General features: G+C 57.7%; 51 protein-coding genes, 1 tRNA gene and 1 pseudogene (2 of these 53 cut by a window edge). 22 read left to right on the top strand and 31 right to left on the bottom strand.

Annotated features, from left to right (window positions below; translation table 11 throughout):
• Positions 1–1,691, top strand: partial view of an efflux RND transporter permease subunit gene (locus B3Z17_RS11765; RefSeq protein WP_286829955.1) — the 3' portion only. 1,540 nt of this gene lie to the left of the window's left edge; 1,691 of the gene's 3,231 nt are visible here — the last part of the coding sequence; its start codon lies beyond the left edge, outside the window; the stop codon is at positions 1,689–1,691.
• A 54-nt stretch (positions 1,692–1,745) separates the two neighbouring features.
• On the opposite strand, the gene B3Z17_RS11770 is transcribed toward B3Z17_RS11765, so the two are convergent.
• The 8 genes from B3Z17_RS11770 to B3Z17_RS11805 form a co-directional block, all read right to left on the bottom strand.
• Positions 1,746–2,648 carry a transporter gene (locus B3Z17_RS11770; RefSeq protein ID WP_286829956.1) on the bottom strand — a complete coding sequence of 301 codons (903 nt, stop codon included), beginning with the start codon at positions 2,646–2,648 and terminating at the stop codon, positions 1,746–1,748.
• Between the two features lie 78 nt (positions 2,649–2,726).
• Positions 2,727–3,095 (bottom strand): hypothetical protein, encoded by a 369-nt coding sequence (locus B3Z17_RS11775; protein ID WP_286829957.1) that lies wholly within the window; start codon positions 3,093–3,095, stop codon positions 2,727–2,729.
• Positions 3,096–3,191: 96 nt separating this feature from the next.
• A complete protein-coding gene (locus tag B3Z17_RS11780; RefSeq protein ID WP_286829958.1) occupies positions 3,192–3,572 on the bottom strand; it encodes an MGMT family protein in 381 nt (126 codons plus the stop codon).
• Positions 3,573–3,640: 68 nt separating this feature from the next.
• Positions 3,641–5,797: a calcium-binding protein gene (locus B3Z17_RS11785; protein ID WP_286829959.1), complete on the bottom strand. Its 2,157-nt coding sequence runs from the start codon at positions 5,795–5,797 to the stop codon at positions 3,641–3,643.
• A 148-nt stretch (positions 5,798–5,945) separates the two neighbouring features.
• Positions 5,946–6,605, bottom strand: a complete 660-nt coding sequence (locus B3Z17_RS11790) for a hypothetical protein (protein ID WP_286829960.1) — start codon at positions 6,603–6,605, stop codon at positions 5,946–5,948.
• A 181-nt stretch (positions 6,606–6,786) separates the two neighbouring features.
• Entirely contained in the window at positions 6,787–8,469 is a 1,683-nt protein-coding gene (locus tag B3Z17_RS11795) for an AMP-binding protein (protein ID WP_286829961.1), read from the bottom strand.
• A 54-nt stretch (positions 8,470–8,523) separates the two neighbouring features.
• On the bottom strand, positions 8,524–9,918 hold the full coding sequence (locus B3Z17_RS11800; protein ID WP_286829962.1) for an L-serine ammonia-lyase: 1,395 nt from the start codon (positions 9,916–9,918) through the stop codon (positions 8,524–8,526).
• 200 nt (positions 9,919–10,118) lie between these two features.
• Entirely contained in the window at positions 10,119–10,484 is a 366-nt protein-coding gene (locus B3Z17_RS11805) for a DUF4870 family protein (protein WP_068309431.1), read from the bottom strand.
• A gap of 242 nt (positions 10,485–10,726) precedes the next feature.
• Between B3Z17_RS11805 and B3Z17_RS11810 the strand changes: the two genes are divergently transcribed.
• On the top strand, positions 10,727–12,073 hold the full coding sequence (locus B3Z17_RS11810) for a CoA transferase (protein ID WP_286829963.1): 1,347 nt from the start codon (positions 10,727–10,729) through the stop codon (positions 12,071–12,073).
• On the opposite strand, the gene B3Z17_RS11815 is transcribed toward B3Z17_RS11810, so the two are convergent.
• On the bottom strand, positions 12,074–13,510 hold the full coding sequence (locus tag B3Z17_RS11815; protein ID WP_068309303.1) for a helix-turn-helix domain-containing protein: 1,437 nt from the start codon (positions 13,508–13,510) through the stop codon (positions 12,074–12,076).
• Positions 13,511–13,691: 181 nt separating this feature from the next.
• On the opposite strand from B3Z17_RS11815, the gene aceB reads away from it, so the two are divergent.
• Positions 13,692–15,338, top strand: coding sequence for a malate synthase A (gene aceB / locus B3Z17_RS11820; protein WP_286829964.1), 1,647 nt, complete (start codon positions 13,692–13,694; stop codon positions 15,336–15,338).
• Positions 15,339–15,437: 99 nt separating this feature from the next.
• On the opposite strand, the gene B3Z17_RS11825 is transcribed toward aceB, so the two are convergent.
• Positions 15,438–15,872 (bottom strand): nuclear transport factor 2 family protein, encoded by a 435-nt coding sequence (locus tag B3Z17_RS11825; protein ID WP_286829965.1) that lies wholly within the window; start codon positions 15,870–15,872, stop codon positions 15,438–15,440.
• A 145-nt stretch (positions 15,873–16,017) separates the two neighbouring features.
• Between B3Z17_RS11825 and B3Z17_RS11830 the strand changes: the two genes are divergently transcribed.
• The 6 genes and pseudogenes from B3Z17_RS11830 (at position 16,018) to B3Z17_RS11850 (ending at position 21,792) form a co-directional block, all read left to right on the top strand.
• Positions 16,018–16,842, top strand: a complete 825-nt coding sequence (locus B3Z17_RS11830; protein WP_286829966.1) for a LytR/AlgR family response regulator transcription factor — start codon at positions 16,018–16,020, stop codon at positions 16,840–16,842.
• Positions 16,843–17,012: 170 nt separating this feature from the next.
• Positions 17,013–18,539 (top strand): annotated as a pseudogene (locus B3Z17_RS11835) (molybdopterin cofactor-binding domain-containing protein); the annotation flags it as partial.
• Between the two features lie 192 nt (positions 18,540–18,731).
• On the top strand, positions 18,732–19,127 hold the full coding sequence (locus tag B3Z17_RS19665) for a molybdopterin cofactor-binding domain-containing protein (protein WP_414672777.1): 396 nt from the start codon (positions 18,732–18,734) through the stop codon (positions 19,125–19,127).
• Between the two features lies 1 nt (position 19,128).
• The gene (locus tag B3Z17_RS11840) at positions 19,129–19,584 is read left to right on the top strand and encodes a (2Fe-2S)-binding protein (protein WP_286829968.1); all 456 of its coding nucleotides are present in this window, start codon (positions 19,129–19,131) and stop codon (positions 19,582–19,584) included.
• 297 nt (positions 19,585–19,881) lie between these two features.
• Positions 19,882–20,679 (top strand): UDP-2,3-diacylglucosamine diphosphatase, encoded by a 798-nt coding sequence (locus B3Z17_RS11845; RefSeq protein ID WP_286829969.1) that lies wholly within the window; start codon positions 19,882–19,884, stop codon positions 20,677–20,679.
• Positions 20,680–20,682: 3 nt separating this feature from the next.
• Complete coding sequence (locus B3Z17_RS11850; protein ID WP_286829970.1) at positions 20,683–21,792, top strand: glycosyltransferase family 4 protein; 1,110 nt, start codon at positions 20,683–20,685, stop codon at positions 21,790–21,792.
• Here the strand turns inward: B3Z17_RS11850 and B3Z17_RS11855 are convergent.
• From B3Z17_RS11855 to B3Z17_RS11870, 4 genes are all read right to left on the bottom strand, one after another.
• The gene (locus tag B3Z17_RS11855; protein WP_286829971.1) at positions 21,761–22,774 is read right to left on the bottom strand and encodes an NAD-dependent epimerase; all 1,014 of its coding nucleotides are present in this window, start codon (positions 22,772–22,774) and stop codon (positions 21,761–21,763) included. The two genes, B3Z17_RS11850 and B3Z17_RS11855, sit on opposite strands and share 32 nt — an antisense overlap.
• Positions 22,775–22,875: 101 nt before the next feature.
• Positions 22,876–25,215: a bifunctional salicylyl-CoA 5-hydroxylase/oxidoreductase gene (locus tag B3Z17_RS11860; protein ID WP_286829972.1), complete on the bottom strand. Its 2,340-nt coding sequence runs from the start codon at positions 25,213–25,215 to the stop codon at positions 22,876–22,878.
• Between the two features lie 3 nt (positions 25,216–25,218).
• Positions 25,219–25,620, bottom strand: a complete 402-nt coding sequence (locus B3Z17_RS11865; RefSeq protein ID WP_286829973.1) for a RidA family protein — start codon at positions 25,618–25,620, stop codon at positions 25,219–25,221.
• Positions 25,617–26,045 (bottom strand): acyl-CoA thioesterase, encoded by a 429-nt coding sequence (locus tag B3Z17_RS11870; RefSeq protein ID WP_286829974.1) that lies wholly within the window; start codon positions 26,043–26,045, stop codon positions 25,617–25,619. Before B3Z17_RS11870 ends, B3Z17_RS11865 begins: the two co-directional genes overlap by 4 nt.
• Positions 26,046–26,353: 308 nt before the next feature.
• Here B3Z17_RS11870 and B3Z17_RS11875 point away from each other — a divergent pair, with 308 nt between their 5' ends.
• Positions 26,354–26,989 carry a hypothetical protein gene (locus B3Z17_RS11875; protein WP_286829975.1) on the top strand — a complete coding sequence of 212 codons (636 nt, stop codon included), beginning with the start codon at positions 26,354–26,356 and terminating at the stop codon, positions 26,987–26,989.
• A 395-nt stretch (positions 26,990–27,384) separates the two neighbouring features.
• Positions 27,385–28,020: a hypothetical protein gene (locus tag B3Z17_RS11880; protein WP_286829976.1), complete on the top strand. Its 636-nt coding sequence runs from the start codon at positions 27,385–27,387 to the stop codon at positions 28,018–28,020.
• A 203-nt stretch (positions 28,021–28,223) separates the two neighbouring features.
• Here the strand turns inward: B3Z17_RS11880 and B3Z17_RS11885 are convergent, their stop codons facing one another.
• Genes B3Z17_RS11885 through B3Z17_RS11905 form a run of 5 tightly spaced genes read right to left on the bottom strand, consistent with a single transcriptional unit; the run spans position 28,224 to position 33,086 of the window.
• Positions 28,224–29,822, bottom strand: coding sequence for an AMP-binding protein (locus tag B3Z17_RS11885; RefSeq protein WP_286829977.1), 1,599 nt, complete (start codon positions 29,820–29,822; stop codon positions 28,224–28,226).
• 34 nt (positions 29,823–29,856) lie between these two features.
• Positions 29,857–31,041, bottom strand: a complete 1,185-nt coding sequence (locus B3Z17_RS11890) for an acyl-CoA dehydrogenase family protein (protein ID WP_286829978.1) — start codon at positions 31,039–31,041, stop codon at positions 29,857–29,859.
• Complete coding sequence (locus B3Z17_RS11895; RefSeq protein WP_286829979.1) at positions 31,041–31,850, bottom strand: enoyl-CoA hydratase family protein; 810 nt, start codon at positions 31,848–31,850, stop codon at positions 31,041–31,043. Before B3Z17_RS11895 ends, B3Z17_RS11890 begins: the two co-directional genes overlap by 1 nt.
• An 11-nt stretch (positions 31,851–31,861) precedes the next feature.
• A complete protein-coding gene (locus B3Z17_RS11900) occupies positions 31,862–32,329 on the bottom strand; it encodes a MarR family winged helix-turn-helix transcriptional regulator (RefSeq protein WP_286829980.1) in 468 nt (155 codons plus the stop codon).
• 1 nt (position 32,330) lies between these two features.
• On the bottom strand, positions 32,331–33,086 hold the full coding sequence (locus B3Z17_RS11905) for an SDR family NAD(P)-dependent oxidoreductase (protein WP_286829981.1): 756 nt from the start codon (positions 33,084–33,086) through the stop codon (positions 32,331–32,333).
• Positions 33,087–33,399: 313 nt separating this feature from the next.
• Here B3Z17_RS11905 and B3Z17_RS11910 point away from each other — a divergent pair, with 313 nt between their 5' ends.
• The 3 genes from B3Z17_RS11910 to B3Z17_RS11920 all read left to right on the top strand — a co-directional run bounded on the left by B3Z17_RS11910 (position 33,400) and on the right by B3Z17_RS11920 (position 37,617).
• Positions 33,400–34,692 (top strand): outer membrane beta-barrel protein, encoded by a 1,293-nt coding sequence (locus B3Z17_RS11910; protein WP_286829982.1) that lies wholly within the window; start codon positions 33,400–33,402, stop codon positions 34,690–34,692.
• 78 nt (positions 34,693–34,770) lie between these two features.
• Positions 34,771–35,322, top strand: a complete 552-nt coding sequence (locus B3Z17_RS11915) for a polysaccharide biosynthesis/export family protein (protein WP_241493350.1) — start codon at positions 34,771–34,773, stop codon at positions 35,320–35,322.
• 24 nt (positions 35,323–35,346) lie between these two features.
• Positions 35,347–37,617: a GumC family protein gene (locus tag B3Z17_RS11920; protein WP_286829983.1), complete on the top strand. Its 2,271-nt coding sequence runs from the start codon at positions 35,347–35,349 to the stop codon at positions 37,615–37,617.
• 147 nt (positions 37,618–37,764) lie between these two features.
• On the opposite strand, the gene B3Z17_RS11925 is transcribed toward B3Z17_RS11920, so the two are convergent.
• Positions 37,765–37,854 (bottom strand) — tRNA-Ser (locus B3Z17_RS11925).
• Positions 37,855–38,154: 300 nt separating this feature from the next.
• Here B3Z17_RS11925 and B3Z17_RS11930 point away from each other — a divergent pair.
• Positions 38,155–38,550: an energy transducer TonB family protein gene (locus B3Z17_RS11930; RefSeq protein WP_068301443.1), complete on the top strand. Its 396-nt coding sequence runs from the start codon at positions 38,155–38,157 to the stop codon at positions 38,548–38,550.
• Positions 38,551–38,903: 353 nt separating this feature from the next.
• Here the strand turns inward: B3Z17_RS11930 and B3Z17_RS11935 are convergent, their stop codons facing one another.
• Positions 38,904–41,204, bottom strand: coding sequence for a methyl-accepting chemotaxis protein (locus B3Z17_RS11935; protein ID WP_286829984.1), 2,301 nt, complete (start codon positions 41,202–41,204; stop codon positions 38,904–38,906).
• Positions 41,205–41,449: 245 nt separating this feature from the next.
• Here B3Z17_RS11935 and B3Z17_RS11940 point away from each other — a divergent pair, with 245 nt between their 5' ends.
• A complete protein-coding gene (locus B3Z17_RS11940; protein WP_286829985.1) occupies positions 41,450–42,625 on the top strand; it encodes an NAD(P)/FAD-dependent oxidoreductase in 1,176 nt (391 codons plus the stop codon).
• Between the two features lie 524 nt (positions 42,626–43,149).
• On the opposite strand, the gene B3Z17_RS11945 is transcribed toward B3Z17_RS11940, so the two are convergent.
• Positions 43,150–43,494, bottom strand: coding sequence for a PilZ domain-containing protein (locus B3Z17_RS11945; protein WP_068301433.1), 345 nt, complete (start codon positions 43,492–43,494; stop codon positions 43,150–43,152).
• A gap of 199 nt (positions 43,495–43,693) precedes the next feature.
• Between B3Z17_RS11945 and B3Z17_RS11950 the strand changes: the two genes are divergently transcribed.
• The 3 genes from B3Z17_RS11950 to cysK all read left to right on the top strand — a co-directional run bounded on the left by B3Z17_RS11950 (position 43,694) and on the right by cysK (position 46,430).
• Positions 43,694–44,452 (top strand): lysophospholipid acyltransferase family protein, encoded by a 759-nt coding sequence (locus B3Z17_RS11950; RefSeq protein ID WP_286829986.1) that lies wholly within the window; start codon positions 43,694–43,696, stop codon positions 44,450–44,452.
• A gap of 129 nt (positions 44,453–44,581) precedes the next feature.
• On the top strand, positions 44,582–45,457 hold the full coding sequence (gene epsC, locus B3Z17_RS11955; protein WP_068301427.1) for a serine O-acetyltransferase EpsC: 876 nt from the start codon (positions 44,582–44,584) through the stop codon (positions 45,455–45,457).
• Between the two features lie 49 nt (positions 45,458–45,506).
• Entirely contained in the window at positions 45,507–46,430 is a 924-nt protein-coding gene (gene cysK, locus B3Z17_RS11960; RefSeq protein WP_286829987.1) for a cysteine synthase A, read from the top strand.
• 83 nt (positions 46,431–46,513) lie between these two features.
• Here the strand turns inward: cysK and B3Z17_RS11965 are convergent, their stop codons facing one another.
• From B3Z17_RS11965 to B3Z17_RS11985, 5 genes are all read right to left on the bottom strand, one after another.
• A complete protein-coding gene (locus B3Z17_RS11965) occupies positions 46,514–46,867 on the bottom strand; it encodes a hypothetical protein (RefSeq protein WP_068301421.1) in 354 nt (117 codons plus the stop codon).
• A 77-nt stretch (positions 46,868–46,944) separates the two neighbouring features.
• The gene (locus B3Z17_RS11970; protein WP_286829988.1) at positions 46,945–48,018 is read right to left on the bottom strand and encodes an AI-2E family transporter; all 1,074 of its coding nucleotides are present in this window, start codon (positions 48,016–48,018) and stop codon (positions 46,945–46,947) included.
• Between the two features lie 77 nt (positions 48,019–48,095).
• Positions 48,096–48,860, bottom strand: coding sequence for an SDR family NAD(P)-dependent oxidoreductase (locus B3Z17_RS11975; protein ID WP_286829989.1), 765 nt, complete (start codon positions 48,858–48,860; stop codon positions 48,096–48,098).
• 83 nt (positions 48,861–48,943) lie between these two features.
• Positions 48,944–50,035 carry a hypothetical protein gene (locus tag B3Z17_RS11980; RefSeq protein ID WP_286829990.1) on the bottom strand — a complete coding sequence of 364 codons (1,092 nt, stop codon included), beginning with the start codon at positions 50,033–50,035 and terminating at the stop codon, positions 48,944–48,946.
• Positions 50,036–50,193: 158 nt separating this feature from the next.
• Positions 50,194–51,297, bottom strand: coding sequence for a serine hydrolase domain-containing protein (locus tag B3Z17_RS11985; RefSeq protein WP_286829991.1), 1,104 nt, complete (start codon positions 51,295–51,297; stop codon positions 50,194–50,196).
• Between the two features lie 108 nt (positions 51,298–51,405).
• On the opposite strand from B3Z17_RS11985, the gene B3Z17_RS11990 reads away from it, so the two are divergent.
• Positions 51,406–51,948 carry a winged helix-turn-helix domain-containing protein gene (locus B3Z17_RS11990; RefSeq protein ID WP_286829992.1) on the top strand — a complete coding sequence of 181 codons (543 nt, stop codon included), beginning with the start codon at positions 51,406–51,408 and terminating at the stop codon, positions 51,946–51,948.
• Here B3Z17_RS11990 and B3Z17_RS11995 read toward each other — a convergent pair.
• Together B3Z17_RS11995 and B3Z17_RS19635 are read right to left on the bottom strand one after the other, a co-directional pair.
• Complete coding sequence (locus B3Z17_RS11995) at positions 51,945–52,913, bottom strand: GNAT family N-acetyltransferase (protein ID WP_286829993.1); 969 nt, start codon at positions 52,911–52,913, stop codon at positions 51,945–51,947. The two genes, B3Z17_RS11990 and B3Z17_RS11995, sit on opposite strands and share 4 nt — an antisense overlap.
• Positions 52,914–53,141: 228 nt before the next feature.
• The gene (locus B3Z17_RS19635) at positions 53,142–54,197 is read right to left on the bottom strand and encodes an FKBP-type peptidyl-prolyl cis-trans isomerase (RefSeq protein ID WP_068301399.1); all 1,056 of its coding nucleotides are present in this window, start codon (positions 54,195–54,197) and stop codon (positions 53,142–53,144) included.
• Between the two features lie 99 nt (positions 54,198–54,296).
• Here B3Z17_RS19635 and B3Z17_RS12010 point away from each other — a divergent pair, with 99 nt between their 5' ends.
• Positions 54,297–54,554, top strand: a complete 258-nt coding sequence (locus B3Z17_RS12010) for a DUF3253 domain-containing protein (protein WP_286829994.1) — start codon at positions 54,297–54,299, stop codon at positions 54,552–54,554.
• A 64-nt stretch (positions 54,555–54,618) separates the two neighbouring features.
• Positions 54,619–54,966: an Hpt domain-containing protein gene (locus B3Z17_RS12015; RefSeq protein WP_068301393.1), complete on the top strand. Its 348-nt coding sequence runs from the start codon at positions 54,619–54,621 to the stop codon at positions 54,964–54,966.
• A gap of 33 nt (positions 54,967–54,999) precedes the next feature.
• Here B3Z17_RS12015 and yihA read toward each other — a convergent pair whose 3' ends face one another.
• The gene (yihA, locus tag B3Z17_RS12020; protein WP_068301390.1) at positions 55,000–55,653 is read right to left on the bottom strand and encodes a ribosome biogenesis GTP-binding protein YihA/YsxC; all 654 of its coding nucleotides are present in this window, start codon (positions 55,651–55,653) and stop codon (positions 55,000–55,002) included.
• A gap of 1 nt (position 55,654) precedes the next feature.
• On the bottom strand, positions 55,655–57,019 hold the 3' portion of the coding sequence (yidC, locus tag B3Z17_RS12025; RefSeq protein ID WP_286829996.1) for a membrane protein insertase YidC. Its footprint extends 366 nt past the window's final position; the window shows 1,365 of its 1,731 coding nt (coding positions 367–1,731); its start codon lies off the right edge, out of view; it ends in the stop codon at positions 55,655–55,657.

The raw sequence follows: 57,019 nt of genomic DNA on the forward strand, positions 1-57,019 counted from the left end.
ACGCCTTTGCCATCGGCCCCCTGCAGCGGATGATTGTGCGCACAAGCCGCTACCGCTACGCCACTGTGGCGGCCACCGTCGGTCTGGTGATGATCAGCTTCTCGCTGGTGGGTGTCGGCATCGTGCGGGTGGTGTTCTTCCCCAATATTGAGGGCACGGAAATTTCGGCCAAACTGGCGCTGCCAAACGGGGCGCCGTTTGAAGCCACGGTAGAAGCGATGGACCAGTTGCAGACGGCGCTGGATAAAGTGGCTGCCGAGATCAAAGCCGAATCCGGTGAGACGGTCATCAACGCCACATCGGTCACGATCGGGGCGCGCTATAATCAGGTCACCGGCCCAGGCGCGGTTTCAAGTGCTTTGACAGCCAGCCACCTGGGGCAGATGTCAGTTGAGCTGGTGCCCACGGACGACCGCAGCTACAGCGCGCGCGACATTGGCAGGCGTTGGGAGCAGGCCGTTGGCCAGATTCCGGGCGCCGAAACGCTGACGTTTGCCTCGACCATCGGCCCGCAAAGTGTCGATGTGGGGTATGAGCTTGCGCACGACGACCAGCATGAACTGGAGGCGGCGGCCGCAGACCTGGCGGACCAGATAGCCCTTATCGGCGGTGTTGGTCAGATTGATGCTGGGCTGGACCTTGGCAAGCGTCAGTTCGAATTTACGCTGACGGACCTTGGGCTCGCCTCCGGCGTCAAGCCAACAGACCTGGCCCGCCAGCTCAGGCAGGCCTATTTCGGTGAAGAAGTGCAGCGTATCCAGCGCGGGCGGGAGGAAGTGAAGGTCTATGTGCGCTATCCTGCGGAAATGCGCCACAGCCTTGAAAGGCTTGAAGACGTGCGTATTCGCCTGCCGGACGGCAGTGGTGTGCCGCTTGCCCTTGTGGCGGACCTCAAGGAAGGTCGCAGCCCGACCTCAATCGAACGGGTCAACGGACGCCGGGTGCTGACAGTGACCGCTGACGTGGATGAAGCCATCACCACCCCCAATGTGGTCAATGAGCTGATCCAGGGGGAAATCCTGCCGGGCCTGATGGAAAAGCACTCGGGCCTCCGCTGGCAGCTGGAAGGGGCCTCGCGCGAACAGAGTGAGGATTTCCAGTCGCTTTTCCGGGGCTTCATCCTGGCCGTAATCGTGATTTATGCGTTGGTGGCAACGCAGCTGAAAAGTTACCTGCAGCCGGCGATCATCCTGGTGTCGATCCCGCTTGGGATTGCCGGGGCCATCTATGGCCATATGACGTTGGGGCATGACCTGTCGTTTGTGTCGCTCTTTGGTGTGGTGGCGCTTGCGGGCGTGGTGGTGAATGCGTCTGTAGTGCTGATCGACCGCTATAACACGGAACTGAGAGAGCCGGGCGCGACCGCGATTGACGCGGCTGTGCGCGCCACCCTCAGGCGCTTCCGCCCGATTGCGCTTACGACCATCACCACAGCACTGGGGCTATTGCCGATCATTTCGGAAACCAGCCCACAAGCGCAGTTTCTGATTCCGATGGCGGTCAGCCTGGCGACGGGCCTTGTGTTCTCAAGCTTCGTGATGCTGTTTGCGCTACCGGCGCTCATTCTGGTGATTGAGGACATCCGCGGCTTCTTCTCGCATGAACACCGCATGGCGGCCCTGGGGCACGACGGCGTGCCGGACCAGAATGGCGCCGGGCCAGACAAACCGTCTCCGGATGCAGTCGAATAAGGCCCAGAGACAGCCGAATAAGGAAAGGGCGGGTAATCCCCGCCCTTTTTTGTTCTAGAAGGCTTTCTGCCAGCCAAGCATCAGTGATGTGCCGGTGCCCAGGTTGTTTGTGCCCCGGTCTTCTGTGATGGGGAAACCCAGCTCGATCCCCAGCCGGTGGGTACCCACCACATAGAGGTTGGTGCCGATGAAGCCGCGCAGGCGGTTGCGGGCACCACCCGACAGCGGCGATGTAGCCCGCCAGGCGCTATAGTCTTCATAGGCAAGCCGGGCCGACAGGCTCACGCGGTCTGTGACGGTGACAGATGACCAGCCGCTTACGGTCCAGCTGTCGCCAGCCTTTTCGCCGGTGGCGGTTTCATCCAGCCAGACACTGGCGCTTGCCTGAAAACCAAACGACCAGCCGTCCTCGAACTGGCTGAAGGTTATCTTCGGCAGCAGCCCCCATGATCCCGTGCCAGCCTGCATCTTGAGAGGCAACAGGGTGCCCATGGGGTCTGTGTCGCCGGTTTCCCCGACGGGAATATTGGCTCCCATTGTCAGGAGAAGGCGGCGATGGCCATCGTTGAATAGCGGCGTGATAGCGTTCAGCTTCAGGTCCCCGACCCCGCTTGTTGAAGGTGTCATGTCCGTGCCCATCATGCGCATGGTCATGTCTTTTTCGCGGTAGGCGATACCGGCTGAAAAGGTCAGCCTGTCGCTTGGTGCATACATGCCGCCCATCGTCACTATGGTGCTGTCCATTTCCTGCGGTCCCGTCATGGTATTTGTGGGGTCATTCATGCCCATTGTCATCACGCGCAAGGCGGCCATCCATTCGCCTTTCTTGTGATAATGGTCGCCCATCACGCCAATAGGCGCATGGTCATCGATGCGGGGTTTGGCGCCGCCGTGCGCAAGGGCTGCAGGCGTGAGGAAACTTGCGGCAAGGGCCGCATATACAAATGTGTTTTTCATGAAAATTTCCTGATGTCATCAAAAAGGGCCGTGCGCACACCGGGCACGCATGGCAGATCAATGCAAACGATGATGAGATCAGGCTTTTGGCGGACCCGTATGAAAGCGGAAGCTGGCTTCCGGGCGGGACACCTGTGGGGCCGCATATGCCGTGAAAGCCTTGCCGGGAAGGGTCCTTTGTATGTCGGGCAGGAGGTCAACTGCGGTCAGCGTGGCAACTGGGGCGTGCACACAGGCATGACAATGGCCGGTGCGGCCGTCTTCTGTGTTGTTGCAGATGTCGCTGAGCGTCAGGGCTGTGCCGTCGGGCGCCACCAGACCAGGCACCACCATGCTGGCGGCGGTGCCGCTTGCCAGAAGGCCCTGCAGGAACAGGGCGACCGAAAGTGCCAGCACCGGCAAAAACCGGTCGAGCCTGTCGATCATGCATTTGAAATGACGGTTCATGCTGCGGGGATAGCACGCCTTTTCCAGGCTGCAAACCGGACCTTACCGGGCGCGACAATACGCCGCCAGTGGGACTGGCGACCAACGGATTGGCGTTCAACCAGGCCAGCCCGCCTGGATGGTCAGGAAATCCATGAAATCAACGCCTGCCGCTTCAAGCCAGGCTTCGGATGGCCCCTGCCAGCGGTGGGCAGCCCAGTCAACAGCGCCATTCTTCTTGAAGGTTATGCCTTCGTCCGCCAGGCGCTTGCGTTGACGCATTGCGCCGTCGCGGTCGCTGATTTTGCCTGCGCTGTTGATTACCCGCTGCCACGGAATGCCCTGGCCCGTCGGTGTTGCCGCCATGGCAAAACCGACAATACGCGGGGTTACGCCCGGCAGCAGGGAGGCCACCATGCCGTAGCTGGCCACCTGGCCCTTCGGGATCTCCCGAACGAGGTCATAGACGGCAGGGAAACTTGCGTAAGTACGGGTCATGGACGGGTCATCACCAGGCTGCTCAGGGTCAGGCGCATCATACGCCTGGCCCCTGATGGACTGCAAGCCTACAGGTCGAACGCGACCGTGTTCAGGTCGGTCAGGGACAGGCCTGCAAGCAGCAGGCTATCGCCGCCACCCAGGTCGATCAACACGCCGTCGGCGGTTTCAGTCGCCGCCGCGATCACGTCATTGGATGACCCGAAGTCAGTTGTGCTGTCTTCCAGGTTCAGGGTGTCTTCATCGGTGTTGAAGCCGTAAACAACATCATCCCCGCTGCCTGCGGCGAAAATCAGGATATCGGTTGTGTCGCCCGGGCGAATGGTGTCATTGCCTGCACCGCCGATGAGGGTGTCCACACCCTGGCCACCATAGATGCTGTCGTCGCCGGCGCCGCCGTTTACATAATCGTTGCCGCTGCCGGCATAGATTTCATCGTTGCCAGCGCCACCCTCAACCACATCATGGCCGTAGCTTGCAAAAATCAAATCGTTGCCGTTACCGCCGTCGAGGGTGTCATACCCTTCAATGCCTGCGTAGATGATATCATTGCCGCCACCGCCATAGATTTTGTCGTCGCCAAGGCCGCCGCCCATGGACTCACCACCATTCGCACCGTAGATGACATCGTTGCCGTCGCCGCCCCACATCTGGTTGGCTGCAGTTTCCGACGGGTCTGTGGTGCTGCCGTCCCAGTCACCGCCGACCAGCGTATCGTCACCGGCACCGCCGAACAGATAGTCGCGCCCCGCGCCGCCCACAGCCAGGTCACCACCTTTGCCGCCGCCGATGGTGTCGTTGCCGTCGCCGCCCCAGAGCCTGTCGTGGCCCTTGTCGCCCGCGCCAGCCCAGATTGCGTCTGCGCCTGCACCGCCTTCGACCGTATCGTCGCCTTTGTCACCGCGCAGCACATCATTGCCAGTGCCGCCGCTGATATGGTCGTTGCCGATGCCGCCACTAACAACATCGTTGCCGCTGCCTGCTTCGATAATGTCTGAGCCATCAGTACCCGTCAGGCTGTCGCCACTGTCGGTGCCGTTGATATCGGTGGTTTCCATATTGAAGGCAAACAACTGGCTGCTGATGGATTCAAGGGACCCGTCGCGCGTGGTGTCGCCGCTTTCCCAGACTGCAGCAAACATGGTGTTGAGCATGACGATGTCTACATCGGTCTGGCTGCCATTGCTGCCGGTGTTCAGCACGAATTCGTCGCCAATCCTGTTGCCGCTTTCGTCGAATCGTTGGGCGGCGAGGGCGCTGTCACTGCCATCCAGGCTGAGATCAAGGCTGACCCAGGCTACGATGAATCCGCCGTCCGGTAAGGCAATAACCTTGGAACTGGACTGGTCGTTTGCGGTGTTTGTGTTTACCTGGAATTCGCTGCCAATCCTGCTACCGCTTGACGAAATGATGCGGCCCATGATTTCCGTATTCTGGTAACTCAGTTCACTCTGGTCTGTTTCCCAAGTGATAACGAAGTTGCCATTGGTCAATTGGGTGACGTCCGGCTGGGACTGCTCACCGGTCCGGTGACCCGCGTTCACCGCAATGCGGGAGGATGTGGCTACCCCATTCTCATTGAAGAAGCGCACAAAAATATCATTCCCGTAACCGGTATAATAACTGTTGGTAAAGACTGCCATGAAGCCACCGTCATCAAGTGCGATGGCTTTGGTGCCGGTAGTGTTGCCGGAGTAGATGGAGATTTCGTCTGACGTTGGTTTGCCGTCTGCGTCAAACATGCGGGCATTGCCATTCCATGTCACGACAAAGCCACCGCCGTTAAGTGCGGCGATAGTGGGGTTGGCATAATCGCCTGATACAGTGATTTGGCCGCCTTCACGATTGCCGAGGGCGTCATACTGGCGTGCGAAAATGTCACCATCCTGCCATGCAACCACAAAGCTGCCGTCTTCCAGGCCAACGACAGCGTCGGATCCATCAACCTGGAACTCGCTGCCAACTTTTTCGCCGTCAGCGTTATAAAGCTGGGCCCAGGAGGTGCTTTCGCCAACAGACGTGGAAACCGTGTGGTTGCTCTCCCACACCACCACATAGCCGCCGCCCGCCAGTTCGGCAACCGCGGGCGATGTTTGCGCAAGGTGCGTTGTAGTGTTGACCGTGAATTCGTCACCGTTCAGGAAAGGTCCAAGATCAGACCCGTTCAAGGATTGGTTTTCTGTTTCTGCGGCCCGAAAAGTCTGGTGCCCATCCACTAAGCGCATGGCTGTTTCCCCCATCGAAAAAATAACAGTCTCGGCCAAAGCTAATGGCACGTCTCGCCGCACCAGTCAATTTCAACGTATGAGCAACACTAATTTCGTGGGTTGATCGCCGGAATACCCGTTCCGGGCGCATGGTTCCTGCCGCCCGCTATAGGTGCAGTGCGTCCGGCGTACAGGAGAATGTCAGCGTGTCAGCTTTGCGGATGACCTTGTCCTTGAATTCAATCAGAACGCTGCCGGTTGCACTGCCCCCAGCGATCTGTTTGCCTTGGGCTTTGATTGACCAGGTCACGGTTGGACAGCTTTCACCAAAATTGGCCGTGATGTTGCTATGCTTGGGCGCAAGGATACTCATGAATCCGCCAAGTCCCTTGGCCTGCCCCCAGGCGGTGTGGACTTTGTCGTGCAGCGCACGCATGTCATAGCTGGTGCTGGCGGGCTCCAGGACGCCAAGGGTCAAGGCCAGGCTCATGCTGTTCTGGGGCCGGTCAACCGTCACGACGGGGTTGGCCTCCAGCAGCTCCTGGCTGGGGCGATAGTCGATATAGCCCTTTTCGTCCGTACTGAAAGTCACGGATTTGCCGTTATGGGTGAAGGACATTTCCAGAACTCCGGCTTCTCCTTCACGGGGAAAGACGCGGTATAACGGCTTGAAAGCGGGCTCTTCCTTCGAGGCCATCTTCAGATAGGTATCATATTTGTGGAACAATTTTGCCAGAGGCAGGCTGGCATTCTTTTCTTCTGCTTTTGCGCTGGTGGCCAGACATGCAGCCAGGCACAGGATAGAAATAGCTGCTTTCGTAAACATTGGCATTCTCACTCCCCGTTATCGTTTGAAATACCATGGAGGCCAATTGGGGCATTATTGTGAAACAATAATTTGCGTGCGGCCATTTCTGCAATGCCGCCATGGCTGACTTCAGCGCGCATGACGTTACTGCCTGGAGCCGCGATGTGGCAGATCTCGCAGGCATCCACTGGGGTGGTAACTAGGCGGTCTCGATCTCGGCAAGGCCAAGCTCATCCATCATGGCTTCGCGCATTTTGAATTTCTGGATCTTGCCGGTCACGGTCATCGGGTATTCGTCTACGAAGCGTATATGGCGCGGAATTTTATAGTGGGCGATTTGCCCATTGCAGAAAGCCTTGATGCCTTCGGCGTCCAGGGTGCTACCTGATTTCAGGCAGACCCAGGCGCACAATTCCTCGCCGTATTTCTCGTCCGGAATGCCGAACACCTGCACATCCTGAATGTCGGTGTGGGTATAGAGAAACTCTTCCACTTCGCGCGGATAGATGTTCTCACCGCCGCGGATGACCATGTCTTTTACGCGGCCTGTGATGCGGCAGTATCCTTCCGCGTCAATCACCGCCAGGTCGCCTGTGTGCATCCAGCCGTCCGCGTCGATCGCCTCAGCGGTGCGGTCGGCGTCATCCCAATAGCCGCGCATCACAAGATAGCCGCGCGTGCACAGCTCGCCTTGGGTGCCGCGCGGCACGGTTTTGCCATCCTCATCGATGACCTTCACTTCCGCATGCGGGTGGATGCGGCCAACGGTAGATGTGCGGCGCTCAACGCTATCGCCGCGTGCGGTCTGGAAGCTGACGGGGCTTGTTTCCGTCATGCCGTAGGCGATGGTGCATTCGCTCATATGCATGTCTGAAATTACCCGCTTCATCACCTCCACCGGGCACGGCGAGCCGGCCATGATGCCGGTGCGCAGGGACGAAAGGTCATAGCTTTTGAAATCGGGTTCATTCAGTTCTGCGATAAACATGGTGGGCACACCCTGCAGGCCAGTGCAGCGCTCGTCCTCAACAGCCTGCAGCACGCTTTTCGGCTCAAAGGCTTCTGCTGGGAACACCAGTGTCGCGCCCACCAGCGCACAGGCCAGCACAGACATGACCATGCCAAAGCAGTGATAGAGCGGCACGGGCACGCACAGGCGGTCCTCGCTCGTCAAGTTCATGGCGCCGCCAACAAACTTGGCGTTGTTCAGGATATTATAGTGGCTCAGCGTGGCGCCTTTGGGATTCCCTGTGGTGCCCGAGGTGAACTGGATGTTGATATCGTCGTGGGGCCTCAAGGACCGCTCGATTTCATAAAGACGCTCATAATGTTCTTCTTCGGCCAGCTCGACGATATCGGCGAACTGGAAGAAACCCGCGGGCGCTTCTTCCCCCATGGTAATGGCGGCCCTGAGGTGCGGCAGGCGTGCGGCGTCAAGCTTGCCGTGGGGGCATGTCGCCAGTTCCGGCGCCAGTTCCTGCAGCATGGCTTCGTAATCGGACGTCTTGAACTTGTCGGCCAGCACCAGCGCCTTGCACGCCACTTTATTCAGCGCATATTCAAGCTCATGGGTCCTGTAGGCCGGGTTGATGTTCACCTGAATGAGGCCGGCCTTGGCGGTGGCGAATTGGGTGATGACCCACTCGATGCGGTTCGGCGCCCACACGCCGACGCGGTCACCGGGCTCAAGCCCCAGCGCCAGGAACCCGGCGGCGAAGGCCTCCACGTCATGGAGGAATTCTTCGTAAGAAAGGCGGATGCCGTCCTCAGCAAATACCAGGAATTCATTGTCCGGGAAACGGGCCGCTGTCTCATTCAGCATGTCGCCGATGGTTTTCTCCAGCAGCGGCTCATCCACAGGCCCGATAACGTGACTTTCCATAATTCCTCCCCAAGAACCGGCCCAGAACCGGGGAAGTCGCAAGGCCTGCCCGGTTTAACAATCTACCACATTGGCGGCGATCGGCACGGTGACCGCCAGGCCGCCTTCTGCAGTTTCCTTATATTTGGACTGCATGTCACGCCCTGTTATGCGCATGGTGCGAATTACCTTGTCGAGTGTGACAAAATGGGTGCCGTCGCCGCGCATCGCAAGCCGCGTGGCATTGATGGCCTTGATGGCTGCCATGGCGTTCCGTTCAATACAGGGCACCTGCACCAAGCCCCCGATGGGGTCGCATGTCAGGCCCAGATTATGTTCCATGCCGATCTCGGCTGCGTTTTCCACCTGTGCTGGTGTGCCGCCCAAGGCTTCCGTGAGGCCCGCAGCCGCCATGGAGCAGGCGCTGCCCACCTCGCCCTGGCAGCCCACTTCGGCGCCAGAGATGGAGGCGTTCATCTTGAACAGGAGGCCCACGGCGCCAGCGGTCAGCAGGAACTTGATCACGCCTTCCTCGTTCGCATGGGGGATGAAACGCATATAATAATGCAGCACAGCCGGCACGATGCCGGCGGCCCCGTTCGTAGGCGCGGTGACAACCCGGCCGCCCACGGCGTTCTCTTCATTCACCGCAAGGGCATAAAGGTTCACCCAATCCAGGATTGTCAGCGGGTCGGTCAGGCCGGTTTCCGGTCGCGATTTCAGCTGGTCATAGAGCTTTTGGGCGCGCCGCTTGATCTTGAGGCCCGGCATATCGCCGCCCCTCGAACAGCCGCGGTCGACGCATTCCTGCATGACGGACCAGATTTCCAGGAGTTCGGCCCTGATCTGCTGGCTCGAGCGCAGCACTTTCTCGTTCGCCATCATGATGGCACTGATGGGCTTACCGGTACGTTCGCAGTGCGCCAGCAACTCTTCCGCCGACTTGAACGGATAGGGCTGCTTGATCTTGTCTTCAACAAACTTGTCTTTTTCAGCCTCGTTTTCATGCACGATGAAACCGCCGCCGATGGAATAATAGATTGACCGGTTCAGCTCATTGCCGTCTTTGTCGTAGGCCCAGAATTCCATGCCGTTCGGGTGGAATTCCAGCTGTTCGCGCGGCAGCAGCTGCAGGTCGTCATCTTCATGGAAGTCGATGGTGTGGTGACCCATCAGCTTGATCTTCTGGTACTTGCGCACCGCCTCAACCATGGCCGGGATGGTTTCCACGTCCACACCGCGCGGGCATTCGCCCATCAGCCCCAGCATCACGGCAGTATCAGACCCGTGGCCGCGCCCGGTGGCGCCGAGGGAGCCATAAAGCTTTACCGCAAGCCGCGTGACATTCTTCAGCTTGTCGGCAGCTTCAAGCTCCTCGACAAATTCCGTTGCCGCCTTCATCGGGCCCACAGTGTGGCTTGAAGACGGGCCAATGCCGATATTGAAAAGGTCGAGTACGCTGATGCTCATATTTATATGACTGCCAATTGTATAAAATCGGGCACACGCTACGCATAGACGCACCCGCTTGCAAACGGATTTTTTCAAAAAGCGACACGCGACATAAAATTACGCGTGTGGAAAAAGCCCAGCTTTTCCAACATGTGAGGTAGGGTAATTTTATTTCAAGGTATTGAAATATTCGTTCAGAAGGGCAGAAAAGGTGCCCTTTACCACAGCATGGTCTGGGGGTTGTCGATGGGCTGCCCGTCGTTGGCGGCCATCAGGCCTTTGATGCAGCGCACCAGGGTCCAGATAAAGAGGCCAAGCAGGATCGGAATACCGATCAGGACCACCAGCAGGAGCGAGCCGACAATACCAATCACAAGCCCCATCCAGAAGGTGCGGATCTGATAGTCCAGGTGGCTTTGATACACCCTGGCGACCTCATTGCTTTTGGTATGGGCAATGATCGCGCCGGCGATCGAAACGAGGCCGCCGGTACAGAGCCCGATCAGAAACAGGATGTAGACAAGAACGACAGAGCGCCGGTCTGCGTCCTGGCGCGGTTGGTGGCGGGGTGTCGTGTCTGTCATATCCGTCTCCATTCTGCCTGATGTTTCGCAATAATTGCATAATGCCCGTTTAGCGACAAGAGCAATGCGCTTTTAAGGTGCGGGCTACCGGTTGCATGCCGATACGGACGCGTGCGTTTCGTTGATCATGACGACAAGCATGTCCACGCGCAGCTATAAAAACTTCAGATGGTGCTTTGCTTCGGCCGCAGGAAAGCGGGCAGGATATTGTGAGGCATCTCAGCGGCTGCTACAGAGGTTCCATGAAGGACATCTATAACGCGCTGGATTTGACGGGCGAACCAGAGGTGATTGGCTGGGGTCGCTATGCCTCCTGCTTTCCGGTATCAACCCTTGCTGAGGCCACAGTTGGCGCGGTCGGTGTGGCACTTGCTGACCTGATGAATGCTAGCGGCATTGAGGGCAGGCGCCCGGACGTTGTGGTCAATAGGCGTCTCGCCTCGCTCTGGTTCCGGCAATCCCTGTTCCCTATCGGTTGGGAGCTGCCGCCCGTGTGGGATGCCATTGCTGGCGATTACCGAACATCGGATGGTTGGATCAAGCTGCACACAAACCTGCCGCATCACCGGACGGCAGCCTGCGGCGTTCTTGGCGTCGCCGAAACCCGCGTCGACGTTGACCGCGCCGCTAGAGCGTGGCGAAAGGATGAGCTCGAGGCTGCCATCGTGGCGGCGGGCGGTGTCGGAGCAGCAATGCGTACGGCGGATGAATGGAACGCGCATCCGCAGGGGCAGGTGATTGCAGATGAATCTCTCATTCATTGGGGGCAGGCTCGGGCGCCACAGGCGAAAAGCCGGGCTGGGACAGCCGCACGGCCGCTGGCGGGGCTGAAGGTGCTCGATCTCACGCGGGTGCTTGCGGGGCCGGTAGCTACCCGCACGCTCGCTGGATTCGGTGCCGAGGTGCTGCGGATTGATCCGCCCAGATGGCAGGAAGACAATGTCGAGCCCGAAGTGACGCTGGGCAAACGCTGCGCTCGGCTTAACCTAAAAGATGCGGATGACAGGGCTAGCTTCGAACAGCTCTTGCGCGGCGCTGACATCCTTGTTCACGGCTACCGCCCTGGGGCGCTTGAGGGCCTTGGATTGGGCGCAGACTGGCGGCGCGCGGTTGCGCCGCATCTGATTGAGGTATCACTGTGCGCTTATGGCTGGACCGGCCCGTGGGCCGGGCGGCGGGGCTTCGACAGTCTGGTGCAGATGAGCTCGGGCATATCGGACGCCTGCATGACCTGGGCTGGAAGCGAGAAGCCGTTACACTTGCCGGTACAGGCGCTTGACCACGCGACCGGTTATCTGATGGCGGCGGCGGCGATCCGGTCGCTGGCGAACGTGGCCAGAGGTGAGGCCGTCCGCGATACCCGCCTGTCACTGGCCCGCACGGCGAAGCTGCTGGTGGACAGTCCGGCAGTGGAGGCGGACATGCCGATTGAGGGCGTCGAGGCGGATGACTATGCCACGAATGTGGAGGCCACCGTCTGGGGCTCAGCCTACCGGCTCGGGTCCCCCCTCAAGGTGGGCGACGCAACACTCGGATGGAACACGCCTGCCTGCTGCTTTGGCTCCAGCCCTGCGGCATGGATGGAATGATTACTCTTGGGCGAAGCGGTAGGCGGAGATACCGCGTGAGCGTTCGTCGAGCACCAGCGCCTTGGTCAGCGGCGGGTTGGCGCGCTGCGGGCAGGCGGGGCGTTCGCACAGGCGGCAGTTGGGGCCGACAGGGGTGGTGTCCAGATTTTCAAGGTCGCGGCCCTTGGCGTAGATCAGTTCTCGGGCATAGGCAATGTCGCAGCCGAGCCCGATGGCCAATTGCTGGTCCACCTGGCCGTAAACGGCACCCACGCGCCGGACGGTACGGGCGACCGAGAAATAGGTGGTCTCGTCCGGCATCTGGATGATCTGGGTGGCGATGCGGCCGGGATAGGCGAAGGTGTCATGCACGTTCCACAAGGGGCAGGTGCCGCCGAAGCGCGAGAAGTGGAAGCGCCCGGCTGAGAAACGCTTGGAGACATTCCCGGCTTTGTCCACCCGGATGAAGAAAAAGGGCACGCCGCGTTCACCCGGGCGCTGCAACGTCGTCAGCCGGTGGCAGACCTGCTCGAAACTGGTGTTATAGCGCCGACCCAAGTGCTCAATGTCATATTTCAGTATCTTGGCGTCGCCGAGGAAGCGCGTGTAGGGCATCAGAAGGGCGCCGGCGAAATAGTTGGCGAGCGAAATGCGCACCAGCCGCCGGGCTTCTTCCGTTTGCCAGGTGTGGGTGTCGCTGATTCGCTGGATCATCGGCTTGAACTCCAGCATCGCCAGCTGGAACGCCAGCTGGAATACACGCGCGCTCTGGTCCAGCATTTCTGAAATCAACAACTGGCGGCGGTGGAAGTCGAAATGCCTCAGGGTTTCGGGCATCACCTCATGCGGCATGATGCGCACCCGAATGCCGTGCTCTTCATCGAGCCGGCCCGAAAGCACCATGAAGGCGTCGTCGCGCTGCAGGCCCAGTTCCTCGTGTGTGGCCTCAGCCGCCTCATCCAGCTCGGGAAAGTAGTTTTTATGGTCGTGGATAAAGTCCCTGACTTCATCGACGGGGAAGATTGATTCAGGTGTCGCGCCCTCGCGTTCGACCACCTGGCTTGAAAGCTCCGTCGCGTTCTGCCGGGCCTGTTGGAACGACTTGTAAATCAGTGTAAAGGCTTCCACGGCCTTCGGGGCGGCATCAGCCATGTCCTGCATTTCGCCGCGCGACAGGCCAATGCCCTTGAACATGGGGTCGGCGAGGATCTCACTGAGGTCCGCGAAAGCTCTAGCCTCGTCCGTGCCCGCGAACGCTGTCAGTTCAACGTCATACACTTCAGCGAGCCGCAGCAAAAACTGTGCGGAAACAGGACGTTGATTGCGCTCCACCAGGTTGAGATAGCTTGTCGAGAAGCCCAGTTCGGCGGCCATCTGGCCCTGGCTCAGGCCGCGTTCGCGCCTGAGGCGCCGGATGCGCGGACCCGCGAAAATCTTCTTGGTGGCGTTCTCAACCATGGTCAATCCTGAATTTTACAAAATTTACATATAAACATTTTGACATTTACAGAACCATACATTGGAACACTTTTTGTATCAATTGTTGTTTGAATGAGTGAAATAATATGAAATATGAATGCTGCTGAACGCAAGAAAGTTGCTCGAAAGGGTAGCCGACAGCCGGATGAGAGGAAATCAAATGTCAGCAGCACTGGAACGCACAACTGAGCCCACGCTCGATATCATCGCGCCCATGAAGGACCTGTATGCCCGTGTCCTCACTGGCGACGCGCTGGCGTTTGTTGCTGACCTTGAAACCCGTTTCGGCGGCCGCCGCACGGACCTGATGGAAGCACGCGCCGTGCGCCAGAAAAGGTTTGATGCCGGCGAGCTGCCTGACTTTCTTCCCGAGACAAAAGACATTCGCGAGAGCGACTGGAAAATCCTGGGCACGCCCGAGGACCTGAAGGACCGCCGTGTTGAGATCACCGGCCCGGTTGATCGCAAGATGATGATCAACGCCTTTAACTCCGGCGCCAACGTGTTTATGACCGATTTCGAAGATGCGTCCTCTCCCACCTGGGAGAATATGATCGACGGCCAGATCAACCTGATGGATTACGCCCGCGGCAGGCTTGAGTTTACGGACCCGAAATCCGGCAAGGAATACCGTATGAATGAGCAGACCGCGACCCTGAAGGTGCGCCCGCGTGGGCTGCACATGACAGAGGTGCATGCTGAACTGAATGGCCAGCCCATCTCAGCCAGCCTGTTCGATTTCGGTCTTTATATCTACCATAACGCTTCGGCGCTGCTTGCCCGCGGCACCGGCCCTTATTTCTATCTGCCCAAGATGGAAAGCCACTTCGAGGCCAAGCTGTGGGACGATGTGTTTACCTATACAGAAGAAGTCCTGGGGCTGGAGCACGGCACGATCAAGACAACGGTTCTGATCGAAGCGCTTCCCGCCGCCTTCGAGATGGACGAAATCCTCCACGCCTTGAAGGATCATATTGTCGGCCTAAATTGTGGCCGCTGGGATTATATCTTCAGCTACATCAAGAGAATCGGCAAGCATGCTGACTATCTCTTGCCAGACCGGTCGCAGGTGACGATGGGTGAGGCCTTCCTGAAAGCCTACTCGCTTTTACTTATCAAAACCTGCCACCGGCGAGGGGCTCACGCCATGGGCGGCATGGCCGCGCAAATCCCCGTCAAGGGCGATGAAGCCGCAAACGCCGCCGCGTTCGAGAAAGTCCGCGCCGACAAGGACCGCGAAGCCGCTTTTGGCCACGACGGCACCTGGGTGGCGCACCCGGCGCTGGTGCCGGTTGCAAGGGATGTATTCGACCGGCTGATGCCGCAGGCCAACCAGCTTCACCGCACGCGGCTTGATATCGAGATCGGCCAGAAAGAGCTTCTGGCACCGCACACCGGCACAATCACCGAACACGGGGTGCGCGAAAACATCCGGGTTGGTATCCAGTATCTGGGTGCGTGGCTGACGGGCCGTGGTGCCGTGCCGCTTTATAACCTGATGGAAGATGCCGCCACAGCCGAGATCAGCCGCACGCAGATTTGGCAGCAGCTGAAGCTTAGTGCAACGCTGGATGATGGCCGCACCGTTACCCAAGATTTGGTTCGCGATCTCTATGCAGACGAGATGGTGAAACTCAGAGAGTTCTTAGGCCCTACCAACTTTGAGGACGGTCGGCTGGCTGAGGCCGGTCGACTGTTCCTCGACCTTGTCTTCAAGGATGAGTTGGCCGAGTTCCTGACAACCCCGGCTTACGAGCTGATGACCCAACCAAGCACTGGGTCGCCCCAATTCAAGGCTGCTGAGTAAGCCTTACAGTTTGTCCCTCACATCTGCCTTATCCGCAGGTGTTTCTTGGCCGGTCCCAATCGGGGCCGGCCTCTTTTTCTTTGGAAGGAAGCGTGAGGCTTACCAGAATTCCTTGATGTGGATGATCTTGTCCGCGCGCGTCTCAATCAGCGTCATGCGGGTGCTGCCGTCGCTGCCGGGTACGACCCACTCAAGCACTACGCCGTTCTTGCCGACAATCATCCGGGTGATCTGCTGTTGGTAGCTGCCGTCGAAGTGACCGGCTTTCGCATATTTCACCGAGTTATTGTAAAGATACTGGGTGTCATACACGTCACCCTGACCTGGGTGATTATAGACAAAATCGTCTGAATAGAGCGCGAACAGGTTATCCACGTCCGCGGGCGTGGACCCGGCGCTCAGCATCTTGTTCATGCGCTTGTTATATTCCAGCGCCAGCGCCTTGGCTTGATCAGGGCTGGTGTCATCCTGCGCGTGGGCAGCTGGCGCGAGCATACAGACCAAAAGGCACAGTTTGGCAAGAAATGACCTCATAAGTTTCCCCTTTGAAGACGTGTCGGATTTTATGGCACCGCCGCGCTCCGGTGTCATGTGTTTCGCATGGTTTTTAAACCAATTGCTTAAACTGCCCGTCGCAAAGGGCGTGGACGATGCCCTGGATTTTCGACAGAATGACCGCATGACAAACCGGCCAGCCAAAATCGAATTCACGCTTCAGGCACCCAAGGGTGGCTTTTACCGCCGCATGGTTCTGGCCTGGGCCGGGATTTTCCTGGCGGCGATGGCTTACTGTCTGGCCCACGGCCTTGTTATGGACAGTTATGAATTTGCGCCTGATGTGGCGTTCAAGTGGGCCTTGACCAAATGGGGCGCCTGGCCCCTGTTGTTGCCCCTTTGCTTCATGGTGGTGCGGTGGGTGGAACGCCGCGCCTCCCTGGCAGTCGGGATCATCGCCGCAGCGCCGGTTGCCATGATCGGCGCCGGGCTTTTTGCGTTTCTTGTTCACCTTGGTGACGCCGAGCCCTGGCCCCTTGTCCGCGCCTTTTACCATATGGCGCCGGTGGCGGGCGGCACGTACCTTCTGTTTGTGGCGCTGGCTTTCTGGCTGATGGACCCGGTGGCCCTGAGCGCCAGCACACGCGAAGCTGTTGCCCCAAAGCCCGCAGAAGCTTTGCCGGTCTCAAAAGGCCAGACTCAAACGCGCCTGCCGGCAGACCAGATCGACTGGGTGCAGGCCGCGCGCAATTATGTCGAGCTGTTCGCGGGTGGCGACGCCTTTATCATGCGCGCCAGCATGAAGGAGATGGAAGACTTGCTGCCTGAAGCTGATTTCCTCCGCCTGCACCGGTCTTATCTGGTGAACCGGCGGTCGGTGGATGGCCTCAGGCGTAACGCAAAGGGCGATCCGCTTGTGGTGTTGAAGTGCGGTCACACGATTCCTGTCGGCCGCGCCTACCGGGATCAGGCGCTGGCATCGCTCGGCTTCCTTGATCAGGCCGCATAGCCCACTCCGTCATTCGTCCCATCTGTCCCGTATTTGTCCCGAAGCCTTGGCTTCAGGGGACTTCTGGTAGCTAGCTTCTCTGAAACGCTAAAAAGACGTTTCGGAGACAGCAGATTATGCATGACAAGATTTCTTCACCCGGCATGAGCCGCCGGACGCTGATCAAACTGATGGGCGCAACTGGCGCCACGCTGACGCTGGCGTCCTTGGGGGCCGTTTCGGCAGAGGGCGAAACACCAGTCTTCAGCCCCAATGCCTTTCTTGAAATCAGCGAAAAGGACGGTGTCACGCTGTGGCTCAAGAAGGCTGAAATGGGCCAGCATATCCTGACGGCGACTGCCATGATGATGGCGGATGAGCTGGGCGCGGACCTGGATGCCATGACGATCAGGCAGGCGGACACCCACCCAAAGTTTGGCTTCGTCGGCACCGGCGGCAGCTTTGCTATCCCGGGGCGCTGGATTTACATGCGGCCCCTGTTCGCGTCTGCCCGCGCCATGCTCTTGCGCGCCGCCGCTGAAACATGGGAGGTGCCCGTTGCTGAAGTGTCGGTGGACAAAGGCGTGATCAGCCACACGCACAGCGGCCGGTCAGGCAAGCTGGAAGCCTTCGCGGCCAAGGCGTCCGGATATGACGTGCCTGAAGACATGCCACTGAGGGACCGCAAGAATTTCCGCTATATGGGCACCAAGCGGGCCCGTCTGGATACAGACGCGGTCCTTTCCGGCACAGCGCGCTACGGCGTTGATGTGCGTATGGACGGCCTCAGATTCGCGGTGATGGCGCGCCCGCGTACCCGCGACGGTATGCTGACGTCCCACAACAAAGACGCTGCCCTTGCGGTGCCTGGTGTCCAGGAAGTGCATGTGATCGGTGACAAGGTCGCGGTGATAGCGACCAACAGTTGGGCTGCCATACGCGGGCGTGGCGCGCTGGACGCTCAGTATGATGCAGGCCCGTTTGCGGCTGTCAGCACCACCACAATCCGGCGTGACCTCGAAGCAGCATTCGCAGGCGAAAGCGCTGACGTGCGCACGGAAGGCGCTTTGCCCAGAAGGCCCCCTCTTGTGGAGGCGACCTATGAAATGCCGTTGGCCCAGCACGCCGCGCTGGAGCCGGTGAACGCCACGGCTGTGGTAAAGGGCGGCAAATGCCTGATCTGGGGGCCGGTGCAGATGGCCACATTCACGGCGCGCGAAGCTGCCGAAGCCATTGGCCTTCGGGAAGAGGATGTTACGGTTTATACCACGCTTCTGGGCGGGTCGTTCGGGCGCAAGCTGGAGCGCGACTATGCAGTGGAGGCCGCACAAATTGCGGCGCTGACAAAGGGGCCGGTCCAATTGCTGCTGACCCGCGAAGACGACATGGTCATGGGCGGCGTCAGGCCGCCAAGCAGGCACCATATACGCATGTGGGATGCTGGCGGTGCGCCCGCGTTCGAACACATCTATTCGACGCTCAGCGTCAATGCCCAGCAAGACCCGGCGCAGCTGGAACATCGTGGCTATGACTGGACGGCCGCGCTGGGGTCGATTGATATCCCTTACCGGTTCAGTGCCCTGTCGGTGCGCCAGCATGATGTCACAAACCATGCCGTTCAATTGAACTGGTGGCGCGGAACGCACCATAACCACCATGCTTTTGCCAGCGAATGTGCGATGGACGAATATGCGTTGGCGCGCGGCATCGACCCCTTCGACCTGCGTCTGTCGCTCCTGACGGCGGACACTACTGTGGAAACCTACCCAAATGACATGGGTACGGTTTCTGCCAAGCGGCTGAAGGCTGTGCTGGGGCGGTTGCGGAATGAAGTAATGCAGGCCGTCGCGCCGGAAAAGGGACACGGCATTGGCATTGCCTGTCATGTCTACACGGATGTGTTTACCTATGTGGGCCACGCTGTGGAAGCCTCAGTCGAGAACGGTCTCGTGAAGGTTCACCGGGTTTGGGCGGTGGTGGATTGTGGCTTGGCCGTCTCGCCCGATTCTGTCCGCGCCCAGGTTGAAGGGTCAGTGGTCTTTGGCGTCACGTCTGCTTTATGGGGCGAAACCCGGGTAGAGGATGGCCAGATTATCGATGTGAATTTCGATACCTACCGCCTGATGCGCATGGACGAAGCGCCAGAAATTCACGTCACCATCATGGAAAATGATGAAGCCCCGGGCGGCATGGGCGAACCGCCGCTGCCGTCAGTGACACCAGCGCTATTGAACGCTCTGGCCCGGGCAAAAGGCGGCAAACGCATCCGGAAACTGCCGATCGGCGATCAATTGAGTGAGGTTTGACATGAGTGTAGCCCTAAAAATCAATGGAAGGTCGGTCAGTCTGGACCTGCCGGAAGACATGCCGCTTTTGTGGGCGCTGCGCGACACGCTTGGCCTTACGGGCACCAAATATGGCTGCGGGCAGGGCCTGTGCGGCGCCTGCACTGTCCATCTGGACGGCGTGCCGGTGCGGGCCTGCCAGACCCAGCTTGCAGACGCAGAAGGTATGGAGGTTGTGACCCTTGAAGCCATAAAAGGGCGGGAAATGGCAGCGCTCAGGGATGCGTGGGCCGAATTGAATGTGGCCCAGTGTGGCTACTGTCAGGCCGGGCAACTGATGTCCGCCGCGGCCCTCCTTGCTGATACGCCAAACCCGGACGACGCGGACATCGACGCCGCCATGGCGGGGAACATCTGCCGTTGCGGCACCTATGGACGCATCCGCAAAGCCATTCGGGAAGCTGCGTCAAGACTGTGACAAAGGGCCGACTCGCTGAGTCGGCTCAGAGTCTGATCATAAGGCCGGAGTGTAAATACAATAAAACAGTCACATGGCTGCAACATGAGTGTCACGGTTGGCACGCATAAAGCGGCCATGAAAAAGACTGAACAGACACTTCTTTTTCCTCTCGTGTCCGAAGCTCTTGAAAAGCTTTCGGAGCCGAACCCCAAGCACTTTGAGCCCTCCGGCGGTTTCCCTTCCTCCCAACCCGATCCATCCGCCGGAGGTCCTCAACCCCGCTATCTGAAAAAACCGCATTACCGGGCGGTGTTTGTGTCCGACACGCATCTGGGCACCAAGGCTGCGCGGGCCGACCTGCTGCTTGATTTCCTCAAGTCCATGACCTGCGACAAACTGTTCCTGGTGGGCGATATTATCGACGGATGGCAGCTCAAATCTCGCTGGTACTGGGACACGACCCACAATGACGTGATCCGCCGGGTCTTGAAGATGGCCAAGCACGGCACGCAAGTGATCTATATTCCCGGCAACCACGACGAAGGCCTCAGGGGGTTTGAGGGCTACAATATGGCGGGGGTAGAGATCGCGGATGAAACAATTTACCAAGCCCTGAACGGCAAGCGCTACTGGGTGCTGCACGGCGACAAATTCGACGGCGTGGTGAAATATGCCAAATGGCTCGCGCATCTCGGCGACCATGCCTATGTGATGCTGCTCCGCCTCAACACCATGGTTAACTGGGCGCGCCACAGGCTTGGGTATCCCTACTGGTCGCTGTCGTCCTACCTGAAGCACAAGGTCAAGAACGCGGTTGAATATATCGGCAAGTATGAAGAGGCCGTGGCGACGGAAGCCGAGCGCATGGGCGTGGACGGCGTGATCTGTGGCCATATCCACCATGCCGAGCGGCGCTTCTTCGGCAAAACCGAATATATGAACGACGGTGACTGGGTTGAAAGCTGCACCGCGCTGGTGGAGCGCATGGACGGCGCCTTCGAGATTTTGCACTGGGCCGATGAAGTACGGGCCCGGGCGGATAAGGCAGGTGGACGCAGGACTAGGAAAGGCCGCGGCAAGCCCGACGCGCCCCTGCCTGTGGCGGCGGAATAGCGCGTGGCAAGGCCCGGTCGCAAGATCTGCATCGTCACCGACGCCTGGGCGCCCCAGGTGAACGGGGTTGTGCGCACACTGGAAACACTCCGGTCAAAACTGAAGGCGCAGGGTCACCGGGTCCATATGGTGACACCCAAGTGGTTTCGAACCATGCCGTGCCCCACCTATCCGGAAATACCACTGGCGCTGGACGCTTGCTGGAAGCTGCCCAAACTGATGGCGCGTATTGACGCTGATGCCGTGCATATCGCCACGGAGGGCCCAATCGGATGGACAGCCCGGCGATGGTGTATCAAGCATAAGGTTCCCTTCACCACTGCCTATCACACAGCCTTCCCGGAATATGTCGCGGCACGCACACCCCTGAGCGCGGACCTGCTGTATCCCATTTTCCGGCGCTTTCACGCAGCCGGGAGCGGGGTTCTGGTGGCGACACCCACGGTCAGGGAGCAGCTGAAGGCCAAAGGCTTCAAGAATATCGTCAATTGGACTCGCGGCGTGGACGCATCCCAATTCCACGACGGTGTCGGCAAGGCAGAATGGGACTTTGAAGGCCCGGTACAGCTTTATGTGGGCCGCGTGGCCGTGGAAAAGAACATCGAAGCCTTCCTCGAAACAAAAGCCGCTGGCACCAAAGTGGTGGTCGGGGACGGCCCGGCGATGGCGAAGCTCAAGGCGGCTTACCCAGCCGTCAAATTCCTGGGGCCCAAATTCGGTATTGACCTGGCGCGGGCCTATGCCTCCGCTGACGTGTTTGTCTTCCCCAGCAAAACCGACACCTTCGGGCTTGTGATGATCGAAGCACTGGCGTGCGGTACGCCTGTCGCGGCCTATCCCGTGCAGGGGCCGCTGGATGTGCTGGGCGCTGACGGCACCGGCCCGTTTGAGGGCTGGCGCCAGCCCATTGCGGCTCTGTCAGACGATTTGGCAGCGGCAATCGAGGAAGCGCTTACGCGGGACCGTTCGGCGTGCGCGGCCTTTGCCCGCAAATATGACTGGGATGAGGTCGCGCGCCAGTTTGTGGCGGCCCTGCAGTGGCGAAATGAACTGGTGGAGGCGTCAGAAATGCAGGCCGCACCTACACCCCATAAAAATCACGGTACCAGGTGACGAAATTCCGGACGCCCACTTCAACCGGTGTGTCCGGCTTGTAGCCCGTCGCTGCGACAAGGGTTTCAACCGAGGCACTGGTTTCCGGCACATCGCCTGGCTGCATCGGCAGGAAATTCTTCTTGGCTTCCATGCCCAGAGCTTCTTCGAGAAGCTCGATGAAACGCATCAGTTCCACTGGCTGGCCGCCGCCGATATTATGGATGCGCCAGGGCACGTTCGAGGACTGGGGCGATGGGTTGGCGCTATCCCAATCCGGATCGGGCTTCGCCGGGGTGTCGAGCACAGCCACAACACCGCGGACGATATCATCGATATAGGTGAAATCGCGCCTGTGTTGGCCGCCATTGAAAACGTCGATCGGCTTACCTTCAAGGATCGCTTTGGTAAACAGGAACAGCGCCATATCCGGCCGCCCCCAGGGGCCATAAACGGTGAAGAACCGCAGCCCGGTGGTGGGAATGCCGAACAGATGGCTGTAGCTGTGGGCCATCAGTTCGTTCGCGCGCTTGGTGGCGCCGTAAAGCGCGACCTGGTGATCTGCCGGGTTCTCAACGGAAAAAGGCATGTTGGTGTTGGCGCCGTAGACCGAACTGGTGGAGGCATATACCAGATGCTTCACGTCTGTGTGGCGGCAGCCTTCCAGTACCGTCAGGAAGCCGGTGATGTTGCTGTCGATATAGTCGAACGGCGCCTCAAGCGAGTGGCGCACGCCCGCTTGCGCCGCCAGGTTGATTACGCCATCAAACTTCTCATTCGCGAACAATTTGGCCATGCCCTCGCGGTCTTCGAGGTTCATCTTCACAAAAGTGAAGCGCTCACCGCCCGCGGCCCGCACCCGGTCAAGTCGGGCTTCCTTGAGGCTGACATCATAATAGTCATTGAGGTTATCAAGCCCGACAACCTTGTCGCCGCGCGCCAGCAGGGCGAGGCTTACATGACTGCCGATAAAGCCGGCGACGCCGGTGACAAGAACTTTCATGACCATCTCATTCCTTGGGGCGCTATTTGGCCTTGGGGTGACAATAGGGCGCCATTACTAGCGCCCTATTGTTTAAGGGATTTGACAGTCCTTACAAGCCTTTACTTGGCCTTCACATAATGTCGCCTGGCGGGGCGCAGCTTTAGCGCGGTTTCACGCGCCTTGTCGTTTTCTTTCTCGGCTTCCCGAAGCATCTGCCCGACACCCGTGGAATATTGGAGCGGCCAATGGGGGTCGGTGACGCCATAGTGCCCGGCGGCTGCCCTGGTGAAGGCCGGGTCATTGAGGTGCGGACGGGCCAGCGCCACAAGGTCTGCGCGGCCTGCGGCCAAAATCATATTGATCTGTTCGGGCTGGGTGATGGCACCGACGGTCATCGTGGGTGTGCCCACTTCATGCCTGATGAATTCGGAGAAGGGCACCTGATACATGCGGCCATAGACCGGCTTCTGGTGCGGCACGGTCTGGCCCGACGAGACGTCGATCAGGTCGGCGCTGGCGTTCTTGAAAGCCTCAGAGATAACGCGCAGGTCATCCCAGTTCACGCCGCCCTCGGCCCAGTCCCACGCTGACAGCCGTACGGACATGGGACGATCCGCGGGCCATACGGCCCGCATGGCTTCAAACACCTCAACCGGAAAGCGCGCACGGTTCGCGGCAGACCCGCCATAGGCGTCGTCCCGCGTGTTTGTCAGCGGCGACAGGAAGCTGGCGATCAGATAGCCGTGGGCGCCGTGGAGTTCAATCATGTCAAAGCCCGCGCGCGCGGCGCGTTCGGTGGCGTCGACGAACTCGGCTTTCACCCGGTCCATGCCGTCCCGGTCCAGTGCCTCGGGCACTGCGTTCACACCTTCCTTGAACGGGATCGCAGAGGCGCTCACAAGCGGCCAATTGCCCTCATCCTTTGGCAGGTCAGAGCCATGCTTCGGGTGTTTGGTCGAGCCCTTCCGGCCCGCGTGCCCCAGTTGCATACAGACTTTGGCGCCTGAATTTTCGTGAATGAAATCAACGATATCCTTCCAGGCGCGTTCCTGTGCGTCATTCCACAGGCCGGGGCAGTGGTCGGTGATTCGGGCGTCGGGCGCGGGGCAGGTCATTTCCGTGAACACAAGGCCGGCGCCGCCAAGGCCGCGTGCGCCCAGATGCACCCTGTGCCAGTCAGTGGGCATGCCGTCCACCGCAGAATATTGCGCCATCGGCGCCACCACCACGCGGTTACTGAGCGTCATGCCGCGTAAGCTGTAGGGTGTGAACATGGGTGTCGGGCGCTTGCCGTTCGCCGGGCGGGCGTCAGCGGGCAGCGACGCATAATATTCATCCTCCACACGCGCCAGGAACTCAGGGTCCCTGAGGTCCACATTGTCCCATGTGATGCTTTTCGACCGGCTCATCAGCGAAAAGGCGAACTCATAGCGGCGCAACTTCCAGTGGCGCGGCATATTCTCGAACCACCTGAGGCTCACATCCGCCGCGTGCTGGATGATCTCCACCGGCGTGCGGCGCTTGTCTTCATAGGCGTCCATCACCGCAGGCACATCGCCTGCGTTCTCCAGCACCGCTTCACTGAGCCCGATGGCGCATTCCATCGCCAGCTTGGTGCCGGAGCCGATGGACCAATGCGCGCTGGCCTTGGCGTCGCCAAGGATGGCGATCTTGCCCACATTCCACCTGCCGCAGCGCACGCGCGGGAACTGCCGCCAGATGGAACGGTTGATGATCAGGCCGTGGCCCGCGAGTTCGTCCGCAAACACGCCTTCGAGGAAACGCGCACTTTCTTCTTCGCTCATGCCTTCGAAGCCGCAAGCCTCGAACGTCTCGGGCGTGCATTCGATCACCCAGGTGGAGCGGCCTTCTTCATACTGGTATGTGTGGGCGCAGAAATGGCCCTCTGGTATTTCCTTGAAGAAAAAGGTGAAGGCGTCGAGTGGTTTGGTGGAGCCCATCCATGTGAAATGGTTGCGGCGGTTCTCTACGCTTCGTTCGAACCCATCCGCATATTTTTCGCGGATGCGGCTGCCAATGCCGTCGGCGGCGATGATCATATCGCTGCCACTGAACTGGGCCTCCAGATTATCGATATCGACAGCCGTCTCGAAATTCAGTTTCACGCCCACCTGGCTGCAGCGTTTTTGCAGGATCTCCAGCAGCGTGAAGCGCGAACAACCGGCAAAACCGTTGCCGCCGATGATGGTGCGTTCGCCGTCTTTTTCCACCACGATGTCCTGCCAGTAGGCGAACTGGTCACGAATCAGGTCATAGCTTTCTGGGTCTGCGGCAAAAAATTCGTCCAGCGTCTCGTCGGAGAACACCACGCCGAAGCCGAAGGTGTCGTTGGCCTTGTTCTGTTCAAAAATCTCAATGTCGAAATCCGGCCGTGCCTTCTTGGTCAGAAGCGCGAAATAAAGCCCGCCCGGGCCACCGCCGATTACCGTGATTTTCATGGTTCATCCCTCATTTGGCGGCAGCACTGCCGTGGTCTCAATCTCGATCTTGGCCTTTTCTTCCATCAGGCCGGAAACCTCTACGCACGCCATGACGGGATAGTTCTTGCCCATGCATTCACGCCAGATGGCGCCCATGCCGCGCAGGTTCGCGAGATACTCGTCGCGGCTGGTGACATACCAGGTCATGCGCACAATATGCTCCGCCCCCGCGCCGGCTTCCTTAAGCACGGCCAGCGTGTTCAAAAGCGTCTGCCGGTATTGGCCCAGGAAATCCTCGGATTCCCACACCATGTCTGGCGTCCAGCCCACTTGCCCCGCCACAAACACCATGCGGCCCTCGGCCGCCACGCCGTTCGAATAGCCGCTGGGGCGCGGCCAGCCTTCAGGCAGCAAAATTCTCATGATGGGTCTCCTGTTGGTGCCAACCATTTCTCCATGGCGGCGCGCATGTCATCAGGCCAGGGCAGGCTTTTGCCGATTTCCATATCCATATGGGCGATCACGAATGTCATGCGGAAGCGGTCCTCGCCCGCACATGTCGCATGGATGCGCAGATGCACACTGCTGCGGCCAATCTTGGTGACCGCGAGCGCGAACGACAGTTCGTCGTGCATGTGGCTGGCGCCGATGAAATCAGCCTCGATATGCACGGTGGGCACGGCGCGCTTTTCGTCAATATGCAGATGCTTGAAATCGAACCCCAGCCCGTCGCCGAACCAGTCTTCAATAAAATCATTCATCATGCCGAAATAGCGCGGATAGAAGGCAATGCCCGCCGCGTCCGTGTGCGCGAAGCGTATTTTCCTGGTGCGGACAAAGGTTGCCATGATTGTTCCCTGAGCTGGTCAATGATTTGATTTATTTTAGCACTAAATTAAATTTCCAGCAAGTCCGACCTTGAGCCCGGCGACTCGCGGTATTTGAGGTGTGGTCCAATGGGCACGGGGCGCTTCAGGTGGGCGTCGGCAGCCGCGGCGCCACACCATGGCGTTACAATTACGCAACAGATTGCACCAATTAAGGGTTTTTTAACGCTAGTGGTTTGACCACCCGAACAAATTATGTAAAATTGGCGCTAATTATATTTATCGATTCAGTTTTTACTGAATGATGTTGCCTTTGAAGGAGCAAAATTATGCGTCTGGCAATTGCTATCGCGGCTTTCGGTCTGGTGCTTGGGGCGCCAATCGTTGCGCCAACCAGTTTCATGAACCAGGCGGAAGCCCAGACGACTGCTTCGCTGCCTGCGGCAGAGCAGGCTACCGTTGACGCGGCGATTGATGCAGTGTTGGCAAACACCGCGCTGACCGCAGATCAAATTACGCAGCAGATCGCAACCATTGTGCAGAATTCGTCCAACCCTGCCGCCGCAGCCAAGCGCGTTTCAGCCAAAGTGAGCAGTACACCTGGGTTGTCAACGGCGACCATACAAGCAACGGGCGCCGGTTTGATGCAGGTTGTTACCAACCTTCAAAGCACGGACCCATCTACGGCGTCCAACATTCAGGTGACCGTTGCGATGAGCTCGTCAGCAGACTTCCAGATCGGCTATGTCAACGGGCCAACGACAGTGAGGCAACTTGGTGGCAATAATCAACAGACTGGTGGCCAGCAGGCAGGCGGGCAGCAGACTGGCTCCACGCAGACCCCTGTCGTGCGCCGCACGGTCACGCGCCGGACAATTGTTCCACCACGGCCACGCATCCCGACGACTCCGATCATACCGGTCATTGTTGAGCCGAACCCGTCGCAGGCGGGCAGCCCAACCTAAGGCTGGGTTGATAAAAAGATTTCCAGTAGGCCGGGCATGTCCCGGCCTTTTTTGTTATATAGATTTTGGTGGTTTTCCAGATGAACCCTGTTTGCGAAGCTGGCAGCACGCCAAACAAGTTCAGGGTGAGGACGGGTGTAAAGGGCGTGGCCAGTTCTTCCATGTCATGCTGAACTTGTTTCAGCGTCCATTGCTGGAAAGGCGAATCTGGCAGCATTGTCAGGGTTGGCGAAGGCGGAAGCGCCGCACCTCGCCGGGCAGAGTGTTGGCCTGCTAAAGGCGTGTTTTACTTTAGGTAAAATTGTAACTGATATTTGTATTTGCTTAACGCTTGTGAGATATCTTTGCCCAAAGATGCCCGCAAGGGCAGGGAATTTTATTTGTGGAGCGGGATTATGCGTCTGGCAATTGTTATCGCAGCTTTCGGTTTGGTGCTTGGGGCGCCAATCGTTGCACCAACCAGTTTTATGAATCAGGCGGAAGCCCAGTCGACTGCTACGCTGCCTGCGGCAGAGCAGGCAAGCGTTGACGCAGCCATTGATGCAGTGCTGGCAAACACCGCGCTGACCGCAGATCAAATTACAGAGCAGATCGCATCCATCGTGCAGAATTCGTCCAACCCTGCCGCCGCAGCCAAGCGCGTTTCAGCCAAAGTGAGCAGTACGCCTGGGTTGTCAACGGCGACCATACAGGCAACGGGTGCTGGTTTGATGCAGGTTGTTACCAACCTTCAAAGCACGGACCCATCTGCGGCGTCCAACATTCAGGTTACCGTTGCGATGAGCTCGTCAGCAGACTTCCAGATCGGCTATGTCAACGGGCCAACGACAGTGAGGCAACTTGGTGGCAATAATCAACAGACTGGTGGCCAGCAGGCAGGCGGGCAGCAGCAAGGGTCTACGCAGACCCCTGTCGTGCGCCGCACGGTCACGCGCCGGACAGTTGTTCCGCCACGCCCTCGCATTCCGACGACTCCGATCGTGCCGATCATCGTTGAGCCGAACCCATCGCAGGCGGGCAGCCCAACCTAGGGCGGGCTTGATAAACAGAATTCCAGAAGGCCGGGCATGTCCCGGCCTTTTTCGTTGCAGATGGTGTTCATGGATGCTGTTTGCGAAGCTGGCGGTACGCCAAACAAGTTCAGCATGACAGCATCGCCTATGGGGCTTAAGCCAAAATGTGACGTCACCCTGAACTCGTTTCAGGGTCCATTCTTGAGGCCGCTCGTCCTATTTCAGGATTCGCGCAGCTTGAAGCGCTGCACCTTGCCGGTCTGGGTTTTGGGAAGTTCATCTATGAACTCAACTGCCCGGGGGTATTTATAAGGTGCGATGGTGTTTTTGACATGCACTTGCAGCTCACCAACCAGACCGTCCGATGCGGTCATGCCGTCCGCCAGCACCACGAAGGCCTTCACGATCTGGCCACGGTCTGCGTCCGGCACGCCGATCACCGCGCATTCGGCCACCGCGTCGTGGGTCAAAAGCGCGGCTTCCACCTCCGGCCCGCCAATATTGTAGCCCGACGAGATGATCATATCGTCAGACCGGGCAATGAAGGTGAAATAGCCGTCCTCGGATTGCGCATATGTGTCGCCTGTGACGTTCCAGCCCTTCACCACATAATTCTTCTGCCGGTCGTCAGCCATATAGCGGCAACCGGTGGGGCCCTTCACGGCCAGCCGCCCTTCGGCGGGCGGGGGCAGGATGTTGTCGTTCTTATCCAACAGGCAGGCCTGATAACCGGGCACAGCCTTGCCGGTACAGCCGGGGCGGATGTCTTCCTCGCGCGCAGAGATGAAAATATGGATCATTTCGGTGGCGCCGATGCCGTCCATCAGTTTCTGCCCGGTGCGCTTGAACCATTCGTCCCATGTGGCCTTGGGCAATGTTTCACCGGCGGAAACGCAAGCCCGCAGGCTCGAGGTGTCGAAATTCTCAAGCTCGCCCAGCATGGCGCGGTAGGCCGTGGGCGCGGTGAACATCATGGTCACCTTATGCTTCTGGACGCACGCCAGCATGGCTTGCGGGGTGGGCGCATCCGGCAGGGCAACTGCAGCACCAAAGCGCGCCGGGAACACCACCAGCCCGCCCAGCCCGAAGGTGAAGGCGATCGGCGGGGAGCCGCAGAAGACATCATCCGCAGTGGGCTCCAGAATATGGCGGGCATAGCCGTCGGCCATCGCCAGCACATCGCGGTGGAAATGCATGCAGGCCTTGGGCTGCCCGGTGGTGCCGGACGTGAAAGCCAGCAGTGCCACATCATCCTGTGCGGTCGCGACCGCCTCAAACCGGTCGCTGGCGTGGGCCATCAGAGCTTCCAGTTCCGCGCCTTCGTCGCCGAAACCAACCGTGCGCAGCCGCGTCCGGGTGCTTTTTTGGGCGGCTTTCAGCTCGTCCATCAAACCATTTTCGCTTAGTGCCAGCGCAATTTCAGCCTTATCGCAGATGGTCACCAGCTCAGGCGCGCGCAGCATCGGCATGGTGGTCACCGCCACGCCGCCTGCCAGCAGCACGCCGCACCAGGCGGCGATCATCATGGGCGTGTTGCGGCCGCGCAGTAGAACACGGTTTCCGGGCACAAGGCCCAAGTCATGCTTGAGCGCGTTGGCAATACGGTTTGCTTTGGCGGTCAGGTCTGCGTATGTCCAGGCGCCGCCCGACCACAGGATGGCAGGTGCGGCTGTCTTTCCCCCCGCCAGCAGTTCCCTGGCTGCATTCAACCGCTCCGGATACTGCAGCTCGGGCAGCTCGAATAGCAGGTCCGGCCAGTCTGCCTCATCGGGCAGATTGTCCCGGGTAAAATGGTCACTATGGGCACTATCAAACATCATTTTGGGCCTCCCCAGTCCCCAATAGGCTTGCTTCCTACTCTGACAACAGCTGCCTGGCGATCACCAGTTTCTGAACCTCTGACGCGCCCTCATATATGCGCAAGGCCCTGATTTCCCTGTATAATTCCTCAACCTTGACGCCTTTGGTCACGCCCATGCCGCCGAACATCTGCAGCGCCTTGTCGATCACAAGCTGGGCCTGGTCTGTGGCATGCAGCTTGGCCATTGCGGCTTCCCGGGTCACTCTTGGAGCGCCGCTGTCCTTGGTCCAGGCAGCCCTATATATAAGGAGGGCGCTGGCATCGATATCGAGCGCCATCTCGGCCAGGCGTTCCTGCGTGATCGGCAGGTCTGCGAGCGGGGCGCCAAACAGCTGGCGTTCGCCGGTGCGTGTCAGCGCTTCATGAAGTGCGCGTCGGGCAAATCCAAGCGCGGCTGCCCCAACGGTAGAGCGGAAGATATCCAGCGTTGCCATCGCCAGCTTGAAGCCAGCGCCGCGGGCACCCAGCAGGTTTTCCTGCGGCACATGGCAACCCTGGAAGAACAGCTTCGCCAGCGGGTGCGGGGCGATCACCTCAATCCGCTCAGCAATCTCAAGGCCAGGCGTATCCGCGTCCACCACCACGGCGGAGAGGCCGCGAGCGCCCGGTGCCTCGCCGGTGCGGGCGAAAACGCAGTAGAAATCGGCGATGCCGCCGTTGGAGATATAGGTCTTTTCACCGGACAGGCTGAATTCGCCGCCGGCGTCCTTGAGGGTGGAACCGAGCGCCGCCACATCCGACCCTGCTTCGGGTTCGGTGAGCGCGAAGGCCGCGATCTTTTCACCGGCTGCCACGGCCGGCAGGTAAGCCGATTTGATGGCGTCGGAGCCCGCCAGCGTGATGGCGCCCGAGCCGAGCCCTTGCATGGCGAAGGCGAAATCGGCAAGGCCGGAATGCCGCGCCAGTGTTTCGCGGATGATACACAGCGAGCGCACGTCGAGGGTTTCGAACATGCCGCCAAAGGCCTTCGGCACCGCGTACCGAAGCCAGCCGCCGTCTCCCAGCGCTTTCACCAGTGCGCGGCAGGTGCCATCCACATTCAGGTGGGCTTCTTCCGTATCTACAATTGCGGGCAGGGCGCTCGCCGCCCATGCGTCCAGTTCGTCCGCGAGCGTGCGGTGATGGTCGTCAAAGAACGGCCACGCCAGGAAGCTGCGGTCTGTTTTCATGGGTTTCATCAGTCGCCCTCGAATGCCGGTTTTTTCTTGGCCACGAACGCATGGTAGGCACGTTCGAAGTCCTTGGTTTGCATGCAGATGGCCTGGGCCTGGGCTTCGGCCTCAATGGCGGTATCCAAGCTCATGTCCCATTCCATATTCAGCTGGTTTTTGGTCATTCCGTTGGCGAAGGTTGGGCCGGAAGCCAGCCTTGCGGCCATGTCCTGGGCGTCCTTCATCAGGTCGGCTTTTGTGCTCAGCTTGTTGAAAAAGCCCCAGCGCTCGCCTTCTTCGGCACCCATGGTGCGCCCGGTGAACAACAGTTCCGACGCGCGGCCCTGGCCGATGATGCGGGGGAGGATGGCGCATGCCCCCATGTCGCAGCCCGCCAGGCCAACCCGGTTAAAGAGGAAGGCTGTCTTGGCGTCAGGTGTGGCGATGCGCAGGTCAGACGCCATGGACATAATTGCCCCCGCGCCGACGCAGATGCCGTCGACAGCTGCAATGATCGGCTGCGGGCAGTTCCGCATGGCCTTGACCAGATCGCCAGTCATCCGCGTGAACTTCAGAAGTCCCGGCATGTCCATTTCCACAAGCGGACCAATGATTTCATGTACGTCGCCGCCGGACGAGAAGTTTCCTGCAGCGCCTGTGACAACAATGGCTTTCACCTCAGGCACATAGACGAGTTCACGGAACATATCGCGCATCTCGGCGTAGCTCTCGAACGTCAATGGGTTCATGCGGTCCGGACGATTCAGCGTCACGGTGCCTACTCCACCATCGAAGTGCCAAAGGAAATGTTGGGGCTTAAAGCTTTCAGGGTTCATGGTCTATCCTCTCAGTCCTGGTTCAGCTTGGTCTGATCAAGCTTGTCCAGCAGATTTGCGACTTGCTTGTGGTCGTCAGGTGACAGATTGGCGAAGATTTCGCCGACCCACGATGCGTGGTCTGTGGCCATTTTTTCAAACAGCGTCCTGCCCTCTTTGGTGAGGCGGGCAGTGGCTGCGCGTGCATCCTGGGCACAGGGCGTACGCTCCACATAGCCTTCCTTGATGAGAGGGGTCATGACCTGGGTGACGTTGCCGTTTGAGACCATCAGCTGTTTCGACAGATCTGACAGCCGCACACCTGTTTCGGGCGCGCGGTAGAGGTTTGCCAGCACGTCGAAGCGCGACAGGGACACGCCGTATCCGGCGCTCAGGCGCGACTGCAGTGTCTTGCGAATCAGGTTGCTGGTGCCCAGAAGTTTCAGCCACGTGCGCAGTGCATCTTGTTCAACAGTAGAAATGGATGGATGATTTGCCATATTACATGATCTCCCCGCAGGCAACGGCGACGGCTTGGCCGTTGATGGCGCTGGCGCGCTCACCCGCGAGCCACAGGACGGTGTCTGCCACTTCTTCTGGCGCAATGAGTCGTTTTTCCGGATTGTGTTTGGTCAGGGCTTCAAGGGCTTCTTTTTCGCTACGGCCTGTTTTTTCGACAATGTTCTTGATTGATGATTGTACAATGTCGGTGTCGGTAAACCCTGGGCAAACTGTGTTGGCGGTAACGCCTGTGCCAGCCAGCTCAAGGGCAAGTGACCGGGTCATGCCAATAACTCCGTGCTTGGCCGCCGCGTACGCCGCCGTGTAGGCGTAACCTTTGAGGCCTGCAGTGCTAGCAATGGTGACGACTCGGCCGAAGCCGCGCTTTTTCATGGTCGGCAGGGCTGCGCGGGCACACAGGAATGCACCTGTCAAATTCACGTCCAACATGGCTTGCCATGTCGCGATGTCGGTGCGTTCAAAGGATGCAGTGGCCGCCGCACCGGCGTTGTTGACAAGGATATCCGGCTCATACCCTGCGGTTGTCAGGTGACTGAAGGCATGCTGAACGCTCTCTTCGCAGGTGACATCAAGAGGAACGAAGGCAGCGCCCTCAATATTGGCGGCTGCTGCTTCGAGTCTGGCTTTGGAGCGCCCGGCAAGCACCGGCGTGACACCTGCCAAAGCAAACGCTCGTGCAATGGTGAGGCCAATGCCGCTGCCGCCGCCCGTGATCAGTGCCGTTCGCTTTTCCACGCCAGACTCCCGAATTTGATTGTGAGTGAATTTATTTTAGCACTAAATTAAATAAGCATCAAGATTGCTTCTGATTGTCTTCCCAGCGACATATTTCGCCTTCAAATTGGTTCCGTGTCGTAAAGCAGGATGATGGTGACTTTAAGAATGTTGCTTTATGGCAACATGTCGGCCTATTAATTGGGGTAAAGGCTCAATTAACACTTTGTGCCGACAAACCAAACGGTTAGATGTGTATATTAAATCGCGTATTTAGTGGATTATTCAAGCTGAGTGTATTTGCGCCAGCAATCTACCAACTGGGGTAAGTTAGATGAAAAAAGAGATTTCCTATTTTGTAGCCACGAGCCTCCTGGCGACTACGGCCTTGGCGCCGGCAGCTTTTGGTCAGGACGAAAGCGCTGAGGGCGACCAAGTGATGTCCGTATACGAGCGCTACCGTCCGGATTACGATGCCCCGGGGATTCGCTCCGGTAGCTTCCTATTCTACCCTTCAATTGAGGCAGGTGGAAAGTTTGATTCGAATATCTTCGCCCAAGAAAGCAATGTGACCGATGATTTCATCGCGGTCATCAAGCCGACCTTCGCGCTGGTTTCTGACTGGAACACAGATTACCTGACAGTCTTTGCTGATGCGAACATCGCGCGGTATGCGGACAATGGTTCAGAAGATTACGAAGACTTCAACGTGGGTGCGTCGGGCCGTAAAGATATTTCCCACGGTACGGATATCCATGCCGATATCCTTTACATGGATGGTCATGAAGATCGTGGTTCCCCGGATGCAATCGGCAACCAGGTTGAACCAGCAAGCACTTCGACTTTCAAAGCTTCGGTCGGCTTCAAGCGTGACGTATCCATCCTTTCTGTTGCTGTCGATGCCACGTATGAGAAAAAGAATTTCGACGACGTAGCACTTAACGGTGGTGGCACTCTCAATAATGACGACCGTGACCGTGACCGCAAGACTGCCAAGGCTCGCGTTGGTTATGAACTTGCCGATGGGCGCGAAGCTTTCCTGCAAGGCACCATAGACCGTGTCGAATATGATAATTCCAAGGAAGACGGTGGCCCGCAGCGGAATTCAGATGGTGTGGAAATCGTTGGTGGTGCGGCGTTTGATCTGACCGGGTCAGTACGCGGTGAAGTCTACGGCGGTTACATGAAGCGGTCCTTTGATTCCGACACTCTCGGCGAGATCGACGGTATCAAGTTCGGCGCCGAGCTGCTCTGGAACGTCAGTGGCCTCACTTCTTTCACGGGATCGATTAAGCGGTCTATCGATGAAACCACTGTTGGTGGCGAAGATGCAAACGGTGTCTTTACGAATTCGTCGGGTATCGTAAGCACCCTGTTCTTTGGCCGTGTGGAGCATGAACTGCGCCGGAACGTGCTGTTGAACGCTCAAGCCAGCTATACGAAACAGAATTTCGAGCTGACAACGCGTGAGGATGACCTGATCAACTTCGGCGTGGGTGCGAAGTACCTTCTGAACCGGAATGTGAACGTTAACGTTGGCTACGATTATAGCTACCGTGATACCACAGCGCAGGGTCAGGATTACTCCCGTCACGCCTTCATGGTAAATGTGAAGGCGCAGTGGTAGCGCTTGCTATGCTGATTTGCTAGTATTAAGACTTGTTTTTACTGTTAGCAGATCAGGCCTTTAAGTATGCGTAATGTCATGAAAATCATCTTTCTATTAGCGAGCCTCATGGGGCTCGCTTTTTCTGCATCGGCCCAAGAGGCTTCCACCACCTCGGATACAGATGCTACTATTCGCTATGAACTCGGTTCAGGCGATCAGATACGCGTCATTGTTTACGGTGAAGAGGACCTCTCCGGCGAGTTCGAACTGGATGGCACTGGCATTATTTCCATGCCGCTCATTGGCGCGACAAGGGTCGGTGGCCTTGATCTTGACCGGGCAGAGCAATTGATCGCCGAAAAACTGGCAGACGGCTATCTTATCAATCCGCGCGTAAGTGTTGAGGTGATGAATTATCGCCCCTTTTATATCTTGGGCGAAGTGAAAAAGCCGGGCAGCTACCCTTTCGTCAATGGCATGACGATCCTGAATGCGGTTGCTTTGGCCTCGGGCTTCACTTACCGGGCGGCCAAGAAAAAGATAACGATTACGCGGAAAGTCGACGGGGTTGATACCGACATCGAAGTGACTGATGCGACCTTGGTTCTACCAGGTGATATAATCACGGTTCCTGAGCGCTTCTTTTAAAAACGCTCTAACGGGTTTCAGACAATGTATGACAATCAGTATGTGAAGCAGCAAGAGCTTAACGCTCCCGGCCATCCACCGTTGGGTGCTCAAGAAGATGAAATCGACATCAGGGCACTGGCGCTGGTATTGTGGCGCCGTAAATGGGTGATTGTAAACACAGCCATTTTCCTGATTGTGCTGTCGGCTATTGTCGTTTTTCAGTTGACTCCGCGTTATACGGCAAGCGCGATGCTGGCCATCGAAAGCCGACAAAACAGCGTTGTTGACCTTGAAGCTGTTATGTCCGGGCTTGGCACTGACCAGGCGGCAATTAAGACCGAGATTGACGTCCTGAAGTCCAGGCGTCTGGTTGGCAAGTTGGTCGATAGCTTGGATTTGACCAATGACCGTGAATTCAACGCCGAGCTGAATACCAATCGGTCCCTGCTATCGTATCTGAATCCACTCAGCTACATGTCGGACAGCTGGAAAGATGCAATCCTGGGGACCAAGCCGGACGCGCGGTCAGAGGAAGAAATTGCAGAAACCACACGGGCACGCGTGATTGATGCTGTATCCCAGCGCCTCGCTGTTTCCAATCCGCCTCGGTCCTATACTCTCAATCTGTCCTTCGAATCCGTTGATCCGAAAAAGGCTGCCCGGATTGTAAACCGGCTTTCCGATCTCTATCTCACTGACCAATTGGAAGTGAAGTTCGAAGCAACACAACGGGCTAACGAATGGCTGAACGAACGGGTGGCTCAGCTACGGGATAAAGTGCGCCAGTCTGAACAGGCTGCCCAACAGTTCCGCGAGCGTCACCAGTTGGTTCAGACACAGTCTGCTGGCCTGGTGAACGAGCAGCAACTGGCACAGATCAATACCCAACTTGTTACAGCAAGAACTGAATTGGCCCGCATTGAAGCCCGCCAGCGCCAGATTGAGCAAAATGTGGCGGACGGCAGGATCGAAGAGTCCGGGCTGATCGAGGTGTTACAGTCACCGCTCATTCAGCGCCTCAAGGAACAGGAATCAGGCGTTCAGCGAGAGCGAGCCGAACTCGCGACGCGGTATGGTCCCAAGCACCCGAAGATGCTCAACGTACAGGCGGAGCTCGCTGACATTCAGTCCAAGATTTCCTATGAAATTGATAAGATCGTCGCAGGCATTCGCGGCGAAGCCGAAGTCGCGGCTATTCGCGTCCAGACCTTGCAGCAGAATCTGGACAGCTTGAAAGCTGAAAGTTTTGAGGTCAGCCGTGCACAGGTACAGATGCGCGAACTTGACCGCGAAGCAGAAGCAAACCGATTGCTGTTGCAGACGTTCCTGACGCGTTTCAAGGAAACATCCAGTCAGGACGGGATGCAGCAAGCCGACGCGCGGATCATTGCCAAGGCAGATACGCCGCTGATAGCATCTTTCCCTAAAAAGAAAATGATCTTGGCTCTGGTCGGATTTGTTGGTGTTGCTTTAGGGGTCGGCTTGGCATTTCTGCTTGAGGCACTCGATAATGGCTACCGCAGCTTCGACCAGTTGCGGCAGGACCTTCAGTTGCGGTCTTTGGGTATGATTCCACTGGTTGACAAGTCCGCGCTTAAAAACATGAAGCCTGAGGAATATATCGCAGAGAAACCTAATTCCTCCTTCGCAGAGGCCCATCGCAATGTCCACGCGTCGCTTATGTTCAGCGGAAAGGACGGTAGCACACCGAAAGTTCTGGCGGTGACATCGTCTGTACCAGGCGAAGGTAAATCTACAGCGACGCTTTGCCTCGCTCAGATATTGGGCCGGACGGGCCTTAAAGTTCTTGTTGTTGAAGGTGACCTGCGCCGGCCGGTATTCCGGGAGCGGATGGGTGTCTCGAAAGAGAAACACCTGAGCGTGAACGATATCCTGACCGGGTCGGCTCAGGAATCTGGCAAGGATATTTTCAAGGACGAGGTTACTGGCATTCATCTTCTGTGGGCTGAACGGGTGGATGATCCACAGGAGCGCTTCACCTCTGCAGAATTCCGCCATTTCCTTGCGGAAGCGCGTAAGCGCTATGACCTGGTGCTTCTGGACACGCCGCCGATCATGGCCGTGGCCGACGCCATGATTATCGCTCGTCATGCTGAAAGTGTGATGTTTGTGATCCAATGGGAAAATACGCCGAAAGGTATTGTGAAAACTGCTGTCAAGCAGCTGGCGCAAACCCAGATACCGATTGCGGGGGCCGTATTGACCCAAGTGAACATCAAACGTCACCGTGGCTATGGATATGGCGATCAGGGATATTACTACGGCGGCAAGAGCGCCTACTATACCAACTGATGATCTGGGCGCCGCTGGCGCCCTTTTTCATGGCGGTAGGTGAAGTGTCCCGGTTCCCGGTTTTGGCGTGCGCAATACCCTTATCGCGACCAAAGCTTGCGCAATCATCTGATGCTGTGTGGGCTGAGGTTTCGGGAAATAAGGGAATGGCGGAGTCGGAGGGATTCGAACCCTCGAGGGCGTTGCCACCCAACACGCTTTCCAGGCGTGCGCCTTAAACCGCTCGGCCACGACTCCGTTTTCCAGTCCAGCAGGAAGGAAAAGCACCCCACATGGGTGGGGTATGCGGGGCGCACTATAGCTATATGAAACATAAAGGCAAGTGGAAATACGACGCTTTACGTCAGCCAGTTTGACATTTTTCTATGGCGCTGAAAACAAAGTGGAGGGGACATTGCTGGAACGCCTGAATCCAGCAGAAATACGCTGAGATTGCAGTCTTTACCTTAACGCGCTATTAACCATAAATCTTATCTTTGTTTTTACCTGCTTTCGCTTATGGTAAGGAGAAAGCAACAGAGTTGAAGGAGGATCGGGATGGTATTTGGGGTGCTCGCCGGGGGGCTTGAGAAGCACATGAAGACGATGCTGGCGCTTTTGTGCGCGGGGCTATTCATGGCAACAGCGGCGCCAGCCTATGCGGATGATATCAAGGGTTGGCAAAAAGAGATCGTCAAAAAGATTGTGAAGTCCCACATTTATCCACGTTCTGCCATCGCGCGGGAAATTGAAGGACGCGCGAAAGTGAGCGTGACCATCGACCGCACGGGAAAGATCACAGGGTTTGAAATTCTGGAGCCAACGGGTGAAAGCCAGCTTGATAACGTGATCCCGAAGATGATGGAAAAGATGGATCCTCTGCCAGCGCCGCCTGACAGCCTGCCGGACGGAAACCTGACCTTCACGATCCCGATTGCCTGGCGTCTGCAGTAGCCAGCCGACAGGACAGTTTAGTCAGAGGGGCCTTCAGGGCCCCTTTTTTGTGCCCACTACGGGCGGGCACCGAGCTTCCCTGCAACCTGATACCCTTTTGTATCTCTAGCCAGCGGAGCTTTCCCATGGCGGAATTCTCAATTCTCCTTTGCCATGGGATCGACACCGGCCAGGACTGGTTGTCCTTCTTGAAACCCTTACCCCTGACATCTTCCATGGTGATGGGGGTGCTGCGACAGGTGGTGGCCAGTCCGGCAATTTCAATCGACGCATAAAAAAAGAGCCCCGGTCAGGGGCTCTTTGGTTTTGTCTTTGGGGCGCCGGTCTTCCGGCCGTCCCTGCCTTACACTGCCTTATTCGGAGCGGATGGTTGCCAGGAAGGATTCCACCTGACCCCGCAGCTCGTCCGACTGTTGGGTCAGCAGCTGTGCGGCCGAAAGAACCTCGGTTGCCGCGCTGCCGGTCGAGGTGGCGCCCTGGTTCACCGCATGGATGTTTGAGGTCACTTCTTCCGTACCGGTAGACACTTCGCCGACGTTGCGGGCAATTTCCTGCGTGGAAGCGTCCTGTTCCTCTACGGCGCTCGCGATAGAGACAGAGGTGGATTCGATCTCGCCAATGATGCCTTTGATCTCGTCCATGGCCCGTACAGCAAGGTTGGTGGCCTGCTGCATGCCTTCCACCTGCTCGCTGATTTCCTGTGTCGCCTTGGCGGTCTGGTTGGCAAGCGATTTCACTTCGCTGGCCACAACCGCAAAGCCTTTGCCTGCGTCGCCGGCCCGAGCCGCCTCGATCGTGGCGTTGAGGGCCAGCAGGTTGGTTTGTTCGGCAATATCGTTGATCAGTTTCACAACGTCGCCAATCTTCTGGGCTGCGTCCACCAGTTCGGCCACGTCCTTGCCAGCATTCTCCGTGCGGGACACGGCATCGCGGGCTGCTGCGGAAGACTGGTTCGTCTGGCCGGTGATTTCGCGTACGGACGCAGAGAGCTCTTCGGCCGCACTTGCCACCATCTGGGCATTGGAGCTGGCCTGTTGCGCTGCATTGGCCACCACTTCGGATTTTTTCGACGTGTCGTCGGCGGTTTCTGCCATGCCGCGGGCCGCATTCTCCATTTCGGTTGCCGAATTGGATACGCCCTGCACAACGGCCATGACCGACGCTTCGAACTTGTCGGCCAGATCCAGCATCGCCTGACGACGTTCCTGACGGGCCGTTTCTTCGCGCTCCAGCTCGCGTTCGCGCTGGGCTTCTTCTTGTTCGCGCTTGCGGCGCTCTTCTTCTTCGGCGCGGGCACGCTCTTGTTCTTCGCGCTCGCGTTGCTCTGCTTCAAGCCGCTGCCGTTCGATAGCATTCTCTTTAAAGATCTGCACCGACCGCGCCATGTCACCCACTTCATCCTGTGCGTCAGCGCTGGGCACTTCCACTTCAAGCTTGCCTTGCGCCAGAACCATCATGGTTTGCGACAGGGCATTTACTGGGCTGACCACCCGATACCGAACAACCCAGAAGGCCAGGGCGCCAATACCTGCGACCAATACAAAGGTGAGGACAGACATCCATTTATTGAGCGTGGCTTGAGAAACCGCATCTTCATTCAGGCTTTTGGAGAGATTGCCTGCATAGATACTCATGCCGTTAACAGGGTTTGTTGCCCCGCGTGCCAGCTCAACCCATTCCGTCGGCGTCATGCCATAGTCGGCATTGATATTGCCTTCCAGGTCCATTTCTGCTGCGTCTGACGCGTCATAAATTGCAAAACGGGTTTCTTCGAATTCAAGGAAAAACTTCTGATCGATTGCGTCGAGAAGCGCCTGAATTTCGCCAGGCTTGGTATCTTCTTCGGCGATGGAAAGCGAATGCGCGATCCCAAGGACCTGGCTCCATGCTTCTTTGCCCTGACCAACATATTGGGCATTAAGGGTCTGCATCGCTGCTCGGATCTGGGACCCGGAAACAATGCTGCCGCCAAGGGCTGCAGATTCGCGGGTAGCATATTCAATCATTGCCCAAAGCTGGTGTTTCAGGAGGATAACCTTGCTGATCCGGTCGTCACCGAAATCATAGTTATTTTCCAGCATGGTGCGAACGTTTGCAGCTGCTTCGATCACTGCAGTGGTGGTTTTCATCGAATCCCGACCGCGCAATTGGCGATCTGCAGAGATGGTTCTCAGGTCGGCGTCAACTTGTGGGGCTTGTTCTTCATATTCCTTATAGGCAGCAAACAGGGCATCTTTGGCTTTTTTGAAGCGAGCCTCAGTTTGCTTCATCATCGCCTCGTTGTCGGCGACATCGTTGAATTCGGGCATGTCCTGCAAACCGTCGCGCACGTTGTCGAAGGCGTCCCTGATGGTGCTGCGCTGTAATTCGATCTGCGTCAGGAAAAAACTGTCAGCTTCGGTCCTGAAACCATATGCGGTGTTTGCAAGGCTTCGCTCTTCTGCCAGCGCCAACTTCATGCTCGAGATATGGTCGATCAATTCATTGACGGACATGGCATTTTCGGCCCGCTCGCTGTTGTCCAGAGCTGAACTGAACCTAAGCCCGGTAAGGATGATGATCATCACCATCAGAATGATAGTCACGAAAGCCAGCAGGTTTCGAATGCTGAACAAGTTGGTTTTCGTTGCGTTGGTATTATCAAGCGCGGCCATTTTTAAACTGCCCCTCTATAAATCAGAGATCCCGACTATGAAAAATTTAAGCTAAACCATTCCGATTCATTGCATATCACGGTTAATGAACCTTAAAGGCCTCACTTGTTTCGGATGAAAAATGATTCCATCCCTCCCCTATGGCGGAGTGTAACGCCAATATTCTTGTGATCAATAGCCGCGTTCTATAAAAGAACGGGGATTTTAAGGATTTAGGCGCTCATGACGCCATTGCGAAGGTTTGAATGACCAGGTTCGATGCTATTATCGTTGGCGGTGGTGCTGCGGGCCTGATGTGTGCCCGTGAAGCGGCCACCCGTGGGCGTCGTGTCCTTTTGATCGAACACAATAAGGGTCTGGGTGCGAAAATCCTGATCTCCGGTGGCGGTCGGTGCAATTTCACCAATGAAGATGCAGGGCCTAATGCCTACATCAGCCATAACCCCCATTTCGCGAAATCGGCGCTTAGCCGTTACACGCAGTGGGATTTTATCAGCCTGATCGCCAGCCACGGCGTGACCTGGCACGAAAAAACGCTGGGGCAGCTGTTTTGCGATCAAGGTGCGGGTCGTATCCTGAAGGTGCTGACAGACGAATGCCAGGAAAATGGTGCCAAAATCCTGACCGGTACAAAGGTGGACAAGGTCTCTTTCGGTGCCGGGGGCTATCGGCTTGAAACCAGCGCCGGTGTCTTTGAGGCGGAAAGCCTGGTGATTGCCACCGGGGGATTGTCGATCCCCAAAATGGGTGCCACAGGCTTTGCCTATGACATTGCCCGTCAGTTCGGGATGAAGATTGAGACGACTGAAGCGGCGCTGGTGCCTTTCACCTTTTCGGATGCAGACCTCGCTTTCATGAAACTGCTGGCCGGCGTTGCGGCAGACGCTGTTGTTTCCTGTGGCCGTACCAGCTTCGCGGAAGCGCTGCTGTTCACCCACCGTGGCCTGTCCGGCCCTGCAATTTTGCAGATTTCCAGCTATTGGCATCCGGGGGAGACGGTAACGGTCAATCTACTGCCCAAGTTGCAGGACAGTTTCGACTGGCTGCGCAAGGCGCGCGATGACCGCCCCAAAGCCGCGCTGAAGACCCTGTTGGGTGACCATTTGCCCTCTCGGCTTGCGGAAGCGATTGCCTCTGAGTGGCCCGGGCCGCTCGGTAGCTTGTCGAACAAGCAGCTTCAAGCCATCAGCGATCGCTGCAGTCGCTGGCAGCTGGTGCCCAGTGGCACTGAGGGCTTCAAGAAAGCTGAAGTGACACGTGGCGGCATCAGCACAGATGGGCTTAGCTCCAAGACCATGGAGTCGAAGAAGCAGCCCGGCCTGTATTTTATCGGGGAATGCGTGGACGTGACCGGCTGGCTGGGGGGCTACAATTTTCAGTGGGCTTGGTCGAGTGGCTGGGCGGCTGCGCAATATATCTGACATTTAAACATCTGAAATTTGACCGTCGAAATTGTCCGAAATCGAACATGCTGTATGTTCGAAAATGGACAGTTTTTATCCCATGCCACTCCTGAAAAACTGTTAAGTCTTTATAATATAATGATTTAATTAGTTGGCACGGCCGTTGCTACTATTGAGGCAACAAACAACACAACAACAACACGACGACAGCAAAATACAGGTTTCTGACAGGATCCGAAAAGGACAACCGACCTAAAGAACTTCAGGCCAAAAGGTTTCAGAAACGACAGCGAGGAGAAAATGATGACTATCTTGAACCATGTGGCAAAGCCCGAGCCAAAAGACAGCAAGAAAGCAGGCGTGGCGGTATTCACCGGTTTTAGCCGCCGGCGCCAACGCCGCTACAAATAATAACGATAACAAAGGAGGTCAGAGAATCCTCCAAAGACACTCAGCGAGGAAGTTTGAGCGGCCCGTATCCAAGCCACGGGACCGCTCATTTTTTTATGTCGTGAAGGCTGGGTACCCGGCTGGCAGCAGGGCTAGCCGCTTTTGAGTGGGTCATCACCCAGTTCAACAGGCCGTTTTGAAATGTTTGCACCAGAGCCCTCGGCAAATTTCTTCAGGACCAGGTCAGGGCCAGCCAGGATCATCAGCCCCAGTTGCTGTGAGCCTTGCCATTTCACCACTCCGGCAAATTCACCCAAGTCTTCAATATGCAGCATCAGCTCCGTGCCCATGGGAAATTCTTCTTCGCAGGTTACCAGCGTCCCGGCATGTGACACATCGCGGATCTCGCAGGGGTAGCTCAACTCCGCCTCGTCAATCAACGTGCCATGCCACAGGACCGGGAGCCTGTCGTCGCGGCGCTTGTCATCATCTGTCATTGCTGTTCCTCTGGCTCTCGGCAGGTCATGGCCTGGAATCAGGCTTTTTGACCAACTTTATCAGCAGGTTACCTGATTTTTTTGCCAAGCGAAAGCCGGTTGGGCTGGCGTTCGGGCGGAGAGGCGGCTAAAAGACTCTGACACCATGCGGCCTGTCGGCTGCTAGCGCACAATGCAGTCAAGCGAATGGAGTGAAAGCGTGAAAGCTCTGATGAACGGGATACGGTCTATTCTTTTCAATCTGACCTTTTATCCATTCACTCTAATTTTCTGCGGCTTGATCCTCGCGCCGATCAGCATGTTCGTATCGGAAGCCAAAACCCGTAAGGGTGTGGATTTCTATTGCCGCGGTTCCCTGTGGATTGCGCGTGTCTTTGGCGGGATCAGGCATGAGTATCGGGGTTTGGAGAAACTGCCCAAAGACGGCGCCCTGATCCTGGCGGCCGCCCACCAGAGCAACATGGACCCGATCATGACGTTCCCGTTGAGGAACGACGTGACGGCGCTTGCGAAAAGGCAGCTTTTTTCAGTGCCCTTCATTGGCAGGATTCTCAAAAAAATGCGGATCGTGCGGATTGACCGAGAATCTCGGAATGCGCACAAGGGCATGGATCAGGTGGCAAAGCATGTGGTGAACCTTGGTCGGCCGTTGATCGTTTATCCTCAGGCTACCCGTGTGCCGCCAGGGCAGACGCGCCGGTTGAAGTCAGGAGCATTCCATCTGCAGGAATCAACCGGCCTGTCGGTCTACACTGTTTCCACCAACACAGGGCTGTTCTGGACCAAGGGTTTTTGGCACCGGGCGGGGACCGCAGTGTTCGAAATTGACGGTCCCTTTGCGCCGGGTCGGACGAAGGAAGAGTTCATGGCGCTTCTGGAAGACAAGGTAGTTGACCGCTCCCATCAGCTGATGGTGGAAGCCGGTTATGAGCATTTAATTCCAAAAAAGACCAAATAACCCCAGCTTTTCCTCGGCTGCACAAAAGCTTTCCTCTCGGCTTTGTGAAGAATTTCTAGCGCGCTTTGGTCTTGTAGATGGCTGCCGCCCTCCTAAACTGTTATAAAGAGAAAAACGCGAGGGCATCCAATGACGGTGACGCCAAAGAACCAGCCGAGTGCGACGAGCAGTTTCGATGATATTGCCGCGCGGCTGAAAAGCCATCATGAGAAGTACGGCGACCTGTCAGGCATGTCGCTTGGCAAGATCGGGAACTTGTTAAAGAAAACGGCGGCGGTCATGTTCCCGCATTATGCCGTTGCGGAAGATGACGATCTCTCGCTCGAGGAACGCCTGCGTGTTCTCGAGGATTCATTTTACGACCTGGTTGACCCACTGTGCCGTGATGAGGACGTTGGGTGCGCGCGTCTTCTGGTGCATGGCTTCCTCTCAGACCTGCCGGAAATTGCCGATCTTTGCTACCAGGACGCCCAGGCGCTGGTGGCCGGTGATCCAGCGGCCCAGTCCATCGAGGAAGTTATCCTTTGTTACCCAGGCTTTTTTGCCGTTGTGGCTTATCGGCTGGCCCACGCGCTTCACAAGCGCAGCGTGCCGCTGCTGCCGCGGATGATCACGGAATATGCCCACCAGAAAACCGGTGCGGACATTCACCCGGGCGCTCATATCGGCCATTCGCTGGCCATCGACCACGCGACGGGCGTGGTGATTGGCGAGACGGCCATCATTGGCAATAACGTGAAGATTTACCAGGGCGTGACGCTGGGTGGCCTTCGGGTTGACCCGGACCAACGGTCGAAAAAGCGGCATCCCACCATTGGTGACAATGTGGTGATCTATGCCGGTGCCACCATTCTTGGCGGCGAGACCGTGGTGGGGCATAATTCGGTGATCGGGGGCAATGTATGGATTACCCGGTCGGTACCGGCGTGGTCGCGCGTCATGTTCCGCCCGGCAGATACCGACGAGATTGTGCCCATGCGCAGCCGTAAGGCGGCGGAACGCTAGGCCTCGCACCATATTCGGATTTTAAACAGACCCAAAGAGGGGGACCACGATGAAAGCTGCATCCATTCTTGATGCAATTGGCGGTACGCCGCATGTGCGCGTTTCGCGCCTTTTCCCGGACCATGAAGTCTGGATCAAGCAGGAACGATCCAACCCGGGCGGATCAATCAAGGACCGCATCGCCCTGTCGATGGTTGAGGAAGCCGAAAAAGACGGGTCGCTGAAGCCTGGTGGTGTGATTATTGAGCCCACGTCCGGCAATACAGGCATTGGCCTTGCCATGGTGGCAGCTGTGAAAGGCTACCGCTTGATTTTGGTGATGCCCGAGAGCATGTCCATCGAGCGCCGCCGCCTGATGCTGGCCTACGGTGCCGAATTTGTCCTGACGCCAAAAGAACTGGGTATGAAAGGCGCGCTTGCGAAGGCGACTGAGCTGGTTGAAGAAACCGATGGTGCCTGGATGCCGCAACAATTCCAGAACCCGGCCAACGTGAAAGTGCACCGCGAGACCACAGGCCCTGAAATCCTCGCGGATTTCCCGGAAGGCCTTGATTATATGATCACCGGTGTTGGCACGGGCGGCCATATCACGGGCTGTGCTGAAGTCCTCAAAGACAAGTGGGCAGACCTTAAGGTGTTGGCCGTTGAGCCGACGCTGTCGCCTGTCATGTCCGGCGGCGAGCCAGGGCCACACCCAATTCAGGGCATCGGTGCGGGCTTTATCCCGGAAGTCATGAACATGGACCTGATGGACGGCGTGGTGAAGGTGGACCCAGCCGACGCCAAGGAAATGGCCCGTCAGGCTGCGCGCAAGGAAGCCATGCTGGTGGGGATTTCCTCGGGCGCGACGCTCGCGGCGATCGCCCAGACCATCAAGGAAAAGAATTTACCCAAGGGCACGCGTATCCTCGGCTTCTGCTACGACACCGGCGAACGCTATCTGTCCGTGCCGGACTTCCTGCCTGAAGAGTAGGCAAAAGACCAAATTCTGTTTGGTATCAAAAACAAGGGCTGCCAGTCGGCAGCCCTTGTTTTGTCGCAGCGTAGATGTCTGCCTTATTCTTCGTCTTCGTCGATGCCGGAACTGATCTTGCCGCTCTCGAGCCGTACGATCAGGGCGACATGGTCCCCCCGGATGGCGAGCTCCTTGTATGACCCACGCGGCAGCGGCACGCCCTGGTCAATACAGTGATTGAGGACGGCGGCGCCGACTTCACGGCTGTTGAACATGATGGTGTCCGATCCATCAGACAGAACCATCTGCACTGAAACCTCACCCTCTTCATCCAGTTCAGAAATGATGTTCTTAAGCGGTGGGTTGGTGGATTGCCCCCGTCCTTCAAGAACAGGACGAAGTGCGAGAACCAGCTCTTCGTCTGAGAAGATGATACTGCGAGACTCCAGAATCATAAAATCTACATGCCTGTGTTTGGTTGCGCTGCTCTAATTTAGGCAGAATTGCACCCACTTGAAAAGTTTTTTTAAAATCAGGCCTTAGCCGGACTGTTGTTGCCACTTGAGCGTTCGCGCCATGCCCGGATGATGGCGTTTGCCACCGTTGCAAGCGGAATGGCAAAGAAAACGCCCCAGAAGCCCCAGATGCCGCCAAACACCAGGATGCCGATGATGATGGCATTGGGGTGCAGTTTCACGGCTTCAGAGAACAGAAGGGGCACCAGAAGGTTGCCGTCCAGCGCCTGCAAAACCAGATAGGCGATGACGGCTGTGGCCATCTCGCCGCCCAGGCCCCACTGGAAATAGGCCACCAGGGCCACCGGGAAGGTCACAACGGCCGCGCCGAAATAGGGGATGATGACGCTCAGACCAGTCGCAACCGCGAGCAGCGTGGCGTAAGGCAAGCCCAGCACACTATAGGTGACGAAGGCCGCGATGCCGACGATCAGGATTTCATATACCTTGCCGCGGGCATAGTCGCCTGCTCGCTCCAGCACTTCGCCCCAAACCTGTTCCAGTACCGGCTTGTCACTTGGCAGGAAGCTACCGAACCAACTCAGGATCTGGGCCTTGTCCTTGAGGAAGAAGAAGACCATCACCGGCACCAGCACCACGTAAACCACGAAGGCCACAGCGCCCGTCAGGCCAGACAGGGAATATTGCAGCAGCTTGGGCCCAAGATTGGCGATCTCATTGCCAAGACCGGTGAGCCAGGTGTTGACCTGCGTTTCCGAAATCAGGTCAGGGAAGCGTTGCTGCAGCGACAGAAGCGCGTTGCGCATGCTGCCTACCATGGCTGGGCTGTCGTTGATAAACTGGCTGACCTGTTGGATCAGAAGCGGCACCACCGTGAGCATGGCGATGACCGATAAAAGGATGAAGCCCAGATAAACCGACAGGAAAGCCACCCAGCGCCGCGCGCCGCGCCGGATCAGCCATTCGGTTGGCCCGTCCAACAGGAAAGCGATAACGACCGCAGCGATGGCGGGGGCCAGCATATGGCCGAACAGCGAAATGGCGAGGACAGCCGCCAGCGCAAACAGCACAAGAAGCACCATCTGCGGGTCGGAAAAAGTCCGGCGATACCATTCGCTTAGCATATTCATTTGCGTGTGCTCCCGGGCTGAGCCTTAACAGTATTTTTGGTGTTCGGCTATCAGTTTCAAGCCAAACTGTGGCATTTTCATGCGTGCTGGCCCGACGAGGTACCACCGTCCACGATGACATTGGCGCCGTTCATGTATCCGGCTTCTTCGCTTGCCAGATAAAGCACTGTTTTGGCCACGTCGTTCGGGTTCGCCGGGCCGCCTTTCGGCAGGCCACCCGCGAACTTGCTCATGTCGCCGCCAATATCTGCCAGCGCGCGCTCGAACATAGGCGTCAGCATGGGGCCGGGCGAGACTGCATTGATGCGGATGCCGTGGTCGGCATAATCAAGCGCAGCGCTTTTCGTGAGGCCGACAACCGCATGCTTGCTGGTGCCGTAGGCTGCCATCCATTCAGCGCCCGAGCGCGACAGGATCGAGGCCGTGTTGACAATGGCGCCCGTGCCAGATTTCAGCATGACCGGAATTTCATGGCGCATGGCAAACCAGATGCCCATCACGTTGGTGCGGAACACATCTTCCACCATGGCCATATCCTGGTCGGCGAAGCGCGCCGCCGTGTGGCTGATACCGGCGTTATTGACGGCAATATCCAGTCGCGTGCCATCATCTGTCGCCGTGTGGATAAAGGCTGCGACGGAAGATTCCTCGCGCACGTCGGCATGATGATACTGGACTGTGCCTGAAAGCCCTTCGGCGTCCGCCATCACACGCTTGCCTTCGGTGTCGATCAGGCCGCAGAAATGCACATCGGCGCCTTCAGCGGCAAACGCTTTCACGATCGCCTCGCCAAAGCCGGACGTACCGCCGGTCACTATCACTCGTTTCGCCTCGAAGCGCATGGACTGTTCCTGTTTTTTGCGTGCGCCATGGCTACCGCCAAAAAGGCAGCGGTGCAAGCAAAACTAAGGTCGGGGGATGCCTTCTAGTGGCTATGGCCGTGACTGTGCCGGTGTGGCTTGCCGCCTGGCAGCAACTGGGAGAAAAAGATCCGCGCACCGGTGTGAACCAGCACGACACAGATAATACCGAGCCAAAGGCCGAACATGATATAGCCGTCGTTCGGCGCGGGAATTTCATAGGGCGAAAGCTCTGCGGCAACCGTTAGCGCAAACCACAGCACCAGCGTCCAGGGCGCGATGCGCTGAAGGCTGGTGTATGCGGCCTGCAGCGAACCACCATAGATTTTGGTGTAAGTGGCAGCGGCCAATAGCGCGAGCAGCATAAGCGGCGCTGCAAGGCGCCCGATTGTCCCCATCAGGTCAACCACATGATGGGCCTCGTGGGCCGACATCATGGTTACGTCGCTTGGTGCATGGTGCAGATAATGGGCGCCGATCAGGGCAACAAGGAACACGATCCCGGCAACTGTTCCCAGACGATGCGCCCAGATGTTTCCAGCATTCGGTGCGGTGTTATGGTCATCAAGCGGGTGCAGTACCACATGCAAGAGCGACCCGGCGGCAAAGGCCTGCCAGTAGCCTACAAGCGGGATGTGGTACCAGTCGCCCGCATAAACCACCATGACATAGCCGATGATGGTCATGACGCCGAGGGCTGCCAGCACAGCAACGCCTGCCCAGGTGGTCAGCACGGGCCTGAGCAGCCACCAGACCGCAACTGCCACACCGATACGGTGCAACAGCACGCCTGTCGCCACAAAGGAGCCATGGTCGCTTTGGCCTGCAAACGCCAGAATGGCGCCGTCAGACGCCGCGTGCACCACAAGCGCGAGAGCAGCCACCAGCATGACAACGCGGTGGGTCATTTCCTCGGCGCGGTGGAACAGGAACTCGGCAATCCAGGGCAGGCAGAATCCGAAGGCGGCGACCAGAATTGCCAGCACACCGCTGTGCGCTAGGGCTTCAGGCAGCAGGGTGAGTGTCACCAGCCCCAGGACGGTGACAAGCACAAATCCATCCAGCCCGCCCTTCAGGGCAGGCAGGCGCGCAACAAGCTGTGCCAACAGCGGCGCAGCCAGCAGCAACAAGACAGATAGGATCAGTGCCAGTTCCAAACTCAAACCTCATACATACCGGTTATGTACAGTTATAATATCACAATATGGAAAGCCAGCCAAAAACATCAAGAGATGGCAGTTATTTTGTTTGACCAGAAGAGAGGGCCCGCAGCATCGCATCCGCGGCGGGCCCTTTTATGGGCCGAGAAGCTGAATTAAGGCTGGACGGGCCGCGGCGGGCGTCCGTCCAGAACCGCAGCGATACCGTCAGCAATGAAAAATGGCTCAACTGATCGGTCATGCGTGGCAATGAAAATCCCTATCCCGGAATCAGGGAAGCGCCAGAATTCGGCCCGGCTGAAATAGCTTCCCCCATTGTGCCACACCAGCTTGTGGCCGTGAAAATTGGGTACAATCGACCAGCCATAACCGTAATGATAGATATTGCTGTCATCCTCCGGTACATGGGGCTTCATCAGGAAGTCTTTGGAACCGGCCGACAGGATGCGGCCACTTATAAGCGCACGGTGCCATTTCAGCATGTCGTTGGCGCTGCTCAGGATGCCGCCGTTGCCGAACAGGTGCCACGTCTTGCCCGCTGTCTGGTCCAGCAGGTCTTTTGCAGAAGTGAGGCCGTTATGGGGCTCGCTGAGTGCAGGAAAGCTGCGGCCGCGCCAGTCGGGCCGATAGTAGCCGGTGGTGAACATGCCTGCGGGTTGCCAGAGGTTGTCGAACAGATAGGTCTCATAAGGCTGACCACTGGCCACCTCGATCACTGCCGCCAGAAGGGAATATCCTGTGTTGGAGTATGCATGCCGTGTACCGGGTTCGGTGATTAAGGGGGTGCCGAAAACACGCGTGAGGTAGGTATCGCGGTCAATGGCTTCTTCGTCCGGTCCGACCGTGTCGGGCAGGCCGGCTGTGTGGGTTAACAGGTGATGCAGGGTGATGGCCTTTTTGTCCTCAGGCAGTGTCTTGAAGAAACGATCCAGCCGGTCATGAAGGTTTAGCTTGCCCTGTTCCATCAACTTCAGGATTGCTGCCCCGGTAAATTGTTTGGTGATGGACGCAATGTCATTGACCGTTTCAAGACTATAGACTTGGGCACCGTTACCGGTTGTGCCAAAACCGCGACCATAAATGGTGCCGTCAGGCCCTGAGATGCCAACTATGCCGACGAAGCCTTTAGCTTCAGCATCATTCAGGAAGGCATCCAGGGCTTGTTTGCTTATGAGCGTGTCGGGACCGTCGGCGCGCAGACCGGTGGTGGCTAGATGCAGGCCATAGCACAGCAGCAGAATGTATTTGATTAAACGCATGGGTATCCTCGCATATTGCAGATTTGACATCGCGGCGATGTTCGCCGTAACTGTTTGAACGCTGCAGCCAAGGGGCCGCATTTGTCCTGACGAAAAGGTTGAGAAACATTGACAAAAGCTGACGAAACCCTTGGCGCCAGTGGCCTTGCTCGGAAAATTCGTATTGGCGATGTGGTGCTGGACCGGATGCATCATCAGCTGTGTGTCGGCATTGAGGTGCGAACCATTGAACCGCGCCTGGTACGTTTACTGGATGAGCTCTGTGCCGTGCCCGGGGATCCGGTTTCCCGCGACACTTTACTCTCGGCGGTTTCCAATCTTCCTTATGCCGGGGACGAGGCGCTAACCCAGGCCATATCGAAGCTCAGGCAGGCCCTGGGGGATGACCCGAAGGCGCCACGCTACATCAAGACCATTCCACGCCGGGGCTATGCGCTGATCGCGCCGGTCACGCCTTTCGAGGAAGCTCAGCTGGAAATGGCGCCCCAACGAAACAAAGGGCTGTTTTGGATGGTGGGTGGGGCACTGTTGGCTGGACTTCTGACCTGGGCCTATTTTGAATTTGTCGCGCTTCGGGAGATTGAGATCGAATTTACCGAACAGGGCGACCAGGAGTTTATCGAGAAGAAGGATATGGAGCCGACGCCCTAAAGCCAAGTGCCTGCAAGCGTTAGCGGGTCAGTGCCAAGCCCCAGCTTGAAGCGGGCGATGCCTGCGCCGTCAGCTGTGTTCAGCCCACCTAGATCCAGAAAGCGGATGCCGCGTTCCTTGAGCGCCACAATGCCGTCCCACAAGACCTTGTTCTGGGCATTCAGGTTCCGGCCCTCGTCGCCAGACCAGCCGACATGATAGGTGGCACTGTTGCCGTGCAGCATGAAAATGGCGCCAGCCACTTTCTTGCGGCCCGCCAGCGCCGTCACGCTCATCACACCCACGCTGTCGTCACCCTTTGCGAACCTCTCTGCAATGCCGGCATAGATGGGGACAAGCCCAATGGGCACGGCCTGATAGCCCCGCCGGGTTTGCTGGTCGGCCTCGCGGTCCGTCAGCCAAGTATACTGATGCTGCTTGCGGCCGCCAATGACGGTTTCCAGTTTGCCGGAACTCTCAGCCTTGGTCAGTTGGTTGCGCCATTTGGCGTTCAGGCTGGCGCGCAGGGTGTCTACGCTTGGGCCCAGGTCCGTCCAGATGGTGCTGTAGCCCGTCATGATGCGGCGATAGCCAGCAGCTTTCAGCACCGCCCGATTTTCCGGCGTGTCGACCAGTTCCGGCTGAAACAGCATGAAGTTCCAGCGCCAGGGGCTATGGTGCTTCCGCAGCGCCTTCAGGCCCGCCGCCTGCTCATCCTTCGTGACGCCCGGCAGCCACAGTGGGCCACGCATCAGGCTGTTCATGCGGATGATGCGGTAAAACCGCCGCTTTCCCACCAGCGCGATGGCGATGGGGGTGCTGCTTTGGGACAGGGTGAGTTGCTGGATGTCAGCGCCGATGGCCTTGAGCGTCTGGCCATAAGCCCAATGCTGCTGCAGCGGCAATGGCTGGTCGTCACTGAGGGATTCCCACAGGTCGGGGTCGATATCGCCAAAGGCCAGTTGGATGTCAGCGGCGCTAGGCAAGGGCATGATCCCCTGTTATGGTCCAGCCATGTTCAGAAAACGGCCAGACGTTCAGGATGTAATGGGGTGGCGCATTGCCCCACCCCGGGTCACTTTGGGGGGCGCCTTTGCGGTGCTCAAATATATCGCCTTGCCGCTCTTTGGGGCGTTGGCGTTGCTGGACGTGATCTTTTATCTCTACTTCCAGCATGTCCTTGGGCGTTGCTATGGCGTCCTTTGTCTTTTGTCCTAGCTGTTCACCGATTTCAGCTCAATGGTGAAGATCAGCGTGGAGTATGGCGGAATAGAGCGGGACCCGCGCTCGCCATAAGCCAGGTCGTAGGGGATGAAGAATTCATACTTGGCGCCTTCTTTCATCAGCTGCACGCCTTCTGTCCAGCCCCTGATCACGCCGTCCAGCGGGAAGGTGGCGGGCTCGCCGCGGTCATAGCTGCTGTCAAACTGGGTGCCGTCAATCATGGTGCCTTTATAGTCTACCGTCACCATGGACGTTTCAGTCGGGCTCTTGCCAGTGCCTTCGGTAATAACGCGGTACTGAAGGCCGCTTTCAAGCGTTACCACGCCCTCTTTCTTGGCGTTTTCTTCAAGCCAGGCCAGCTGCTCATTCTTGTGGGCTGCGGCCATCTCCTCGGCTTTTTGCTGCGCTTCTTCAAGTGTCATCACATCCAGAAGTTCAACATCGAACACCAGTGTGGCATTGCCCGGGATCAGGCCGCCGCCTGCGCCGTGCTCACCGTAACCGATATCTGACGGGATCGTCAGTTCCCACTTGTCGCCCACGCTCATCAGCTGCAAGGCTTCGGTCCAGCCTGGGATCAGGCGACCAGCCGGGAAGGTGGCAGGTTCGCCGCGCTTGTAGCTGCTGTCGAACTCGCTGCCGTCAATCAGTTTGCCAGCATAATGTACGGTGACATAGTCAGCGGCGGTCGGGCTCTTGCCGTCACCACTCTCAACCACGCGGTATTGAAGGCCGCTTTCGGTAACCTGAACACCGTCCTTCTTCATGTTTTCTTCAAGGTATGCCAGGTTCTCTGTGCGGAACGCTTCTCTTTCACTCATTGTATCTGATACTTTCTGTTCATCGGTTTGCGGTGCAGCCGCCGCGTCGGTAGAAGCCTCTGATGAAACCTCTGTTGAAGCTTCAGGGGCTTTTTCGGATTGTGTTTCCGTTAGCTCGGCGCTACTTGTGCCGGTGTCGGATTTTTGCTCTTCGTCGCTTTCGCTGCTGCAGGCTGCTAAGCTTAGTGCGGCAACGGTGGCCGCAACCTTTAAGCCAAGTTTCATGGGAACTCCTCGCCAAGATTTCTGCGGGGACACTAGCCCTTGAGCGCGTGCGGGAAAAGGAAAAATCGGGCTACGGTGCCAGAAACAAGGGGAATTGATATGGCGAAGGCCGATACAGACATCCGGCAGGCGATTTTGGACCATCTGGAGGACACCAGGTCGGTCGCTCCACGGGAAATTGCACAAGTTCTGGCTGAAGAAGGGGAAGACTGGCGCAAGTATTTACCCAGAATTCGCATCGAAGCCGTGAAACTTCATGCTGATGGCCTGCTGGTGTTTATCCGAAAAAAGAAGGTTGTTTCTCCGGAAGGACTGAAGGGGGTCTACCGTTTTTCTAAACCAGCTGCAGATGAGTAGCGTAAGACTACTTGGCAATTGTGTCCTAAAGCCTTAAACTGTTGGCGCACGAGAGGAGTACTCTATGGGGGGTCAGATACCTTTGCTTGACAAGCCTGTCCTTGACCGGCTTGCAGCAGAAGTTGGGGAAGAATCGGCAGCTTTCCTGCTGGATTCGCTGAAAAAAGAAATCCGAGATTCCGGCTGTGAACTGATGCAACATGCGTCCGTTGGCAACCTCGAACAGCTTGAAATCCAGGCTCACGCGCTCAAGAGTGCGGCGCGCAGCTTTGGCGCCATGCGTCTTGGAGAAGCCTGCCAGGCGATCGAATTTGCCGCCAAGGCAGATGGTCGCCCGGAAATCGATGGCCTGCTGAGCCAGTTCAAAGTTATTTCAGAAGAAACGCTGGAGGCTTTCAATAAAGCCAACTAGGACGCGCCGCACTATTGTGGGGATGCCGACCGCCTAAAAGGCGGTCAGTTGGCCAATCTCAGCCCGCAGGTCTTCAAGCCCCCAGCCTTTTTCACTGGATGTCGCCATGATAATCGGGTGACAGGCGATGAATTTCTTGGCGTCTTCCTGGGTCTTTTTCAGAATCTTGTCGCGGTCCGCCACTTTCAGCTTGTCCAGCTTTGTCAGCACGATCTGATAATTGACCGCTGCTTCGTCCAGCATATGCATGATCTCGCGGTCATTTTCCTTGAGGCCATGGCGGCTGTCGATCAGCAGCATCACGCGCCTGAGGTTCGGACGGCCACGCAGATAGTCTTTTACCAGACGCGTCCAGGCATTGACTTTCTTGCGCTCGATCTTGGCATAGCCATAGCCGGGCAGGTCGACAAGATAGGCGGGGGTGTTCATCTCCGCGCCCATTTCGAAATAGTTGAGTTCCTGTGTGCGGCCCGGAGTGTTCGACGTGCGGGCCAGCGTCTTGCGGCCAGTCAGCGCGTTCACAAGGCTCGATTTGCCCACGTTCGAGCGTCCGGCGAAGGCTACTTCAGGGCGGTCCGCACCCGGCAGAGTCCCCAGGGACACCGCGCCCATGATGAAGTCGACACGGCCAGCAAACAAAAGCCGGCCGCGTTCCATGTCATGCTGTGTGTAGCGCTCTTCTTCCATGCTACGCTTTGCCCAGGGCTTCACGCCGCGCGTGCTCGCGCTTCATGATGAAGGATTGCTGCGCGATCGAGAGCAGGTTGTTCCAGGTCCAGTACAGTACCAGGCCTGAGCTGAAGCCCGCCATGATAAAGGTGAAGATGATCGGCAGGAAGCTCATGACTTTCTGCTGCGTCGGGTCCATCGAGGTTTGCGGGTTCAGCTTCTGCTGCAGCCACATGGTGATGCCCATCAGGATCGGCAGCACGCCGATGGCGATCATGGCCGGCGGGTCCCACGGGATCAGGCCGAACAGGTTCACTGGTGTCAGCGTATCGCGGGCAGAAAGGTCGGTGATCCAGCCAAAGAAAGGCTGATGGCGCATCTCGATGGTGACATAAAGCGTTTTATAGAGCGCGAAGAAGATAAAGATCTGCGGGATCATCGGCAAACAGCCGGCCATCGGGTTGATCTTTTCCTTCTTGTAGAGCGCCATCATTTCCTGTTGCAGGCGCTGCTTGTCGTCCTTGTAGCGCTCCTGCAGGGCTTTGATCTTGGGCTGGGCATCCTTCATGTGGCTCATGGAGCGGTAGGATTTGTTCGCCAGCGGGAACAGGATCAGTTTCAGGATCACTGTCATGGCCAGGATTGCGACGCCATAGTTGCCGGTCACCTGGAACAGCCAGTGCAGGCCTTTGAAAATTGGACGAGTGAGGAAATAGAAATATCCCCAGTCGATGGCGCGATCAAATTTATCGATACCGTATTTTATTTCATAGTTGTCGATTGCGCTGACGATCTTGGCACCTGCGTAAAGCCGATTTGTAGTTTCAACACTCGCGCCGGCACCTACTGTTTGCCAGGTCTGAGCATAGCCAGCGCTATAGCCTGTTGCTGTTTTGGCAAGGCGCGCCCGGGACAATTCTGCTTTTTGATCAGGAATCAGGGCAGTCATCCAGTATTTATCGGTGATACCCATCCAGCCGCCTGTGCTGGCTTGGTCGAAATCGCCATCTTCAGCGAGATCCTTATAGCTCTTTTCTTCCAGCTTGCCATTGATGACGCCCAGAGGACCCTCATGAAGGATGTAGAGGCCGTCGGTCTTCGGCTCGCCTTTGCGGTCGATCACAGCATAGGGCGCAAGTTGAATGGCCTCGTCGGTGGAATTAATCACCGTTTGTGTGACGGTAAACATGAACTGGTCGTCAATGTCCATTTTCATCATGAAACGGACGCCGTCGCCGTTGTCCCACGCCAACGTTACGGGTTGGCCGGGTGCAAGTGCTTCATTGTCGGCTGACCAGACGCTGTTTTGATCAGGAACTGTAATGCCGTTTTGCCGGGTTGTGGACCATCCGAAGTGCACATAATAGGCCTTGTCCTGATTTGC

It is taken from the genome of Kordiimonas sp. UBA4487 (assembly GCF_002389025.1).
Lineage (GTDB): Bacteria > Pseudomonadota > Alphaproteobacteria > Sphingomonadales > Kordiimonadaceae > Kordiimonas > Kordiimonas lacus.

What these genes read in the sequence shown, in the direction of transcription:
- B3Z17_RS11770 (WP_286829956.1), bottom strand. Translation starts at nt 2,648, where the DNA reads ATGAAAAACACATTTGTATATGCGGCCCTTGCCGCAAGTTTCCTCACG.
- B3Z17_RS11775 (WP_286829957.1), bottom strand. Translation starts at nt 3,095, where the DNA reads ATGAACCGTCATTTCAAATGCATGATCGACAGGCTCGACCGGTTTTTG.
- B3Z17_RS11780 (WP_286829958.1), bottom strand. Translation starts at nt 3,572, where the DNA reads ATGACCCGTACTTACGCAAGTTTCCCTGCCGTCTATGACCTCGTTCGG.
- B3Z17_RS11785 (WP_286829959.1), bottom strand. Translation starts at nt 5,797, where the DNA reads ATGCGCTTAGTGGATGGGCACCAGACTTTTCGGGCCGCAGAAACAGAA.
- B3Z17_RS11790 (WP_286829960.1), bottom strand. Translation starts at nt 6,605, where the DNA reads ATGTTTACGAAAGCAGCTATTTCTATCCTGTGCCTGGCTGCATGTCTG.
- B3Z17_RS11795 (WP_286829961.1), bottom strand. Translation starts at nt 8,469, where the DNA reads ATGGAAAGTCACGTTATCGGGCCTGTGGATGAGCCGCTGCTGGAGAAA.
- B3Z17_RS11800 (WP_286829962.1), bottom strand. Translation starts at nt 9,918, where the DNA reads ATGAGCATCAGCGTACTCGACCTTTTCAATATCGGCATTGGCCCGTCT.
- B3Z17_RS11805 (WP_068309431.1), bottom strand. Translation starts at nt 10,484, where the DNA reads ATGACAGACACGACACCCCGCCACCAACCGCGCCAGGACGCAGACCGG.
- B3Z17_RS11810 (WP_286829963.1), top strand. Translation starts at nt 10,727, where the DNA reads ATGAAGGACATCTATAACGCGCTGGATTTGACGGGCGAACCAGAGGTG.
- B3Z17_RS11815 (WP_068309303.1), bottom strand. Translation starts at nt 13,510, where the DNA reads ATGGTTGAGAACGCCACCAAGAAGATTTTCGCGGGTCCGCGCATCCGG.
- aceB (WP_286829964.1), top strand. Translation starts at nt 13,692, where the DNA reads ATGTCAGCAGCACTGGAACGCACAACTGAGCCCACGCTCGATATCATC.
- B3Z17_RS11825 (WP_286829965.1), bottom strand. Translation starts at nt 15,872, where the DNA reads ATGAGGTCATTTCTTGCCAAACTGTGCCTTTTGGTCTGTATGCTCGCG.
- B3Z17_RS11830 (WP_286829966.1), top strand. Translation starts at nt 16,018, where the DNA reads ATGACAAACCGGCCAGCCAAAATCGAATTCACGCTTCAGGCACCCAAG.
- B3Z17_RS11840 (WP_286829968.1), top strand. Translation starts at nt 19,129, where the DNA reads ATGAGTGTAGCCCTAAAAATCAATGGAAGGTCGGTCAGTCTGGACCTG.
- B3Z17_RS11855 (WP_286829971.1), bottom strand. Translation starts at nt 22,774, where the DNA reads ATGAAAGTTCTTGTCACCGGCGTCGCCGGCTTTATCGGCAGTCATGTA.
- B3Z17_RS11860 (WP_286829972.1), bottom strand. Translation starts at nt 25,215, where the DNA reads ATGAAAATCACGGTAATCGGCGGTGGCCCGGGCGGGCTTTATTTCGCG.
- B3Z17_RS11865 (WP_286829973.1), bottom strand. Translation starts at nt 25,620, where the DNA reads ATGAGAATTTTGCTGCCTGAAGGCTGGCCGCGCCCCAGCGGCTATTCG.
- B3Z17_RS11870 (WP_286829974.1), bottom strand. Translation starts at nt 26,045, where the DNA reads ATGGCAACCTTTGTCCGCACCAGGAAAATACGCTTCGCGCACACGGAC.
- B3Z17_RS11875 (WP_286829975.1), top strand. Translation starts at nt 26,354, where the DNA reads ATGCGTCTGGCAATTGCTATCGCGGCTTTCGGTCTGGTGCTTGGGGCG.
- B3Z17_RS11880 (WP_286829976.1), top strand. Translation starts at nt 27,385, where the DNA reads ATGCGTCTGGCAATTGTTATCGCAGCTTTCGGTTTGGTGCTTGGGGCG.
- B3Z17_RS11885 (WP_286829977.1), bottom strand. Translation starts at nt 29,822, where the DNA reads ATGATGTTTGATAGTGCCCATAGTGACCATTTTACCCGGGACAATCTG.
- B3Z17_RS11890 (WP_286829978.1), bottom strand. Translation starts at nt 31,041, where the DNA reads ATGAAACCCATGAAAACAGACCGCAGCTTCCTGGCGTGGCCGTTCTTT.
- B3Z17_RS11895 (WP_286829979.1), bottom strand. Translation starts at nt 31,850, where the DNA reads ATGAACCCTGAAAGCTTTAAGCCCCAACATTTCCTTTGGCACTTCGAT.
- B3Z17_RS11900 (WP_286829980.1), bottom strand. Translation starts at nt 32,329, where the DNA reads ATGGCAAATCATCCATCCATTTCTACTGTTGAACAAGATGCACTGCGC.
- B3Z17_RS11910 (WP_286829982.1), top strand. Translation starts at nt 33,400, where the DNA reads ATGAAAAAAGAGATTTCCTATTTTGTAGCCACGAGCCTCCTGGCGACT.
- B3Z17_RS11915 (WP_241493350.1), top strand. Translation starts at nt 34,771, where the DNA reads ATGAAAATCATCTTTCTATTAGCGAGCCTCATGGGGCTCGCTTTTTCT.
- B3Z17_RS11920 (WP_286829983.1), top strand. Translation starts at nt 35,347, where the DNA reads ATGTATGACAATCAGTATGTGAAGCAGCAAGAGCTTAACGCTCCCGGC.
- B3Z17_RS11930 (WP_068301443.1), top strand. Translation starts at nt 38,155, where the DNA reads ATGGTATTTGGGGTGCTCGCCGGGGGGCTTGAGAAGCACATGAAGACG.
- B3Z17_RS11935 (WP_286829984.1), bottom strand. Translation starts at nt 41,204, where the DNA reads ATGGCCGCGCTTGATAATACCAACGCAACGAAAACCAACTTGTTCAGC.
- B3Z17_RS11940 (WP_286829985.1), top strand. Translation starts at nt 41,450, where the DNA reads ATGACCAGGTTCGATGCTATTATCGTTGGCGGTGGTGCTGCGGGCCTG.
- B3Z17_RS11945 (WP_068301433.1), bottom strand. Translation starts at nt 43,494, where the DNA reads ATGACAGATGATGACAAGCGCCGCGACGACAGGCTCCCGGTCCTGTGG.
- epsC (WP_068301427.1), top strand. Translation starts at nt 44,582, where the DNA reads ATGACGGTGACGCCAAAGAACCAGCCGAGTGCGACGAGCAGTTTCGAT.
- cysK (WP_286829987.1), top strand. Translation starts at nt 45,507, where the DNA reads ATGAAAGCTGCATCCATTCTTGATGCAATTGGCGGTACGCCGCATGTG.
- B3Z17_RS11965 (WP_068301421.1), bottom strand. Translation starts at nt 46,867, where the DNA reads ATGATTCTGGAGTCTCGCAGTATCATCTTCTCAGACGAAGAGCTGGTT.
- B3Z17_RS11970 (WP_286829988.1), bottom strand. Translation starts at nt 48,018, where the DNA reads ATGAATATGCTAAGCGAATGGTATCGCCGGACTTTTTCCGACCCGCAG.
- B3Z17_RS11975 (WP_286829989.1), bottom strand. Translation starts at nt 48,860, where the DNA reads ATGCGCTTCGAGGCGAAACGAGTGATAGTGACCGGCGGTACGTCCGGC.
- B3Z17_RS11985 (WP_286829991.1), bottom strand. Translation starts at nt 51,297, where the DNA reads ATGCGTTTAATCAAATACATTCTGCTGCTGTGCTATGGCCTGCATCTA.
- B3Z17_RS19635 (WP_068301399.1), bottom strand. Translation starts at nt 54,197, where the DNA reads ATGAAACTTGGCTTAAAGGTTGCGGCCACCGTTGCCGCACTAAGCTTA.
- B3Z17_RS12010 (WP_286829994.1), top strand. Translation starts at nt 54,297, where the DNA reads ATGGCGAAGGCCGATACAGACATCCGGCAGGCGATTTTGGACCATCTG.
- B3Z17_RS12015 (WP_068301393.1), top strand. Translation starts at nt 54,619, where the DNA reads ATGGGGGGTCAGATACCTTTGCTTGACAAGCCTGTCCTTGACCGGCTT.
- yihA (WP_068301390.1), bottom strand. Translation starts at nt 55,653, where the DNA reads ATGGAAGAAGAGCGCTACACACAGCATGACATGGAACGCGGCCGGCTT.